Annotated in this window: 51 protein-coding genes (1 of these 51 running past the window's edge); 38 read left to right on the top strand and 13 right to left on the bottom strand. The window is 73.9% G+C overall.

Annotated features, from left to right (window positions below; all coding sequences use genetic code 11):
* The 9 genes from QOZ88_RS09220 to QOZ88_RS09180 all read left to right on the top strand — a co-directional run.
* Positions 1-952: the 3' portion of a hypothetical protein gene (locus QOZ88_RS09220; RefSeq protein ID WP_305999484.1), read on the top strand. It extends 1,781 nt beyond the left edge of the window; the window shows 952 of its 2,733 coding nt (coding positions 1,782-2,733); the start codon falls outside the window, past its left edge; it ends in the stop codon at positions 950-952.
* A gap of 337 nt (positions 953-1,289) precedes the next feature.
* Positions 1,290-3,500, top strand: a complete 2,211-nt coding sequence (locus QOZ88_RS09215; RefSeq protein ID WP_305999483.1) for a hypothetical protein — start codon at positions 1,290-1,292, stop codon at positions 3,498-3,500.
* Positions 3,501-3,855: 355 nt separating this feature from the next.
* A complete protein-coding gene (locus tag QOZ88_RS09210; RefSeq protein ID WP_305999482.1) occupies positions 3,856-5,214 on the top strand; it encodes a hypothetical protein in 1,359 nt (452 codons plus the stop codon).
* A 5-nt stretch (positions 5,215-5,219) separates the two neighbouring features.
* Positions 5,220-6,305: an FAD-dependent oxidoreductase gene (locus tag QOZ88_RS09205; RefSeq protein WP_305999481.1), complete on the top strand. Its 1,086-nt coding sequence runs from the start codon at positions 5,220-5,222 to the stop codon at positions 6,303-6,305.
* Positions 6,292-7,446 carry a glycosyltransferase family protein gene (locus QOZ88_RS09200; protein ID WP_305999480.1) on the top strand — a complete coding sequence of 385 codons (1,155 nt, stop codon included), beginning with the start codon at positions 6,292-6,294 and terminating at the stop codon, positions 7,444-7,446. The genes QOZ88_RS09205 and QOZ88_RS09200 overlap by 14 nt, the downstream gene beginning before the upstream one ends.
* 74 nt (positions 7,447-7,520) lie before the next feature.
* Positions 7,521-8,228 carry an NAD-dependent epimerase/dehydratase family protein gene (locus QOZ88_RS09195; protein ID WP_305999479.1) on the top strand — a complete coding sequence of 236 codons (708 nt, stop codon included), beginning with the start codon at positions 7,521-7,523 and terminating at the stop codon, positions 8,226-8,228.
* Entirely contained in the window at positions 8,225-9,040 is an 816-nt protein-coding gene (locus QOZ88_RS09190; RefSeq protein ID WP_305999478.1) for a sugar phosphate isomerase/epimerase family protein, read from the top strand. The genes QOZ88_RS09195 and QOZ88_RS09190 overlap by 4 nt, the downstream gene beginning before the upstream one ends.
* A complete protein-coding gene (locus QOZ88_RS09185; protein WP_305999477.1) occupies positions 9,037-9,852 on the top strand; it encodes a glycosyltransferase family 2 protein in 816 nt (271 codons plus the stop codon). Before QOZ88_RS09190 ends, QOZ88_RS09185 begins: the two co-directional genes overlap by 4 nt.
* Entirely contained in the window at positions 9,849-10,301 is a 453-nt protein-coding gene (locus QOZ88_RS09180) for a GtrA family protein (protein ID WP_305999476.1), read from the top strand. The genes QOZ88_RS09185 and QOZ88_RS09180 overlap by 4 nt, the downstream gene beginning before the upstream one ends.
* 13 nt (positions 10,302-10,314) lie before the next feature.
* Here QOZ88_RS09180 and QOZ88_RS09175 read toward each other — a convergent pair whose 3' ends face one another.
* Genes QOZ88_RS09175 through QOZ88_RS09165 form a run of 3 tightly spaced genes read right to left on the bottom strand, consistent with a single transcriptional unit; the run spans position 10,315 to position 13,538 of the window.
* Entirely contained in the window at positions 10,315-11,136 is an 822-nt protein-coding gene (locus QOZ88_RS09175; protein ID WP_305999475.1) for a DUF1028 domain-containing protein, read from the bottom strand.
* A 42-nt stretch (positions 11,137-11,178) separates the two neighbouring features.
* Positions 11,179-11,979 carry a TIGR03089 family protein gene (locus QOZ88_RS09170; protein WP_305999474.1) on the bottom strand — a complete coding sequence of 267 codons (801 nt, stop codon included), beginning with the start codon at positions 11,977-11,979 and terminating at the stop codon, positions 11,179-11,181.
* Positions 11,979-13,538, bottom strand: coding sequence for an LCP family protein (locus QOZ88_RS09165; protein WP_305999473.1), 1,560 nt, complete (start codon positions 13,536-13,538; stop codon positions 11,979-11,981). The genes QOZ88_RS09170 and QOZ88_RS09165 overlap by 1 nt, the downstream gene beginning before the upstream one ends.
* Positions 13,539-13,873: 335 nt before the next feature.
* Here QOZ88_RS09165 and wzm point away from each other — a divergent pair, with 335 nt between their 5' ends.
* The 3 genes from wzm to glfT1 are packed head-to-tail and all read left to right on the top strand — an operon-like array spanning position 13,874 to position 16,430.
* Positions 13,874-14,710, top strand: coding sequence for a galactan export ABC transporter permease subunit Wzm/RfbD (gene wzm, locus QOZ88_RS09160; RefSeq protein ID WP_305999472.1), 837 nt, complete (start codon positions 13,874-13,876; stop codon positions 14,708-14,710).
* Positions 14,711-14,745: 35 nt separating this feature from the next.
* Positions 14,746-15,516, top strand: coding sequence for a galactan export ABC transporter ATP-binding subunit Wzt/RfbE (wzt, locus tag QOZ88_RS09155; RefSeq protein ID WP_406568221.1), 771 nt, complete (start codon positions 14,746-14,748; stop codon positions 15,514-15,516).
* Entirely contained in the window at positions 15,513-16,430 is a 918-nt protein-coding gene (gene glfT1, locus QOZ88_RS09150) for a galactofuranosyltransferase GlfT1 (RefSeq protein WP_305999470.1), read from the top strand. Before wzt ends, glfT1 begins: the two co-directional genes overlap by 4 nt.
* Before the next feature lie 113 nt (positions 16,431-16,543).
* On the opposite strand, the gene QOZ88_RS09145 is transcribed toward glfT1, so the two are convergent.
* The 3 genes from QOZ88_RS09145 to glf are packed head-to-tail and all read right to left on the bottom strand — an operon-like array spanning position 16,544 to position 20,308.
* On the bottom strand, positions 16,544-17,449 hold the full coding sequence (locus QOZ88_RS09145) for a glycosyltransferase family 2 protein (RefSeq protein WP_305999469.1): 906 nt from the start codon (positions 17,447-17,449) through the stop codon (positions 16,544-16,546).
* On the bottom strand, positions 17,446-19,065 hold the full coding sequence (locus tag QOZ88_RS09140; RefSeq protein WP_305999468.1) for a glycosyltransferase: 1,620 nt from the start codon (positions 19,063-19,065) through the stop codon (positions 17,446-17,448). Before QOZ88_RS09140 ends, QOZ88_RS09145 begins: the two co-directional genes overlap by 4 nt.
* A 55-nt stretch (positions 19,066-19,120) precedes the next feature.
* A complete protein-coding gene (gene glf / locus QOZ88_RS09135; RefSeq protein ID WP_305999467.1) occupies positions 19,121-20,308 on the bottom strand; it encodes a UDP-galactopyranose mutase in 1,188 nt (395 codons plus the stop codon).
* Between the two features lie 163 nt (positions 20,309-20,471).
* Between glf and QOZ88_RS09130 the strand changes: the two genes are divergently transcribed.
* The 5 genes from QOZ88_RS09130 to QOZ88_RS09110 all read left to right on the top strand — a co-directional run bounded on the left by QOZ88_RS09130 (position 20,472) and on the right by QOZ88_RS09110 (position 25,927).
* A complete protein-coding gene (locus tag QOZ88_RS09130; RefSeq protein ID WP_305999466.1) occupies positions 20,472-21,416 on the top strand; it encodes a glycosyltransferase family 2 protein in 945 nt (314 codons plus the stop codon).
* 1 nt (position 21,417) lies between these two features.
* Positions 21,418-22,518 carry a mannose-1-phosphate guanylyltransferase gene (locus QOZ88_RS09125; RefSeq protein ID WP_305999465.1) on the top strand — a complete coding sequence of 367 codons (1,101 nt, stop codon included), beginning with the start codon at positions 21,418-21,420 and terminating at the stop codon, positions 22,516-22,518.
* 21 nt (positions 22,519-22,539) lie between these two features.
* Complete coding sequence (locus tag QOZ88_RS09120; RefSeq protein WP_305999464.1) at positions 22,540-23,310, top strand: SDR family NAD(P)-dependent oxidoreductase; 771 nt, start codon at positions 22,540-22,542, stop codon at positions 23,308-23,310.
* 55 nt (positions 23,311-23,365) lie between these two features.
* Positions 23,366-24,259 (top strand): DNA-3-methyladenine glycosylase family protein, encoded by an 894-nt coding sequence (locus QOZ88_RS09115; protein ID WP_305999463.1) that lies wholly within the window; start codon positions 23,366-23,368, stop codon positions 24,257-24,259.
* Between the two features lie 186 nt (positions 24,260-24,445).
* Positions 24,446-25,927, top strand: coding sequence for a hypothetical protein (locus QOZ88_RS09110; protein WP_305999462.1), 1,482 nt, complete (start codon positions 24,446-24,448; stop codon positions 25,925-25,927).
* A 40-nt stretch (positions 25,928-25,967) separates the two neighbouring features.
* Here the strand turns inward: QOZ88_RS09110 and rfbA are convergent, their stop codons facing one another.
* From rfbA to cofD, 3 genes are read right to left on the bottom strand one after another with little or no spacing between them, the layout of a single operon-like run.
* Positions 25,968-26,834, bottom strand: a complete 867-nt coding sequence (rfbA, locus tag QOZ88_RS09105) for a glucose-1-phosphate thymidylyltransferase RfbA (RefSeq protein ID WP_305999461.1) — start codon at positions 26,832-26,834, stop codon at positions 25,968-25,970.
* A gap of 29 nt (positions 26,835-26,863) precedes the next feature.
* Positions 26,864-27,925 (bottom strand): coenzyme F420-0:L-glutamate ligase, encoded by a 1,062-nt coding sequence (locus QOZ88_RS09100; protein WP_305999460.1) that lies wholly within the window; start codon positions 27,923-27,925, stop codon positions 26,864-26,866.
* Positions 27,922-28,872, bottom strand: coding sequence for a 2-phospho-L-lactate transferase (cofD, locus tag QOZ88_RS09095; protein WP_305999459.1), 951 nt, complete (start codon positions 28,870-28,872; stop codon positions 27,922-27,924). The genes QOZ88_RS09100 and cofD overlap by 4 nt, the downstream gene beginning before the upstream one ends.
* Positions 28,873-29,254: 382 nt before the next feature.
* Between cofD and QOZ88_RS09090 the strand changes: the two genes are divergently transcribed.
* Together QOZ88_RS09090 and QOZ88_RS09085 are read left to right on the top strand one after the other, a co-directional pair.
* Positions 29,255-29,485, top strand: a complete 231-nt coding sequence (locus QOZ88_RS09090; RefSeq protein ID WP_170852167.1) for a WhiB family transcriptional regulator — start codon at positions 29,255-29,257, stop codon at positions 29,483-29,485.
* A gap of 104 nt (positions 29,486-29,589) precedes the next feature.
* The gene (locus tag QOZ88_RS09085) at positions 29,590-30,402 is read left to right on the top strand and encodes a hypothetical protein (protein ID WP_305999458.1); all 813 of its coding nucleotides are present in this window, start codon (positions 29,590-29,592) and stop codon (positions 30,400-30,402) included.
* A 3-nt stretch (positions 30,403-30,405) separates the two neighbouring features.
* On the opposite strand, the gene QOZ88_RS09080 is transcribed toward QOZ88_RS09085, so the two are convergent.
* Positions 30,406-31,275, bottom strand: coding sequence for a hypothetical protein (locus QOZ88_RS09080; protein WP_305999457.1), 870 nt, complete (start codon positions 31,273-31,275; stop codon positions 30,406-30,408).
* 176 nt (positions 31,276-31,451) lie between these two features.
* Positions 31,452-31,916, bottom strand: a complete 465-nt coding sequence (locus QOZ88_RS09075) for a metallopeptidase family protein (RefSeq protein WP_305999456.1) — start codon at positions 31,914-31,916, stop codon at positions 31,452-31,454.
* 220 nt (positions 31,917-32,136) lie between these two features.
* Between QOZ88_RS09075 and QOZ88_RS09070 the strand changes: the two genes are divergently transcribed.
* The 18 genes from QOZ88_RS09070 (at position 32,137) to hpf (ending at position 53,266) form a co-directional block, all read left to right on the top strand.
* Positions 32,137-32,487: a DUF3499 domain-containing protein gene (locus QOZ88_RS09070; protein ID WP_091928959.1), complete on the top strand. Its 351-nt coding sequence runs from the start codon at positions 32,137-32,139 to the stop codon at positions 32,485-32,487.
* A 94-nt stretch (positions 32,488-32,581) separates the two neighbouring features.
* Positions 32,582-33,961, top strand: coding sequence for a phosphomannomutase/phosphoglucomutase (locus QOZ88_RS09065; RefSeq protein ID WP_305999455.1), 1,380 nt, complete (start codon positions 32,582-32,584; stop codon positions 33,959-33,961).
* Positions 33,958-34,167, top strand: a complete 210-nt coding sequence (locus tag QOZ88_RS09060; protein WP_244523759.1) for a Trm112 family protein — start codon at positions 33,958-33,960, stop codon at positions 34,165-34,167. Before QOZ88_RS09065 ends, QOZ88_RS09060 begins: the two co-directional genes overlap by 4 nt.
* Before the next feature lie 10 nt (positions 34,168-34,177).
* Positions 34,178-35,323, top strand: a complete 1,146-nt coding sequence (locus QOZ88_RS09055; RefSeq protein ID WP_305999454.1) for an SIS domain-containing protein — start codon at positions 34,178-34,180, stop codon at positions 35,321-35,323.
* A gap of 76 nt (positions 35,324-35,399) precedes the next feature.
* A complete protein-coding gene (locus QOZ88_RS09050) occupies positions 35,400-36,344 on the top strand; it encodes a DUF808 domain-containing protein (protein WP_305999453.1) in 945 nt (314 codons plus the stop codon).
* 182 nt (positions 36,345-36,526) lie between these two features.
* Positions 36,527-37,702 carry a mannose-6-phosphate isomerase, class I gene (manA, locus tag QOZ88_RS09045; protein ID WP_305999452.1) on the top strand — a complete coding sequence of 392 codons (1,176 nt, stop codon included), beginning with the start codon at positions 36,527-36,529 and terminating at the stop codon, positions 37,700-37,702.
* Positions 37,703-37,846: 144 nt separating this feature from the next.
* A complete protein-coding gene (locus QOZ88_RS09040; protein WP_305999451.1) occupies positions 37,847-38,908 on the top strand; it encodes a glycosyltransferase family 2 protein in 1,062 nt (353 codons plus the stop codon).
* Between the two features lie 2 nt (positions 38,909-38,910).
* A complete protein-coding gene (locus QOZ88_RS09035; protein ID WP_305999450.1) occupies positions 38,911-39,354 on the top strand; it encodes a GtrA family protein in 444 nt (147 codons plus the stop codon).
* 47 nt (positions 39,355-39,401) lie between these two features.
* Complete coding sequence (locus QOZ88_RS09030) at positions 39,402-41,642, top strand: hypothetical protein (RefSeq protein ID WP_305999449.1); 2,241 nt, start codon at positions 39,402-39,404, stop codon at positions 41,640-41,642.
* A gap of 59 nt (positions 41,643-41,701) precedes the next feature.
* Positions 41,702-42,511, top strand: a complete 810-nt coding sequence (locus QOZ88_RS09025) for a class I SAM-dependent methyltransferase (RefSeq protein ID WP_305999448.1) — start codon at positions 41,702-41,704, stop codon at positions 42,509-42,511.
* A 196-nt stretch (positions 42,512-42,707) separates the two neighbouring features.
* Positions 42,708-44,588 carry a glycosyltransferase gene (locus QOZ88_RS09020; protein WP_305999447.1) on the top strand — a complete coding sequence of 627 codons (1,881 nt, stop codon included), beginning with the start codon at positions 42,708-42,710 and terminating at the stop codon, positions 44,586-44,588.
* A 108-nt stretch (positions 44,589-44,696) separates the two neighbouring features.
* Entirely contained in the window at positions 44,697-45,590 is an 894-nt protein-coding gene (locus QOZ88_RS09015) for a GmrSD restriction endonuclease domain-containing protein (protein ID WP_305999446.1), read from the top strand.
* Between the two features lie 143 nt (positions 45,591-45,733).
* Positions 45,734-47,218, top strand: coding sequence for an adenosylhomocysteinase (gene ahcY / locus QOZ88_RS09010; RefSeq protein WP_305999445.1), 1,485 nt, complete (start codon positions 45,734-45,736; stop codon positions 47,216-47,218).
* Between the two features lie 223 nt (positions 47,219-47,441).
* The gene (gene mtrA / locus QOZ88_RS09005; protein ID WP_091928949.1) at positions 47,442-48,158 is read left to right on the top strand and encodes an MtrAB system response regulator MtrA; all 717 of its coding nucleotides are present in this window, start codon (positions 47,442-47,444) and stop codon (positions 48,156-48,158) included.
* A gap of 70 nt (positions 48,159-48,228) precedes the next feature.
* The gene (gene mtrB / locus QOZ88_RS09000; protein WP_305999444.1) at positions 48,229-49,956 is read left to right on the top strand and encodes an MtrAB system histidine kinase MtrB; all 1,728 of its coding nucleotides are present in this window, start codon (positions 48,229-48,231) and stop codon (positions 49,954-49,956) included.
* Positions 49,953-51,680 (top strand): LpqB family beta-propeller domain-containing protein, encoded by a 1,728-nt coding sequence (locus tag QOZ88_RS08995; RefSeq protein WP_305999443.1) that lies wholly within the window; start codon positions 49,953-49,955, stop codon positions 51,678-51,680. The genes mtrB and QOZ88_RS08995 overlap by 4 nt, the downstream gene beginning before the upstream one ends.
* A gap of 67 nt (positions 51,681-51,747) precedes the next feature.
* On the top strand, positions 51,748-52,533 hold the full coding sequence (locus QOZ88_RS08990) for a ComF family protein (protein WP_305999442.1): 786 nt from the start codon (positions 51,748-51,750) through the stop codon (positions 52,531-52,533).
* Positions 52,534-52,573: 40 nt separating this feature from the next.
* Positions 52,574-53,266 carry a ribosome hibernation-promoting factor, HPF/YfiA family gene (gene hpf, locus QOZ88_RS08985; protein ID WP_305999441.1) on the top strand — a complete coding sequence of 231 codons (693 nt, stop codon included), beginning with the start codon at positions 52,574-52,576 and terminating at the stop codon, positions 53,264-53,266.
* 249 nt (positions 53,267-53,515) lie between these two features.
* On the opposite strand, the gene QOZ88_RS08980 is transcribed toward hpf, so the two are convergent.
* Entirely contained in the window at positions 53,516-54,067 is a 552-nt protein-coding gene (locus QOZ88_RS08980; protein ID WP_305999440.1) for a GNAT family N-acetyltransferase, read from the bottom strand.
* 10 nt (positions 54,068-54,077) lie between these two features.
* Positions 54,078-54,470 carry a pyridoxamine 5'-phosphate oxidase family protein gene (locus QOZ88_RS08975; RefSeq protein ID WP_305999439.1) on the bottom strand — a complete coding sequence of 131 codons (393 nt, stop codon included), beginning with the start codon at positions 54,468-54,470 and terminating at the stop codon, positions 54,078-54,080.
* An 83-nt stretch (positions 54,471-54,553) separates the two neighbouring features.
* Between QOZ88_RS08975 and secA the strand changes: the two genes are divergently transcribed.
* Positions 54,554-57,595 (top strand): preprotein translocase subunit SecA, encoded by a 3,042-nt coding sequence (gene secA / locus QOZ88_RS08970; protein ID WP_305999438.1) that lies wholly within the window; start codon positions 54,554-54,556, stop codon positions 57,593-57,595.
* Positions 57,596-57,671 lie beyond the last annotated feature (76 nt).

The following is a 57,671-nucleotide window of genomic DNA, read 5'->3' as shown; positions in this document are numbered from 1 at the left end:
GTACGACCTCTGGGCGCGGCAGGGCTACGAGACCGGCCGCCTCGGCTACCCGATCACCGACGTCCAGGCCGTGGCCGGCGGCGAGCAGAGCGACTTCCAGGGCGGCAGCATCTACGTCTCCCGGTCGACCGGCGCCCGCTGGCTGGGGACGGACCTGGCCGCAGGCCTGGCTGCCCGAGGTGGGCCGGGTGGCCCGCTCGGCTTCCCGACGACGGACGAGTTCACCACTGCGACGGGCGGCCGGGCGGCCCACCTCCAGCGGGGCAACCTCTACTGGTCGGCGGGGACGGGTCTGCACAACGTGTCGGGCCCCACCTACACGACCTGGGGCGCGCAGGGCTACGAGAACGGGCCGCTCGGGTACCCGACCGCGGATGCCACGGCGGCGCCGGGCGGGACCGGGACGGTCACCACGTTCCAGCGCGGCTCGATCTACTGGTCGGAGGGGACCGGTGCACACAGCGTGCCCGCGGTGCTCGACCAGGCCTGGGCCCGCTGGGGCGGCGCGGCAGGTGATCTGGGGCTGCCCACGGTCGACGCGTTCCGCACCTCGGCCGGGGGCGGTGGCCTCGTCCAGCACTTCCAGCGGGGCTCGATCTACCAGTCGGCCGCCACCGGTGCGCGCGTCGTCCGCGGGCCCATCTTCGGTGCCTGGGCCGCCACCGGCTACGAGTACGGCTTCCTCGGTCTCCCGGTCAGCGACGAGACGGCGTTGACCGGCGGCGCCATGTCGCTGTTCCAGGGCGGTGGCATCTACTGGTCGCCGGCCGGTGGGGCGCACGCCATCCGAGGCCGCTTCTACGACACGTGGGCCGCGAACGGGTACGAGGGCGGTGCGCTGGGCTACCCGACCTCGGACGAGTACGCGGTCTCGGGTGGGCGTCGGATGGACTTCGAGCGGGGCACCATCGATGTGACGAACGCCGGCCGGGCGATCGTGACCTTGCGGTAAGCTCGCCGCCGGTGCGCCGGCTGTCGGGCGGACGCGCGGCCCCGAGCGAAGGCGACCCCGGGTGGACCGTCGCCGACGCGCCGGATGCGCCCCCGGTGGTGCCCCGCGCACCGCGGTACCCACCGCCGACATCCCGCGCCTCACGGCGGCGCCCGCACCGGCTGCCCGGCGTCACGCCCTGTCACGTACCAAGGAACGGAACGCTGTGAGCGTGCAGACCACGACCGTCGAGGACTCGTCCACCGGACGCGCAGGGGGAACGGGAGCCTCGTCGTCGGGCGTGGAGCCCGGACGGCGTGGGCTCACGCGGCGGTCGTGGCTCCGGATCGTCGGGGCGGTGTCCCTGGTCCTGCTGATCCTGGTCGTGCCGGTCGTGCACGCGCTGCAAGCCATGCACGCGGTCCCGACCTTCCACCTGGACGGGGCCTTCCAGACCGCCAGCGGCCTGTTCCGGCTGGGGGAGGGGCAGTGGCCCGGCAGGGACTTCTTCCCGTACCTGGGCATCGGTCCGGTGGCGGTGCTGTACCCGGCCTTCGTGGCCATGGGCGGCTCGCTCACGGCCTCGACGTTCTCGTCGTACCTGATGACGATGCTCGCCTTCCAGCTGGTCGTCGGGCTGCTGGCTGCCCTCTTCTTCCGGCGCCGGCCGGTGTGGGCGCTGCTGTGGGGCGCCGCCGTCCCGGCCGTGCTGGTCGGGGCTGCCATGGTCCGGCCCGGGCTCTGGGGGATCGCGGACGGGCTGCTGACCACGGCGGCGGTACCGGGCAACAGCCTGCGGCCGCTCCGCGCGGTCGCGCCGTACCTCATCGCCGCCGTCGCCTTCTTCGTGCTCCGCCCGCGGTGGACCACGCGGCGCGCGGCGGTCGTCGGCGCTGCGGCGGGCGTCGTGGCGGCGATCTGGTCGAACGACTACGGGCTGGTGTCCGGCGGCGTCATCCTGGTGCTGGTGACCTTCCACGTCCTGCGCTGGCAGCTCGTGCCGCGGCTGCGCGGCCTGGTCGCGCTGTGGGGCTCCGCCCTCGCGGCCTACCTGGTCTCCGGCTTCGCCGCGACCGCCGGGCACTTCCCCGCCCTGGTGTCCTACAACTTCGTCGACGTCCGGGAGGACCAGTTCTGGTACTTCGGGCCGTGGAGCCGTGATGACCGGGTGTACTCGCTCGGCGACCTGCTCTCGGTCATGTGGTCCGAGCAGGCCGTCTACCCGCTGCTGGTCCTGGTGGCCACGACGGTGTACGGGTTGGCCTCCCGGGACCTCGGGGCTCTGCTGGTCCCGTTCACCGGGGCCTCCGTCCTGGCCGGAGGTCTGGCCGCCACCATCGGCGGCCACAGCGGCGGCTACTTCTGGTCCTTCGTCCTGTGGGGGTACGTGACCACGGCGGTGGCCGTCGCGCGGCTGGGCGTCTGGCTGCTGGCCAGGGGTGGACGCACCCGGGAGCTGTCGCAGGGCCGCGTCGGGAGGCTGGCGCGTGCGGGGCTGGCCGTCGCCACCGTGGCGGCGCTGCTCGTGGCTGCTGCGGCGTCGCTCCGGGCGAACTGGAACACCGAGCGGGCCCTGGCCGAGGACCCGCAGCAGGTCTGGGAACCCCAGCTCGACGGCTACATCCCGGAGGCGTTCCTCGATCAGCTGGACGAGGTCTCCGGGCGATCCGACGTGGTCGAGGAGTACATGGGCCTGGCCGGCGCCGTGAACGGGCCCAACCTCAGCCTGCCGGTCGACTCGATCATCGCCGCCCTGGGCAGCCAGCGGCAGGTGTTCGCCGAGCGGATGGCCGAGCGCCCGTCACTGGTCGTGACCACCGATCCGGACGCCAGCATCTGGTCGACCTGGAACGTCAGCGCCAACTGGTGGTTCTACCGGGATCTCTTCAAGTCCTACGCGCCGGAGCGGAGCACGCCGCTCACCCTGAACTGGACGCCCGTGGAGCCGGCGACCTGGGAGGCGGTGCCGTGCGACGTCGACGGATCCCGGATCGAACTGGCCGCCCCGGACGCCGGCTTCTACGAGGTCACCTTGCGGTACGAGGGGCCGGGACGATCGTCCCGCTCCTACACGATGGTGGAGAACAACATCGCCGTCACCGAGTCCGCGCTCGGATTCATGGCGCTGGACCCCGGTGCCCGGGTGCAGCAGTTCCCCGTCGCCGTCCACGACCCGGGCTCGGGCACCACCGTCCTGTCCACCAAGGACATCTCGGCGGGGTCCGAGCCGCTCACCGCCCTCGAGTCCTGCACCGCCGCGGCCATCGCCTTCCCCGAGGGGGCCGACACCGCGGAGATCTTCAGCAGCTTCCAGCTGACCCCCGTCGACCTGACGGACGAGTTCTGGGACCGCGGGGTGCACCGGGACGTCGCGGGCCTCTTCATCCGCACCACGGAGATGAACCTGGCGGACCTGCGACGCGCCGACGAGATCCGCTTCTCCGACGGGGAGACCCGGGAGATCGCCGAGATCCAGGACCACGGGAAGTTCGTCAACGTGATCCTCGAGGGGCCACCGCTGGACCCGGAGGTCGCCGGGGCGGGCAACGTCTTCGTGCCGGTCGACTGACGACCGGCACCCGCGGGCGGCGGACTGCCCGTCCGCGACCGGGCCAGTGGGCTCTCCGCGCTGCCGTCCCGACGTGCCCGTGCCGGAGCCGGCTCAGGGCTGCTCGGCAGATCTCGACACCCGTACCGCCGCGCGTCTGTCAGCTCCGGGCCTGAGACGGACCCGTCCGACTCCCGGGCGGGTCGGGGTCGCGACGTCGGGTGATTCCTGTGTGACGATGGAGTTCTGATGGGGCGAGTGGGGCCGGTCTCCGACTTTTCGTCCTGACCCGCAGCGACCACCGACGTACGCTCGGTACACACGCCAGCGGGGTCGACACCCATGCCCCCGTGCCACTGCAGAGGAGACAGAGCTGGTGCTCGGTTCCATCCGCCAGCGGATCTCGTGGCTCGCCGCCACTCTTTTCTTCGGGTTCCAGATCCGGTTCGACTTCCTCGGGATCCTGGATCCCACCTACAAGGCGCAGTTCCAGCAGGACTCGGATTCGCTCGTCGTCGACCTGATGCTCAACCCGGGATCGGCCCTCTTCCCGCAGCTCGGTGGGGTGGAGCGGAACTACGCCAGCCAGTTCGGCCTGCAGGGCATGGTGATGAACTGGCTGAGCCCCGGTGACCACTTCTACGAGGCGCTGCGGCTGACCACGTCGATGCTGACCGGCGCCGTGTTCGCCGCAGCCGTCATCGCGGTCTGGCGCGCCTGGGGCGGCCGGGCGGCATCGGTTCTCTTCGCCCTCCTCGCCATCTCCTTCTGGACCAACGGCTTCGGGGCGAGCACGTACTGGCAGCTGTGGACGCTCCTGCTGCCCACCCTGGTTCCCCTGCTGGTCTGGCCCCACCTGGGCAGCGGCCGGCGGAAGTGGCTCCGGGGGGGCGCGATCATCGCCGGGCTGGTCTTCCTGAAGTGCCTGTGCGGTTACGAGTTCATCAGCACCGTCCTCCTCGGTGTGGCCGCCGCGGTCGGCTTCCACGAGTTCCGGGGCCGGATCGACCGGCGCCTCCTCTCCCGGTTGGTGCTCGCCATGGCCACGGGCCTGGTCGGCTTCGTCCTCGCGGTCGGCGTGCACGTCGCCCAGCTGATGGCGAAGTACGGCGACGCGTCGATCATCCGGACCCGCATGTTCGAGCGGACCGTCTCGCCCAGCGACGCGGCCGAGATGCTGGTCTGGGCGCGCGGCGTCGACGACCCGCTGTGGGGCTGGCTGGTCCAGGGGGACAGCATGCTCGGGCTCTGGGCCTTCCAGCTGGTGCACTACCTGACCAACCCCGCGGTGGCGATCCCGGCGCCGGAGGGCACCGGCTTCGGCCTGGCCGCCTACGGAATCCCCATCTGGGCGTTCGTGGTCGTTTTCGCGCTCATCGCCGGGCAGGCCGTGCGCGGACGCCAGGAGGATGCCGCCGTGCAGCGTCGGCTGGCCCTGTCCGCCGGCATCGCCCTGGCGGGCGGCATGTCGTGGCTCGTGCTGGCCTACGGGCACATGATCCACCACGCGCACATGGACTCGATCGTCTTCTACCTGCCGTTCCTGCCGCTGGTCTTCGCGATGATCGCGCTGCGCGTGCAGACGATCTCCCACCGGGCCTGGCCGACGCGGTCCGACGCTGCGGTCGAGGAGGCGGCGCCCCGCCGCACCTGGCCGCGGCACGAGGCCGCGGCACCGGTCCTGCCCGGGCCGCGTGCCGACGACCGGCAGCCGGTCGCCCAGGGTGCGGGGTGAGCCCGATGTCCTCCCAGCAGCGGATCGTCGTCGTCGGCGGCGGCTTCTACGGCACCTCGCTCGCGGCGCACCTGGCCCGTGAAGGCGCGAGCGTGGTCCTTCTCGAGGCGCGCGCGGACCTGCACGGCGGGGCCAGCTACTTCAACCAGGCGCGGGTGCACGGCGGCTACCACTACCCGCGGTCGCTGCGCACGGCCGGGCGCAGCCAGGCCTCCTACGTGGCGTTCATGGAGCGGTACCGGTCCTGCGTGGTCGACGACTTCCTGTGCATCTACGCGATCGCCCGCGGGTCCCTGACCAACGCCCGGAAGTTCCAGCGGATGTGCAACTACATCGGCGCCCCGCTGCAGGACTCGCCGGCGTCCATCAGCCGGCTGTTCAACCGGTCGGTCATCGAGGGCTCCTGGGTGACCCGGGAGTCGGTGTTCGACGCCGTCCGCCTGAGGGACCTGATGCGGCAGGAACTCGACGAGGCCGGAGTGCAGGTCCGACTCGGGACGCCGGTGGCCGGTGTCGGGGAGACGGCGACGGGGACCTCCGTCGCGCTGGAGTCGGGCGAGGTGCTCGACGCCGACCGGGTGCTGGTGTGCACCTACGGTGAGGGCATCGACGACCTGCCGGCCGGGGTCGGTTACTCCGGTCTGCACTGCGAGCCCTGCGAGATGGCGCTGGTCGACCTCCCCGACAGCCTGAAGGACAAGGGGATCACCGTCATGGACGGCCCCTACTTCTCGCTCATGCCGTTCCCGTCCACCCCGTACCACACCCTGAGCCACGTGCGGTACACGCCGCACGGGTCGTACGCGACCTACGGTCAGGCGGCTGCTGCGCTGCGGGCCGGGCTCACCACGCGGGCCGACTGGATGATCCGCGACTCGGCGCGCTACGTGCCGGCACTGGCCGAGGCGGTGCACCGGGAGTCCATCTGGGGCGTCAAGACGGTGCCCGCCCGGCGGGACCGCGACGATGCCCGACCGATCGTCCTCCGCCGGTCCGAAGGTGGACGGGTGCTGTCGTTGCTCGGCAGCAAGATCGACAACATCAACGACGCCCTGAGAGTGGCAGAGGAGCATCTCCGTGACGCTGTTTGAGACCCACACGACGGCCGACGGAGGCGGTGACCGGGCAGGGGCGGCGCGTGCCGACGTCGTCGTCCGGGTGCCCGCTCCGCCCGAGCGCGAGGGCACCTTCCTGAGCGTCGTCGTGGTCGCCGAGGGGCCGTTCGACGAGGTCGAAGGGCACCTGGAAGCCCTGGAGGCGGCCCTCGCCGACAGCTACCCGGTGCACGAGGTCGTCCTCGTCCTGCCCGGCGCCCGCGGCCGCGTGGCGTGGGCGCGCGCCCTGGGGGAGCGGAGGCCGAACCTCCAGGTCATCGGTCTCATGCGCAACGTGCGGGACGAGGTGGCCTTCACCGCCGGCCTGGACGGCGCGCTCGGCGACGTCGTCGTCACCGCCCGGCTCGGGTCCGACCGTCCCGAGGACATCATCCGGTGCGCCCGGATGATCGGTGACGACATCGCCGTCGTCGTCGGGGTGGAGTCCAGCGCGCCCGCCGGCCGTCGCGTGGCCCTGCGGCTCAGCCGCGCCCTGGCCAGCCGCAGCATGGGCCAGAACATCCCCACCGTCAGCCTCGGCCTGCGCGGGTACAGCCGGCCGGCGCTGGAGGCCTGGCTGCCACGTCGCGACCGCGACCGCGTGCTCCGGCTGCTCCCGTCCATCTCGGGCTACCCGTGGGCCGTCATGCCCTACGACTCGGGGGAGCGCAGCCAGCCCCGGCCGGCCAGCAGCTTCCGCCAGGTCGTCCGCTCCATCTTCTACGCCAGCGGGCGCCCGCTCCGGGTCGCCGTCGGGCTCGCCCTGCTCGCCAGCCTGGCCAACCTGCTGTACGCCCTCTACGTCCTCGCGGTCGGCTTGATCAGCGACAGCGCGGTGGAGGGGTGGACCTCCATGAGCCTGCAGATGAGCGCCATGTTCTTCCTGCTGAGCGTGGTCATCGCCATCATGGCCGAGTTCATGTTCCAGTCGAACGAGACGACCAACGAGCTGCCGATCTACCGGGTCGCCTTCGAGGCGACGAGTTCGGTGCTGTCCGCCCGGGACATGCTCAACGTCGACGCGGCGGCACCCGGTACCGCGCCGGGATCCGGCCCCTCGGCGGGTGTCGGGGCCGCGAACCACGTGGCCGAGCCGGCGGCGGTCGACCGTCGCGAGCACGTGCGGGCCGCCCGGTGACGGCGGCCGGCCGCCGGGCGCTCGTCGGGTGGACGGGCTTCGTCGGGGGGGCTCTGCTGCCCCGCGTCCGGCCCGTGGCGCGCTTCCGCAGCACCGACATCCACCAGCTCCCCGAGGCCGACGTGGACCAGATCGTCTGCGCCGGTGCTCCGGCGGAGAAGTGGCGGGCCAATGCCGAGCCCGAGGCCGACTGGGCGAACATCGGCCGGCTGATCGACGCCCTCGACCGCAGCCGCGCCACCTCCTGCGTGCTGGTCTCCACCGTCGACGTGTACGCCGACTCCCGCGGTGCCGACGAGACCACGCCGGCCGACACCAGCCAGGATCAGGCGTACGGCCGCCACCGCGCACTGCTCGAGGAGTTCGTCAGCCGCCGCTTCGACGACGCGCTCATCGTGCGGTTGCCGGGCATGTTCGGCCCGGGGCTCAAGAAGAACCTGGTGTTCGACCTCATCCACCAGCCGGAGGCGCGCTTCGCCCACCAGGCCTCGCGGTTCCAGTTCTACGACGTCCGTGACCTGTGGGGCCACGTGCTGCTGGCCCGGGACGCCGGTCTGTCCGTCGTCAACCTGGCGACCGAGCCGGTGAGCTCGGGGCAGGTCGCGCGGGAGTGCTTCGGGGTGGACTACCGCTGCGACGACCGACCCGAGGTGGCCTACGACCTGCGCACCGTTCACGCCGACGAGCTGGCCGGTCGACCGGGCCCCTACCTGCGTTCGGCCGACGAGGTGCTGGCCGGCATCTCCGTCTGGGGACGTGCGCTCGTGGAGGCACGGCCATGAGGCTCGCCTTCTCCAACCTGGCCTGGCCGGCGGAGCTGGACCCCGCGATCCTGCCGGGTCTGCACGCGCGCGGCTTCGACTCGCTGGAGGTCGCTCCCACCCGGCTGTGGAGCGACCCGCTCGCGCAGCCGGCCGACGAGGTGGCCCGCGTGCGCGCGCAGATCGAGTCGTCGGGCCTGCGCATCACCGCCCTGCAGTCGCTCCTCTTCCAGCGTCCGGAACTCCAGCTGTTCGGTGACGACGAGGCCCGCGAAGGTCTCTACGAGTACCTGGTGGGCATGGCCCGCCTGGCTGCGGCGCTGGGTGCCACGAGGCTGGTCTTCGGTTCGCCGGGCAACCGGCGCCGGGGCGACCTCCCGGTCGCACAGGCCGACGAGATCGCCGTCGAGCTTTTCGCCCGGCTCGGCGCCGTCGCCGCCGATCTCGGGGTGTGCTTCTGCATCGAGGCCAACCCCGAGGCCTACAAGTGCGACTACCTGACCGATGCCGTGGCCTCCACGGCGTTCGTCCGCTCCGTCGACTCGCCGGGCGTCCGCCTGCACCTCGACACCGCCTGCATGCTGCTGGCGGGGGACGACGCTCCTGAGCGGGTGCGCGCGGGTGCTGACGTGCTCGCGCACGTGCACGCGAGCGCTCCGCAGCTCGGGGTCGTCGGTGGTGACGGCCCGGTGGACCACGGTCCGGTCTCCGACGCGCTGCGGTCCGTGGGCTACACCGGCCACGTCTCCGTCGAGATGCTGCCGCCCGGTGACGACGACCTGACCGGCGCCGTGTGGCGCACCGCCGATTTCGTGAGGAAGACCTACGCGTGAGCACTGACCTCCTGACCGTCAGCGAGGAGAACGGGTGGGCTGTGCCCCGCGGGGAGGTCCACGTCCTCCGGGAGAAGCGCAGTCGCTACTGCGTCCTCATCCCGGTGATCAACGAGGGCGAGCGGCTGCTGGCGCAGCTCGGCCGGGTCCGTGACCTCGGCCTGGACCTCGACGTCGTGGTCGCCGACGGCGGGAGCACGGACGGTTCCAACGTCCCGGACGTGCTCGCCGGGCTGGGCGTCCGCGCTCTGCTGGTGAAGCGGGACGCCGGGAAGCTGAGCGCGCAGCTGCGGATGGGCCTCGCCTTCGCCATGGCCGAGGGATACGCCGGGGTGATCACCGTGGACGGCAACGGCAAGGACGACGTGTCGGCCCTGCCCCGCTTCGTCGAGGAGCTCGATCGCGGCGCCGGATTCGTCCAGGGATCCCGGTACGTCCCCGGGGGCCGGGCGATCAACACGCCGCGCGAGCGGCACCTGGCGATCAAGCTCTTCCACGCCCCGCTCACGTCGCTCGCGGCCCGGCGTCGGTACACCGACACGACCAACGGTTTCCGGGCCCATTCGCGGGAGCTCCTGGAGGACCCGCGGGTCGCACCGCTGCGCTCGGTCTTCGACACCTACGAGCTGCTCGCGTACCTCCCCATCAGGGCGGCCCGGTTGGATTACCGCTGCCTCGAGGTGCCCGTCACGCGGGCATATCCGGACGCCGGCTCCATCCCCACCAAGATCCACGGCCGTCGGGCGCAATTCGAGCTCGTGAAGATCCTCGTGCGTGCCGCGCGCGGGGTCTACGACCCCGACGGGCAGTGACCGCGGAGCGAGGGCAGGTCGGCGTCTTCCTCCGGTTCCTGCTCGTCAACGCGCTCAACACCGGTCTGTACTGGGGCCTGTACCTCCTGTTCCTGCAGGTGATGCCGTACTTCTGGGCGAATGCCGTGGCGCTGGTCCTCGCGGTGCTCGTGGCCTACGTGGCCAACGCCCGGTACGCGTTCGGTGTCGCCACCTCCCGGTCCTCGCTGATGAGATACCTGGTCGCGAACGGCACGACCATCGTGCTCCGGATGCTGGTGGTCTGGGTGCTGGTGGCGCCGGGGCTGCTCCCCGAGGAGCTGGCCCCGCCGGCGGCGGTCGCGATCACCATGCCGGTCGCCTTCCTGCTCACCCGGTGGGCGATGAAGGTGACGCCTCCCGGTCGGGGTTCGGTCGCGGCGCCGGTGGGGAACCCGTCGCGCGGGAGCCGGTCGGCCGCCTCCCTCTGACCGGCGCGGGTGCTCAGCCGAGCAGCCGCGACACCGCCGACAGCCGGTCGTCGCCGGCCATCGCGCTCCACCATGCCGACCAGCCCGGCCGCGTCCGCAGCGCTTCCAGCGCCCGGCGCACGGCTTCCCGGTCACCGCGGCGCGACGCGGCGAGTGCGGCGTAGAGGTCGCGGGCTTCCTCGGGGGCGAACACGGCGAGGTGGTCGTAGTCCCGCTCGTCGTAGGCGCGCTGCAGGTTGTGCAGCATCCGCAGCTGGGCGACGGGGTCCCCCGAGTCGTCGACCCGCAGGTCCACCCGTACACCGTCGTCCTCGTCGGTCGCCGGCTCGGCGCCGACCACCAGGAGGGCGGCGGACTGGCGTCCGCGCACGTCCCCTCCGGCTGCCTGGCCGGCACCGAGCGCGGCCAGGAGCCGGTCGGGCAGCTCCCCGCCCGTCGCGCTGAACGAGTCGGACATCGCCGGCAGCACCTCGTCGGAGGCGAGCATGTTGCCCTGCACGCTGAACCCCGCACCCACCAGGTGCCCGGACACGGGGAACGATCCAGGGCCGGTGTCCGCGGAGATCCGGCCCGTGGCGTCCAGGACCGCGATCTGCCGGTCGGCGTCCTCGGCCGAGTGCGCCGCCCGCCGCACCAGCCCTGCGGGCGTGGAACCCGCTGCGAGGCCCTCGAGGAGCGCCTTCCCGAGCCCCCGTCGGCTGCGGGCCTGGACGGCGACGACCCCCACGCCGGGCTGCGCCGCAGGCACCGCCCGGCCGACGGCCAGGATGCACGACGAGACGGCGACGCCGAGGTCCCCGGTGACGGGATCACGGGCCAGGACCGAGAATGTCATGGCGGTGACGTCGTGGGACGGGCGGGCGTCGGCGCGGACGGGTCAGTCGTCGCGACCCAGTTCGCGGATGCCGTCGACACGCTGCCCGAGCGTAGCCGTCACGCGCTCGCTCGCCGCCCGGCGCGCCAGCCCCGGCAGATCGGCCGCGTTGACCAGGACCACGGAGGCGCCGGCCGCGAGCGGCGCGAGCAACCAGGCGACCGGCCCGGCCTCGGCGGCCGCGCGGGTGTCGACCAGCAGCCGGTCGCCCTCGACGATGCCGAGCCGGTCGGCCAGCTCACCGGCGGCCTCGACCAGCCCGCTTAGGGAGAGCTCGAGGCCGCCCGCCACCAGGCCGGGGTCGGCCGGCCGTGGCGGCGACCACGGGGCGAAGACGTCGCCGTGCGCCCGCACCTCGAGCGCGAAGTCCCGGGCCGGACCCGCGTAGCCGCTCATCCCCATGCCCAGGGGGTGCAGCGACAGACCCAGCAGGTCCTCGACCCCTTGCTCCTCCAGCGGTGCGAGCCGCGCCTGGGCGGCGAGGACGACGTCGGCATCTTCCAGACCGCCCTCGTCCTCGGCGGCGGTGTCCAGCACGGTGGCGCCGCAGCTCCACACCGCCAGCAGGACGGCCGCGGTCTGCCAGTGCACGGGCAGCGCCACCACGACGGTGCGTCCCGGCGCGACGTCGAACTCCTCCTGCAGGAGGTTGGCCGTCTTGGCCACCCAGTTCGCCAGGGTCGTCGCGGACAGCTCCACCCGCTCCCCGGCGGCGTCGTCGTAGTAGGTGACGAGGGGCGTGGCGGGGGACCGGCGCAGGGCGCGCGCCAGCAGGTCGGCCGGGGTGGGATCAGAGGCGGGCATCAGTTGATGCAGGTCGTGTCGGCCGCGGTGCGGGCATCTTCTGCGACGACCTCCGGGGCGGGGGGCGGCGGGGTGACCGCCTGGCCGACGCCGTTGAAGTCGCTGCCGAGCACGAGCTGGACCGTACCGCGGGTGGCGTCCTCGCTCTCCGCGGCGACGGCCCCGGGGATCGCGGCCGCCACCGTGTTGGCCAGCGCCTCGTCCCCGGCGGCGTAGCGGACCTCGGTCCGCTCGTGGTCCATGGACGACGCGTTGCCGGTGGAGCCGACGGTGAAGCCGGCGGAGGCCAGGGATGAAGCGGCCTTCGCGGCGAGGCCCGAGGTGCCCGATCCGTTGTAGACGTCGACGGTCACCGCCGAGGGGTCGACGGTCGCCGGGGCCTCTGCGGTCGCCGGGGCCTCGGGCTCGGGCTCGGCCGAGAGATCGGCGAAGAAGGCCTGCAGCGCGTCCTCGTCCTCGAGCCGGACGATCGACTTGCCCTCCTCCTCGCCCGTGCCGACGTTCGGCACGGTCTGGAACTCGATGCTGCCGGCGGCCACCGACTGCATCTGCTCGGCCAGCCGCATCAGGTCCAGCGACTGGTCGACGGTCAGCGATTCGGCGGCGGCCTGCACCAGCTGCCGCTGCTTGCCCAGGTCGAGCAGCACGTCCTCGGAGAGCATCTTGCGCAGCACGCCCGCGATGAACACCTGCTGGCGGACGATGCGGTCGAAGTCGCCGCGGCCCTGGGGGCCGAAGTTGTGCCGCTGACGCACGAACTTGAGCGCATCGGCGCCGCTGATCGTCTGCACGCCGGCGGGGAAGTGGGCACCGGACCACTCGCGGTCGTCGACCGCCTTGCAGAGGTTGACCTCGACGCCGCCGACGACGCTCGACAGCTCGAAGAAGCCGAGCAGGTCCACCTCCGCGTAGTGGTCGATCTGCAGACCCGTCAGCTTGGAGATCGTCTGCACCAGGAGCTGCGAGCCCCGGGCGGACTTCTCCTCCTCCGAGGCGCCGTCCGGGGCGTTCATCCGGCCGTAGGCGTAGGCGGCGTTCAGCCGGTCCTCCCCGTATCCGGGGATCTCCACCCAGGAGTCCCGCGGAAAGCTGACGAAGGAGGCGCGCGATCCGTCCGCGGGCACGTGCACCAGGATCATCGTGTCGGTGTTGACGCCGGAGTCGGTCCCGGCGTTGAGCTCGGCGAGCTGCTGCGCGGTCAGGGCGCTGCGGCTGTCGTTGCCGACGAGCAGCAGGTTCATCGCCTCGCCCGCCCGGCCCGAACCCTGGTTGCCGTCCTCGGGGATGGCATCGGTCCGGTTGACGGTGGCCGCGGCCACCTGCCCCAGGTACCAGCCCCAGCCGGAGCCGGCGAGGAGCGTCGCGGCCAGCGCCCCCGCGACGACGCGGGTGGCGACCGCGGCGCGGTGGCCGCGACGGCTCCGGGGTGCCGCTGCGCCGGCCCGGCCCACCGGGTCCTCCTCCGCGCGCCGGCGGGGCGGCCGCCCCGCGCGGGGGTCGAGGCGCGGGGGGAGCGGCCGCCCGGTCGGGCTGTCCTGCTCGTTCCGGTCTCGGCTCACGGTGTCCTCACATCTGCGGTGGCCAGCGTCGTCCCGACGCTCCCGGACGGCGCCGGCGTCGGCGCGCGGGCGTCTCGAGTGCATGGCATCGGTCCTGCGAGGCTAGCCACGCGAGGGGGCGTGCCGGGTCCCCGACACGAGGCCGGCGGTCTCGTCGGAGGTCGACGGCGCACACCTGGCCACGCGGGTGACCTGGCACCACAGCCGTCACACGCACGGCGCCAGGGCGTGCTGGTGGGCAGGCTGTGACCCCCGTGTCCCGAGGGGTGGACGGGGTCGTCCGTCACACCGGCGCCTGCGGTCCTCCCGCCGACGACGCAGGTAGCGTCGAGCCCGTGAGCGCAGCGACGACCCCGGTCGAGTCCCCCTGGCGGAGGGCGCTGGCGGACCTGGCAGACGGGTGGCGTCAGCGCGAGCTCTGGGGGCACCTCGGCTGGCAGGACATCCGGCAGCGGTACCGGCGGTCCCTGCTCGGCCCCATCTGGATCACCATCAGCATGGCGGTCACCGCGGTCGCGCTGGGCATCCTGTACGCGGGCCTCTTCGGCAACCCGCTGGCGGAGCAGCTTCCCTACATCCTCGTCGGCTTCATCGTGTGGGGCTTCATCGCCGGGTGCATCAACGAGGGCTCCGAGGTGTTCATCGCCAACGAGGGCCTGATCAAGCACCTGCCCTCACCGATCAGCGTGCACGTGTACCGGCTGGTGTGGCGCCAGATCCTCTTCTTCGCGCACAACCTGATCGTCTACGCGGTCATGCTCATCGTGTTCCCGCAGCCGCTCACGTGGATGTCGCTGGCGGCGATTCCCGGGTTCCTGCTGCTGATGCTCAACGGCGTCTGGATCGCGCTGCTGGCGGGGATCGTGAGCACCCGCTTCCGTGACCTCACGCCGATCACCCAGAGCATCGTCCAGCTGATGTTCTTCATGACTCCGATCGTCTGGATCTACGAGGACTTCCTGAACAGCCCCAACCCGGCGATCGCCGAGCGGGCGCGGTGGGCGGAGCTCAACCCCTTCCTCCACTTCCTCGAGATCGTCCGGGCGCCCATGCTCGGGGCCGACCAGAACCTGCGACACTGGGTGGTCGTCCTGGCGATCACCGTCGTCGGCTGGGTCCTCGCCCTCACCGTCATGCGCCGGTACCGAGCCCGCGTCGCCTACTGGGTCTGACGCCTGCCAGGTTCGCCGACAGAAAGGCACGGTTCGTGGTCAGCATCACGACGCGGGATGCGTCTGTGGACTTCCCCATCTTCGACGCGAAGAGCAGGTCTCTCAAGAAGACCGTGCTCGGCGTCGTCGGCGGCAACATCAGCAGCGACACCAAGGTGCCGATCATCGAGGCGCTCCGCGACATCAACGTGGACCTCCAGCACGGCGCACGCGTCGGCCTGGTGGGCCACAACGGCGCCGGCAAGTCCACGCTGCTGCGGCTGCTCGCCGGCATCTACGAGCCCACCCGCGGCACCGCCGTCGTGGAGGGACGCGTCGCCCCGGTGTTCGACCTCGGCGTCGGGATGGACCCGGAGATCTCCGGCTACGAGAACATCATGATCCGCGGGCTGTTCCTGGGCATGACGCGGAAGCAAATGGAGAAGCGGGTCGACGACATCGCCGACTTCACCGAGCTCGGCGACTTCCTCTCCATGCCGCTGCGCACCTATTCGACGGGTATGCGCGTCCGGCTGGCCCTCGGCGTCGTGACCAGCATCGACCCCGAGATCCTCCTCCTCGACGAAGGCATCGGGGCCGTCGACGCGGCCTTCCTCGAGAAGGCGCGGGACCGCCTCAGCGATCTGGTCGACCGTGCGGGTCTGCTCGTGTTCGCCTCCCACTCCGACGAGTTCCTCATGCGGCTGTGCACCAGCGCCATCTGGATGGAGCACGGGCGGATCAAGCAGCAGGGCCCGCTGAAGGACGTGCTGCGCGCCTACAAGGGGCCCGAGGCGTATCCCGACGAGGGGCACGGTGCCGCGTGAGCACGGTGCCGCCGGCCGCTGACGAGCTCGTCGTCGCGGTCATCGTCACCCGGCAGCGCGCCGAGCTGCTCCGCCAGAGCCTGCAGGCCATCGCGGCGCAGACCCGACCGGTGGGGGCCGTCGTCGTCGTGGACAACGGCGCCGACGCCGAGACCCGGGCGGTCGTGGAGGCGTGCGGCGACCGGGCCGTCTACCTCCCGTCGCGGACCAATCTCGGCGGTGCGGGGGGGTTCGCGCTCGGTCTGCTGACGGCGCTGTCCCTCGGTGCCGACTGGGTGTGGTGCGCCGACGACGACGGGCGGCCCGGGGGCGACGACGTGCTCGAGGTCCTCCTGGAGGAGGCCCGGACGCGCGGGCTCGCCGAGGTCTCACCGGCCGTGGTGGACGAGGCCGACCCCCGGCGCCTCGCCTTCCCGCTGCGCCGCGGCCTCCGCTGGTGGGGGACCGTGGACGCCTTCGAGCCGGGGGAGTTCCTGCCGTCGTACGCGTCCCTCTTCAACGGGGCGCTCTTCCGGGCCTCGGCGTTCCAGGCGGTCGGCGTGCCGGACCTGCGGCTGTTCCTGCGGGGCGACGAGACGGAGATCCACCGCCGTTTGCAGCGCTCGGGGCTGGCCTTCGGGACCACGATGCGGGCGGTGTACCTGCACCCCCAGGGCGGGGACGAGTTCGTCCCGATCCTGGGCGGGCGGCTCTCCGCGCAGTACCCGGGTGACGAGGTCAAGCGCTTCTTCACCTACCGCAACCGCGGCTACCTCATGGCCCAACCGGGCATGCGCTGGCTGTTCCCGCTGGAGCTGGTCCGGTTCGGCTACTTCTTCCTCAGCCGGCGCGACGTCCGTGGCCTGCGCGACTGGCTGGCGCTCACGCGCGCGGGGCGCCGGGAGCGGTTCGCGATGCCCGGACGGGGTCGCTGAGCCACGACGAGGCCGCCTGAGCCACGACGAGGCCGCCTGTGCCGTGCGACGCGGACGGACCCCCTCCCGGCCGGGGAGGGGGTCCGTTGCTGTCGTACCAGGTCGCTCCGAGGTCAGAGCACCGTGCGCGGGAAGGCCGGCTTCGGGTCGAAGCGGATGCCCTCGACGAACTTCTTCGCCAGCCGGCGACGCAGCCGCCACGGCACGCGCCCGCCCCGCAGGCCGGTGAAGAGCCGCTGCGCGAACCGCAGGGCGGCGAACGGGTCCTCGTGGTGCCAGCGGTAGGACGCCTCGTTGCGGACCCCGTAGGCGAACTTCCACATGTTCGAGTCGTTGACGTCCCCGAAGTTCACCCCGCGGTTCACCGCGAGGTCGTGCGTCACCGTGCTCGTCAGCACCTGGACGCCGGGCCCCGCGGCGGTGATCCGGCGGGTGTACTCCTGGTCGTCGAACCAGATGAAGTACTCCGACAGCGGAAGACCGAACTGCGTGAGCACCCAGCGGGGGAACATCACCGACACGAACGAGCACGAGTTGACCAGCACGCTCTGCTCGCCACGGGCGAGGAGCTTCCCCCAGTCCCAGGTCGGCTCGGGGTTGTTCATCTCGCAGACGTCGCCGTCGGTCCACTTCACGACCGAGCAGGCGTAGGGCAGCCGCATGCCCATGCTCTTCTCGGCGGCCGCGTGCCCGTCCACCAGCTGGCGCAGTGCGTCGGTGTCGGCGTAGCAGTCGTCGTCCATGATCCAGACGAGGTCCGCGCCGCGCTCGTAGGCCACCGACATGCCGTGCGCGAAGCCGCCGGCGCCGCCGGTGTTCTCCGTGAGCTGCTCGATGTGGACCGTGTCGCGGCCCCGGTACTGGTCGAGGACGGAGGCGGTCGAGTCGGTGGAGGCGTTGTCCACCACGATCACCTGGTCGGCCGGGCGGTCCTGGTTCAGGACCTGCTCGATCACCTTGCCGAGCTTGTCCGCCCGGTTGTAGGTGACGATGACCGCGGCCACGTTGGTCGTGCTCACGAAGCCCACCTTTCGTAGAGTTCCCGGGTCCACGCCCGGGCATCGGGGAGCGCGGCGAAGGCGGACACCCGCCCGTGCTGGCGGTGCAGCAGGGCGGTGAATCGCTCGGCGTCGTCCAGCAGGCCGGCGATGTTCCGCTCGGCCTCCCGCAGGAACGCCAGGGGTGCGCGCGGTAGCAGGAGTTCCGGGAGGACCACCGAAGCCTGGGAACCCACGTCGCTGCTCATCACGAGGGCGCCGTGGGCGTCGGCCTCGAAGGAGGTCAGCGTGACACCCTCGTTGTCCGAGCTGATGACCAGCAGGTCGGCCTCGGACAAGGTCTTCGACACCGGCTGGTCGGGACCGCGCAGGTCCACGACGCCGTCGAGCCCCAGCCGTGCGCGGTGCGACCGCACCTCGGCGGCCAGCTCGCCGTCGCCGTGCATGGCGAAGCGGACCCGGTCCCCGTGGGTCTTGCGCAGGTGCGCTGCGAGGCGGAGGAACAGGTAGGGGCGCTTCTGCTGAGTGAACCGACCCACGAAGGCGATGGTGAGCGGATCACCGGCCTTCCGCGTGGGCTCGGGACGGTCGCCGGCGGCGGGGTCGACGGTCAGGCCGGCCAGGGTCGCCAGTTGCACCTTCTCCCGCGGCAGCCCCTGGCGGTCGACGAGGTAGTCGCGCAGCTGCGGCGAGATGACGTGGTGGGCGTCCATGACGTTGGACAACCTCAGCGCGATGTCGACGAAGCCGCCGGTCCGCCACTCCAGGACGTGCAGCGAGTCGACCAGCTCGGTTCCCGGGTACTGGGCGCGGATCCACGGCAGCCGCTGGTACAGCCAGCTGCAGTGGTGGACGTGGACGCCCCGGATGTCGAACCGTTCGAACAGCTGGCTCAGGAGCCGGGACTCCTGGGGGCCGCTCATCGGGTGCGTGAGCGGGATGACCAGTGCGCCGTCGTACTCCGGTCGGACGATGTCGGGGTGGCCCGAGGGGCGGTCGCTGAGCACGATCGGGAACAACCCGGCCTCGCGGGCGAGCGAGATGGTCTCGGTGGCCCACTTCTCGGCCCCGCCCAGCTCGAGCCAGTGCAGCCCGAAGAGCACTGCCTTGGTGGAACCCCTGGACGAGCCCACCGAGGTGTTGTCCAAGCGGCCGACACGGGGGATGGGCCGGGACAGGCGGCGGTTCTCCAGCCGGTCCGTGCGCAGCTGGCGGGCGGCGTCGAAGGCGACGGGGACCCGGCGGCGCACCGTGTTGCGGGCGGCGTGGAGCCTGCCCGGGGGCTGCTCGTTGCGCATCAGCGACTCGGGCGGCCCGCCGAGGTCCAGGACGACGTCCACGACGCCGGTCGGCGACTGGGGGTGCCCGGTGGCGTGGGCCTCGATCGTCCCGACCACCGTCCGGTCGTCGGGCCACTCGATGTGCGACGTCCGCTGGTCGGTCAGGGACGGCAGGTGCGGGCCGTCGGTCCGGAGCACCGTCGCCCGGACGCGCTCTCCCGGACGCGCGAGGCAGTGGAACGCCAGCGCCCCGTCGAGCAGTCGGGCCTCGCGCGGTGTGAGGCCGGAGAACCAGTCCGGCTCGTGGAGGATCTCGAAGACCCGGTGGGCCCCGGTCTGGTCGTGCGGGTCGGTCACCGGTGGTTCTCCTCGGGAAGGCGGTCGCCGTCGGTGCAGGCGGTCGTCTCCTGCATCAGTCCTCCAGGCGACCGTCGAGCGAACCGCCCTGGTCGAAGAAGGGGCGGATCCGGTTGTCGAACATGCTGAGCGCGGAGCCGATGGCCATGTGCATGTCGAGGTACTTGTACGTGCCGAGCCGCCCCCCGAAGAGGACCCGCTTCTCCGCGGCCTCCTTCGTGGCCAGCTCGCGGTAGCGCTCGAGCTTGGCGCGGTCCTCCGGGGTGTTGATCGGGTAGTAGGGCTCGTCGCCGGTCCGCGCGAACCGCGAGAACTCCCGCACGACCACGGTCTTGTCCTGGGGGTAGTCCCGCTCCGGGTGGAAGTGCCGGAACTCGTGGATCCGCGTGTAGGGCACGTCCTCGTCGGCGTAGTTCATGACCGAGGTGCCCTGGAAGTCACCGATCGGCAGGACCTCGGTCTCGAAGTCCAGCGTGCGCCAGCCGAGCTCCCCGGCCTCGTAGCCGAAGTACTTGTCGATCGGGCCGGTGAACACCGTCGGGACGTCGGCGGGCAGCTCGTCGCGGACGTCGAAGTAGTCCGTGCTCAGCCGCACCTCGATGTTCGGGTGGTCGGCCATGCGCTGCAGCCAGGCGGTGTAGCCGTCCTTCGGCAGACCCTCGTAGGTGTCGTTGAAGTACCGGTTGTCGAACGTGTAGCGCACCGGGAGCCGGGCGATGACGGCCGCGGGCAGCTCGGTCGGGTCGGTCTGCCACTGCTTCTTCGTGTAGCCGCGGATGAACGCCTCGTAGAGCGGCCGGCCGATCAGCGAGATCGCCTTCTCCTCGAGGTTGGCGGCCTCGGCGGTCTCGATCTCGCCGGCCTGCTCGGCGACCAGGGCGCGCGCCTCGTCCGGGGAGAAGCTCTTGCCGAAGTACTGGCAGATGGTGGCCAGGTTGATGGGCAGGGCGTACGTCTGCCCCTGGTAGATGCTGAAGACCCGGTGCTGGTAGTCGGTGAACTCGGTGAACTGGTTCACGTAGCGCCAGACCCGCTCGTTCGACGTGTGGAAGAGGTGCGCGCCGTAGACGTGCACCTCGATGCCCGTCTCGGGCTCCGGGGCGGAGTAGGCGTTGCCGCCGATGTGGTCCCGGCGGTCGATGACCAGCACCCGCTTGTCGAGCTGGCTGGCCACCCGCTCGGCGACGGTGAGCCCGAAGAATCCGGAGCCTACGACGACGAGGTCAGGTCCTGTGGTGGTCACGGGTCTCGACGGTACCTGTCGGTCAGGGGGCGCACGACCACGCAGCGGTGGTGCCGCGCCGCGTAGCGGCCCGTTCCGTCACATCCATCCCATGCACCCCGCCGGGCCCTGTCGCGGGACGGGATCCGAGCGTGACCGGTCCGAGTGCCTAGGGTGGGCCCCCGTGTCGTCTCCCTCCGGCCCGCCGCCGCTGCGCGTCGTCGCCGTCACCTACTCGCCGGGTGCGGCGCTCGAGCAGTTCGTCGACTCGCTGGCCGGCGCGACCAGCGGGCCGGTGGAGGTGGTCCTCGCCGACAACGGCTCGACCGACGGCGCACCGGAGCGCGCCGCGGCCCGCCACCCGCACGTGCGGGTGCTGCGCACGGGCGGGAACATCGGCTACGGGGCGGCGGCGAACGCCGGGCTCGCCGACGTCCGCACCGGGCGGGCGCTGATCGCCAACCCCGACCTGCGCTTCTCGCCCGGGTCGGTCGACGAGCTCCTGGCCGCCGCCGACCGCTGGCCGCGGGCCGCCACGCTCGGCCCGGCGATCATGACGCCCGACGGCGAGCTCTACCCGTCGGCCCGGGACCTGCCGCGGCTGTCCACCGGCGCCGGGCACGCTCTGCTGGGCTGGGCGTGGCCCGGCAACCCGTGGACCGCGCGCTACCGGCGCGAGCGCGAGGCACCCCGCGAGCGCCCGGCGGGGTGGCTGAGCGGCTCGTGCCTGCTGGTCGACCTGGAGGCCTTCTGGTCCGTCGGCGGCTTCGACCCGGGCTACTTCATGTACTTCGAGGACGTCGACCTCGCCGAGCGGCTCACCCGCGCGGGCTGGCTGCACGTCTACGTGCCCACCGCGGTCGTCGAGCACGAGGGCGGGCACGCCACCCGGCGGGAGCCGCACCGGATGCAGCGGGTGCACCACACCAGCGCGCTGCGGTACCTCTCCGGGCAGTACCCCCGCCGGCGGCACGCCCCGCTGCGCACCGCGTTCCGCGCCGGGCTCGGGGGCCGGATGCTGGTCTCCTACGTCAGCGGGCGGGTCGCGGCCGGCGCCCGGTTCCAGCGCCGTGCCCGCGAGCTGGCGGCCGTGCCCGACCCGCGGCGCCGCGGGGCCGGGGAGGGCTGACGTGCGGCACGCGGTGATCATGGCGGGCGGTTCGGGCACGCGGCTGTGGCCGCTGTCGCGCGGCGACCGCCCCAAGCAGCTGCTCGACGTCGTCGCGGGCGCCGACGGGGCGCCGCACAGCCTGCTGGCCGAGGCCTGGGAGCGGCTGCGCGCGGTGCTGCCCGCCGACACCATCTGGGTCTGCACGGCGGCCCGCTACGCCGACCAGGTGCGGGCGGCGCTGCCCGAGCTGCGCACCGACCGGCTGGTGCTCGAGCCGGTCGCCCGCGACACCGCCAACGCCGTCGGGCTGACCGCGGCGCTGGTCGCCGACGTCGACCCGGACGCCGAGCTCGCCGTCGTCAGCGCCGACCACGTCATCCGGCCGGTGGAACGGTTCGCCGACGCGCTGCGCACCGCCTACGACGCGCTCGCCACCCGCCCCCGCTCGCTGGTCACCCTCGGCATCCGGCCGACGGCGCCGGCCACCGGCTTCGGCTACGTGCAGCGCGGCGCGCCCACCGACCGGCCGGGCGTGGCCGAGGCGGCGTCGTTCCGCGAGAAGCCCGACCGCGCCACCGCCGAGGAGTACCTGGCCTCGGGCCGGTACCTGTGGAACTCGGGCATGTTCGTCTGGCGCGCCCGCACGGTGCTCGACGCCCTGGCCGACCACCTCCCGGCCTCGGCCGAGGGCCTGGCCCGCATCGTCGCCGCGCCCGCCGGGCCGGCGCGGGACGCCGTGCTGGCCGAGGTGTTCCCGGGCCTGTCGAAGATCAGCGTCGACTACGCCGTCCTCGAGCCGGCCGCGACCGAGCCCGGGCGGGTGCTCGTCGTGGACTTCGACGTGGACTGGCTGGACGTCGGCTCCTGGCCCGCGCTGGCGCACACGCTCGACGACGACGGCGCGGGCAACGCGGTGCGGGGGCCCGCCGTCGTGCTGGACGGGGCGGGGAACATCGTCCTCAGCGACGACCCGGAGCACCTGGTCGCGCTCGTGGGCGTGCGGGACAGCGTCGTCGTGCACACGGCCGACGTCACCATGGTCTGCCCCGTCGCCGACGCCGAGCGGGTCAAGCAGCTGCTCGGCGCGGTGCAGGAGCGGTACGGCGACCGATTCTCCTAGGCACGTGATTGGCTGCGGGGCATGAAGAACTTCGACGTCGCAGCCGTGGTCAGCGGGGGAGCCTCCGGTCTCGGGGAGGCCACCATCCGGGCGCTGGCCGCCCGGGGTGCCGCGGTCACGATCATGGACCTGAACGAGGAGCGCGGGCAGGCGCTCGCCGCCGAGCTGGGCGGGCACACCACCTTCGTCCGCACGGACGTCACCGACGAGGCGTCGGTGGAGGCCGCCGTCGCCGAGGCGACCGGCAAGGACCGGCCGCTGCGCATCGCGATCAGCTGCGCCGGCATCGGGCTGGCCCAGCGCACCGTCGGCCGCGACGGCGCGCCGCACGAGCTCGGCGGCTTCACCCGCGTGCTGGGCGTCAACCTGATCGGCACGTTCAACGTCCTGCGCCTGGCCGCAGCCGCGATGGCGCGGACCGAGCCGGGCGAGGAGGGCGAGCGCGGCGTCGTCGTCAACACCGCCTCCATCGCCGCCTTCGACGGCCAGATCGGGCAGCTGGCGTATTCGGCGTCCAAGGGTGGCGTCGTCGGCATGACCCTGCCCGCGGCGCGCGACCTCTCCAGCGTGGGCGTGCGCGTCTGCACCATCGCCCCCGGGCTGGTGGACACCCCGCTGCTGGGCTCGCTGCCGGAGGAGGCGCGGGCCGCCCTCTCGGCGGGCATACCCTTCCCCAAGCGGCTCGGCCGTCCGTCGGACTTCGCCGAGCTGGCGCTCGCGATCGTCGAGAACGGCTACCTCAACGGTGAGGTGATCCGGATGGACGGCGCGCTGCGCATGGCACCCCGCTGACCTCTTCCCGGAGCACCCGCTGAGCACCACTCTCGACGCCCCCGCCTACCACGCGGTGTGGACGCCGGACTGGCCCCTGGACCTCGGCCGGATGCTGGCGCCGCACCGCCGCGGGGCCGCTGACCCCGCGCTGCGGGTGACCGACTCCGGGACCTGGCGCACGACCTCCACCCCCGAGGGGGCCGCCACGGTGCGGCTGGTCCGCACGGCCGCGGGGGTGGCGATCAGCGCCTGGGGCCCCGGCGCGGAGCCCGCCGGGGCCGCGGTGCCCGAGTGGCTCGGCGCGGCCGACCGCCCCGAGGAGTTCCGGCCCGGCGACCACCCGACGGTGGCCGAGCTGCACCGCACGACGCCGTGGCTCCGGCTGGGGCGGACCGGCCGCACCTGGGACGCGCTGGTGCCGGCGGTGCTGGAGCAGAAGGTGACCACCGCCGAGGCCTACCGGGTGTGGCGGGAGCTGCTGCGGCTGGCGGGGGAGCCCGCCCCCGGCCCGGCCCCCGAGGGGATGCGCGTGGTGCCGTCGGCCCAGCGCGTCCTGGAGGTGACGGACTGGGAGTGGCACCGCTGCGGCCTGGACGGTGCCCGCCGCCGGGCGCTGCGCGCGGCGGCGACCGCGGCCTCCGCCCTGGAGCCCGAGCGGGCCGGAGACTCGGCCGGACTGCAGCGGCGGATGTGCTCGCTGCCCGGCATCGGGGTGTGGACGGCGGCCGAGGTGGTGCAGCGGGTCCACGGCGACCCCGACACCGTCAGCGTCGGCGACTACCACCTGAAGAACCTCGTGGGCTACGCGCTCACCGGCCGCCGGGACACCGACGACGAGGGCATGCTCGCGCTGCTGGAGCCGTGGCGGGGGCACCGGCAGCGGGTGGTGCGCCTGCTCCTGGCGGGCGGGCCCCGGCGGCCACGGCGCGGCCCGCGCTTCGCCCCGGTCGACAACCGGCGCCGTTAGCGGACCGGGCCCCCGGGCGCCGCCCGGCGGACGGACGGGTCGGGTGGTGCGGGCGGGGCCGACACGCGCGGCCGACCCGCGGGTCGGCGACGACCGAACCTAGAGTCGGAGCTCCCGGCCCCCGACTGGCGGCCGGTAGCGGGCCGCCCGGGCGACCCCTCGACGCGGAAGCGGTGTGCCAGGCCCATGGGGAGCAGGACCAGCGCGGCGGCCGGCCGCACGTGGGTCGCCGCGCACTGGACCGGTGTCCTCGTCGCCCTCGGCACCGCGCTCTTCGCGGCGAACGTCGCGCCGGTGTACCCGGGGCTCATGTCCTGGGACTCGGTCCGTCAGCTCGAGCAGGCCGTGGACCTCGGCCGGCTCGACGACTGGCACCCGCCGGTGATGACCGTCCTGTGGCGGGTGCTGATGTCGTCGTCCGGCAGCGTGGGCAGCCTGCTCGTCGCCCAGCTGGCCCTGCTGTGGGGCTCGCTCACGCTGCTGTCGGTGTACGTCCACCGGCGCGGGGGGCGTCGCCTGCTCTCCCTGCTGCCCCTGGGCATCGGGCTCCTGCCGTACGTGGTGAGCATCTCCGGGGTGATCTGGAAGGACCAGCAGCTCGCCTTCGCGCTGCTGGGTGCCGTCGTGCTGCTCCTGCACCTGCGCGAGGGGATCCGGCGGGTCTGGCTGCGCAACACCACGATCGCCGTCACCGTGCTGCTGCTGGCCTACGCGGGCGCGGTGCGCTACAACGCGCTGCCGGCGCTGGTCCCGCTGCTGTTCCTGCTGACCTGGCCGGGCGCCGCGCGGCGCGGCCGGCTGCTCCTGGCCGCGGGCACGGTCGCCCTCTCGCTCGCCGCGACGCCGGTCATCGACGCCGTCCGGCCGGTCCAGGAGACGCACCCTGCGGCCAGCATCATGGTCGACGACGTCCTGCACCTGTACACCGTGGCCGAGCTCCGGACGGCGGCGGTGGACCCGCCGTTGGAGGAGTACCTCGTCCGGATGGCGACGTCGTGCCCGCCGGGGGAGTTCGACGTCAACTACACCTGGCGGTGCGCCAACACGACCGGCACCGTGCCCGCCGTCTTCCTCACGCACCACGAGCAGCTGCGCGGCCTCTACCTCCGGGGCATCGCCGAGCACCCCCTGCGTTACGCCCAGTTCCGCCTCGGGGTGTTCGCGGACTTCCTCGACACGCCGCCGGAGCAGGTATTCGTGTCCTGGTACGGCATCCAGGAGAACGCACTGGGACTGACCTTCGCCCCCGGGCCGGCGGTGGAGCTGCTCGCGTCGTACGAGGCCTTCACGGCCCGCAACTTCGGCTTCCTCTACCGGCCGTTCTTCTGGCTGCTGGCCGCCGTGGCGGTGACGGCGGTGGCCTGGCGCCGGCGTCCGGCCGGTGGGCACGCCCGGGTGGTCGCCGGCATCGGCGCGTCAGCTGCCGTCTACATCGTCAGCTACCTGCCGATGGTGATCGGCTACGACTACCGCTACGTCTACTGGCCGGCCGTCGGGGTCACCGTCGCCGCGGTGCTCCTGCTGCTCGATGCGGTCCTCCGGCGCCGTGGCGTGGCTCCCCACCGCGAGCCGGGGGCGACGGTGGGGGTACCGCGCGCCGAGGAGGACACCGCCCCCGTGGCGGTCGGCGAGCGGCTCGGGCGGGTGCCGCCGCCGGTACCCCGGTGACCTGCTCCAGGGCGGACCCGCACGCGCTGGCCCCCAGGGGTCAGCGCTCGTCGAGCAGGCCCAGCAGGTAGGCCCCGTAGCCGCTCTTGCCCAGCGGCTCGGCGATGGCGCGCAGGCCGTCGTCGTCCAGCCAGCCGTTGCGCCAGGCCACCTCCTCGATGCAGCCGATCTTCAGCCCCTGGCGCTCCTCGACGACCGAGACGAACTCGGTGGCCTGGCGCAGCGAGGCGAAGGTGCCGGTGTCCAGCCAGGCCGTGCCGCGGTCCAGCGCGGTGACGGTCAGCCGGTCCTCCCGCAGGTAGTGCGCGTTGACCGCCGTGATCTCCAGCTCGCCGCGGGCGCTCGGGGTGATCCCGCGCGCGACCTCGACGACGTCGCCGGCGTAGAAGTACAGCCCCGGGACGGCGTAGGAGCTCTTGGGCCGGACCGGCTTCTCCTCGATCGACAGCACCCGGCCGGCGTCGTCGAACTCCACGACGCCGTAGTCCCGCGGGTTGGCGACGTGGTAGGCGAAGACGTGCCCGCCGGCCGGCTCGGGCAGGCGCGAGAGGGCCGTGCCCAGGCCCGCGCCGTAGAAGATGTTGTCGCCGAGCACCAGGGCCACGGACTCACCGCCGAGGAACTCCGCCCCGATGAGGAACGCCTGGGCCAGCCCCTCGGGCCGCGGCTGGGCGGCGTACTCGATCCGCATGCCCAGCCGGGTGCCGTCGCCCAGGAGCGCGCGGAAGGCGGCCTGGTCGTCCGGGGTGGTGATGACCAGCACCTCGAGGATCCCCGCCATCATCAGCGTGGAGAGCGGATAGTAGATCATCGGCTTGTCGTAGACCGGCATGAGCTGCTTGCTCACGGCCTGGGTGATGGGGAACAGACGGCTCCCCGTGCCACCGGCCAGGATGATCCCGCGCATGGGGACGAACCGTACCCAGCGGTGCGGCTCTAGAGCGCCGGTCCGCCGAGCCACAGCCTCCCGACGAGTGAGGTGCCGCCGGCGCCGGGCGCGGGCTCCCAGCGGGTCGCCCAGCCCTCCGCGTGCAGCTGCACGATCGCGGCACCGACCAGCGCGCCGGCGTTGAGGGCGCTCGTCGTCGTCACCGCGTCGGGGAGGTGGACGTCGACGGCGCCGTCGCCCTCGCCGCCGTGCCGGAGCACCACGGGGAACTCCGGCAGCGCGGCGCTGGCGACCCGGAAGGCCGCTGCCGCCGCCTCCCGGTCGCCGGGGCGGGGCACCAGGTCGTTCGCGGGCGCCCGCGAGCCCACCAGGTCCCGGGAGCCGTAGGGGAAGAGGTCGTCGGCCGGCAGGCGCACCAGCGGCCGGGTGCCCTCGTCGGCGTCGTCGGCCGGGCGCCGCACCGGCAGCCCGCGCACCACCGCCACCGGGACGCCGGCCAGCTTGCCCTTCACCAGGTCCGCGGCCGACGCCAGCTCGTCGACCACGGCGATCCGGGTGGTCTCCAGCCGGTTGCCGTGGGCGTCGAGGGCGCCGCGGTGGTCGTCCAGGGCGGTGATCCCGGCCGAGCCGACGGCGACGTCGGTCAGCCCCTCGCGCCAGGTGCGGCCGAAGGTGTCGCTCACCACCACGGCGACGTCGACCCCGGCGAGCGCGCGCAACCGGGCCCGCAGTCGCCGCGCGGAGGCGTCGGCGTCCTCGGGGAGCAGGACGAGGGTGTCGGAGGCGACGTTCGACGCGTCGATGCCGGCCGCGGCGACGACCCAGCCCTGGTGGGTCTGCACGATCTTCAGCGGCCCCCGGCGGGCGAGCACCCGCACCGTCTCGGCGTCGATCGCCCGCTGCCGGGCGGCCTCCCGGTCGGCCCCGGGCTCGAGGCGGACCAGCCGCCCCTCGACCTTCGAGACCACCTTCGAGGTGACGACGACGACGTCGCCGTCGGCCAGCCAGGGCGCGGCGGCGGCCACCGCCGCGGCCAGGTCGTCGCCCGGCGCGAACTCCGGCAGCCCGGCGACGGGCAGGACCGAGACGCCGGCCGGGAGCCCGCTCACCGGGCGCAGGCGTCGAGCGCGGCCCGGGCCAGCGCCGTCGTCGCCTCGGGGGAGGACATGAGCAGCGGCAACCGCCGCACGTCGACGCCCGGGACGTCCGCGGGATCGTCCTCGGCGACCAGCCAGGCGTCGAGCAGGCCGCCGTCGGCGCGGGCGCCGTAGTGCCGGCCGACGCCCTCGGCGCTCACCTCGATGCCCAGCACGGGCAGGCAGCGGTCGGCCATGCCGCGCACGACGGCGCCGCCGACGATCGGGGAGACGCCCGCGATCCGGGCGGAGGAGGTCAGCAGGGCGTCGCGGACCCCCGGGACGCCGAGGACGGTGCCGATCGACACGACGGGGTTCGACGGCGCTAGCAGGACGGCGTCGGCGGCGGCCAGCGCCTCGGCGACCCCCGGTGCGGGCCGGGCCGCCTCGACGCCGATCTGCACGAACGCGGCGGGGTCCAGGGCCGCGCGGTGCCGCACCCACCACTCCTGGAAGTGGATCGCCCGCTGGCGGCCGTCCTCGGGATCGGTCACGACGACGTGGGTCTCGACCCGCTGGTCACTCATGGGCAGCACGGTGACGCCGGGCTGCCAGCGGTCGGCCAGCGCCGCGGTGACCGCCGACAGCGGGTAGCCGGCATCGAGCATCCGGGTGCGGATCAGGTGCGTGGCCAGGTCGCGGTCGCCGAGGCCGAACCACGCGGGGTCGGCGCCGTAGGCGGCCAGCTCCTCCTTGACCGTCCACGACTCGCCGGCCCGCCCCCAGCCGCGCTCCTCGTCGATGCCGCCGCCGAGCGTGTAGACGACCGTGTCCAGGTCCGGGCAGATCCGCAGGCCGTGCAGCGTCACGTCGTCCCCGGTGTTGACCACGGCCGTGATCTCCGCCTCGGGCGCCGCGGCGCGCACCCCACGCAGGAACCGAGCCCCTCCGGTCCCACCGGCCAGCACGACGATCTGCACGAAACGCATCGTGCCCGATGAGCACTTGTCGACTGTTCGCCGGGCGTGTCGGCGGGTGCCACGAGATGTGACGAACACCCTGGTGCGCGTGGGGCTGCTGTGGCGTGTCGCTTACACCGGGCGAAGTTGACGGCCGGGCAACGACACGCGTGTAATTCCCGCGGTGTCGACGAGTGCTGAACGGCCCGGGAACGTCCTGCCGGCCGCGCACCGTGACGAGAGCGAGAGGGGACGCACCGTCATGGCAGAGGTGTCGTGGTTGAGCGATTACGTGAACGGCACGGAGCGGTCGGCCGACCGGCTGGCGGCGACCGGCCACGGCGCGGGCCAGGTCCTGGGCCAGGGCGCGGGGCAGCCGTTCGTCGGCTTCCTCGGGTTCGGCCTGGAGCCCGACACCCAGTCGTGGCAGGAGCGCGCGCTGTGCGCCGAGACCGACCCGGAGGCGTTCTTCCCTGAGAAGGGTGGCTCCACCCGCGAGGCGAAGAAGATCTGCACCGGCTGCGAGGTCAAGGCCGAGTGCCTGGAGTACGCGCTCGCCAACGACGAGCGCTTCGGCATCTGGGGCGGCCTCTCCGAGCGCGAGCGGCGCCGGCTGCGCCGCCGCGCCGTCTGAGCCCTCAGCCCACCCCCGCGCGCAGCGGCCCCCGGCAGGGGCCGTCCAGCACCTCACCACAGCCGCCGGCGCCCCTCGCCGGCGGCTGTGGTTCTGTTCGGGGCATGGTCGCCCGGGTCGCCGTCGGTCGAGCGCGGGTGGTCCGCGAGGTCCGGGCCGCCGAACCGCTCGCCGCCGCGTTGTCCGCGCCGCTGACCGCCCGCGCGCCGTGGCTGACCGCCGTGCTGAACGACGGCGCCGCCCGCTGGCTCCCCACCCGCCCCGCCGCCGTCGTCGTGGACGGGGCGGCCGACGGCCCGCCCCGCGCCGCGGCCTTCCTCGACCTCCGGCGGCGCGGACCCGTCACCGCGGTCCGCCTGCTCGGGCAGGCGCGGTCGCCCCTGCCCGGTGGCCGTCCCACGGCCCGGCTGCTGGCGCGGGACGCCGAGGCCGCGGACCTGCTCGCCGGCGGGGTGCTCTCCCTGCTCGACTCCCTGCGCGGCCCCTGGTCGCTGCGGTTCACCGGGCTCCCGCTGGGTGATCCCACCGCCCGGTCGCTGGCGGCCCGCCTGCGCACCGCCGTCCTGGCGAACGAGCGCAGCACGCTCCTGGTCGACGCCCTGGACGGGATCGGGCCCGTCGAGCGGGGCCGGGACGGGCGGCTCCTGGAGCGCTGGCTCCCCGAGTTCCTCGCCGCCGCGCCCGACCGCCGGGCGCGGGGCCTCCTGCGCGCCACCGCCCGGCTGCACGCGGCCACCGGCCACCTGGAGGTCGCCGTGGTCGCCGACGGCGACCGGCTGCGCGCCGGGCTGCTCACCCTGCTGGACGGCGGCGACCGCTGGCCGTGTTGGGGCGTGGCCGGCGACGGCGGGCTGGAGACCGGGATGGGGGCGCCGGTGAGCACCTTCTCCGTGCCGCTGCGGCGCTGGCCGCGCTGAGCCTCAGCCCGGGGGGCGCATCCGGCTGTGTTCGGCGAGCACCGCGGCGCGCCCCGTGCCCAGCCGCAGGTCGCCGCCGGCGGCCCGGGTCCCGTCGGCGGCCGGAGCTCCCTCGGGCGACACGGTGAGCTCCAGCGGGTACACCCGTCCGGTCGCCTCGGGTGCGGAGCCGTCCGGGCGCACGACGGTCGCGGCCTCACCGCGCACGACCCACCCCTCGCCATCGCGGATCACGCTCAGGTCGTCGCCCTCGACGACGGCGTGCTCGACCGGCGTGGCGGTGCAGCCGGCGGCGACCGGGTCGGCGGGGGCCTCGGCGGTCAGGCAGTTGTAGGTGGGCAGCCGCAGCTCCAGCCGCGGGGCACCTGCACCGGTGGTGAGCCGCACCTCGGGGTAGGTCGCGGTGACGCCCACCGCCCGCGGTTCCAGCACCAGGCCGCCCACCACGAGGTCGGCGACGGGGACGCCGGGCGCCTCGATCGTGATGGCCGGTGCCGGCGACGTCCCGGAGGCGCGGACGGGCGGCGTCCGGTCGGCCGTGGCGGCCGCGACGGCGGCGGCCGCGCCCACGAGCGCCAGCGCGGCGACGCAGAGGGCGGCCAGCAGCGGGCCGGACCGCTCCCGGTCGCCGACGGGCGGCGACGGCTCCGGCGGGGCGAGCGTCGCCCAGCCGGCGGGCGGCGGCGCCTGCGGCCGGGTGCCGGGTGGGTGCTCGAGGAACTCGGCCAGGTCGTCGACCGGTGCGGCGGACCGCCCCCGGCGCCGGCCGGCGCGGTGCCGGGCGACGGCCAGGACCGACACCAGTGTGGCCACCGCGAGCGCACCCAGGACCACGCCCACGACGAGCCAGGCGGTGGCGGCGGGGGCGTCCATCCCGACCAGCATCTCAGCCGGCCGCCCTGGGCCATGGCGGCCTTCCGCCAGGGCGCTGCTGCCGGGCCTGTGGACGGCGGGGCTCGATCTCGCGGTGCGTCACCCGGGCGCGCGGTGCGCGGCGCGGTCGGCGGTGATGTGGCGAGGAGGACCGGCCGCCGGCCCGCGGGGCCGGCTCACGTGGGATCGATCTCCTCCGGGTCGCGGCCCAGGAGGGTGGCCACCTGGTCGACGACGACGTCGCGCACCAGGTCGGCGAGATCCTCGCGGTCGTGCGCGCGCAGCTCCAGCGGGCGCCGGTAGACCACGATCCGCGGCGGCACCTCCTCGCCCTGCTCGCGGCGGGCCGGCAGCAGGCGGGCCAGGGGGACACCCGCGTCGTCGAGCACGTCGGCGTCCAGCAGCGCCTCGTCCGGATCGGTGTGCTCCACCCACGGCACGTCCTCGACGGCGAACTCCACGCCGGCCAGCTCCCGCTCCCAGCGGCGCTCGAGGTCCTCGACCGCGTCCAGCACCAGGTCGTCGAACTGCTCGGCGCGGCTGCGCGACAGCGGCACCTGGGCGGGTACGAGGCGTCCCCGCAGGCCGCGACCGTGGCGGTCGCGGCGGGAGCGGGGGCGGCGGCGCGGGGGGTGGCTCATGACTGCACGCAGGGTACGGCGGGACGTGACACGCCAGGACCCGGCACGGTTCGCCGGACGTTCCCCCACGTCCGGCCCCGCGCGGCGTCATCCCGCGTCCGACCGGTGACGATGCCCACGGGGTCATCGTGCAGGATGGGGCGCCACAGCCGGTTTCCCGGTGCGCCTGCTGTCGCGCACCGCCGGGCGGGATTACTGTGCCTTGCGTGAGGAACCGGTGGTGAGGCAGTCACGGCGCTGCTCGCGCAGCGGCTGCGCGCAACCGGCAGCGGCGACCCTGACCTACGTCTACGCGGAGTCGACCGCTGTCGTGGGCCCGTTGGCGACGTACTCCGAGCCGCACAGCTACGACCTGTGCGAGTTCCACGCCGAGCGGCTGACCGTCCCGCGTGGCTGGGAGGTCGTCCGGCACGAGATCGACATCGACGACGTCGGGCCGACCGGGGACGACCTGCTGGCCCTGGCCGACGCCGTGCGCGAGGCCGCCCGTCCCGAGCCGCCGCGCAACCCCGCCGACGACGGCAGCGGCATCCGCCGCGGCCACCTGCGGGTCCTGCCCGACCTCCCCTAGCTAGAAGGACCCCGCTGCCCCCGTCGCTCGCAGGCTCGCGGCGGGTCCGTGCAGCGGGGCCGACGGACGCCCCGGCGCCCGATAGTGTCGGGGCGTGCGTGATCTCTCGGCCCTGATCAAGGCCTACGACGTCCGTGGGGTCGTCCCCGACCAGTGGGACGAGGACGTCGCCCGCGCGATCGGCGCGGCCTTCGCCGAGTTCGTGCACGCCGAGAGCGGCGCCACGGCCGTGGTCACCGCGCACGACATGCGCGAGTCCTCCGTCCCGCTCTCCCGCGCCTTCGCCGAGGGCGTCATCGCCCGCGGCGTCGACGTCGTCGAGGCGGGCCTGGGCTCGACCGACCTGCTGTACTTCGCCGCCGGCTCGCTGGGCCTGCCCGGGGCGATGTTCACCGCCAGCCACAACCCGGCGCAGTACAACGGCATCAAGCTGTGCCGCGCCGGTGCGGCGCCCATCGGGCAGGACTCCGGGCTGGTCACCATCCGCGAGTGGGCCGAGCGCGACGACTACGAGCGCAGACCCGACCGGGTCGGCACGGTGTCGGCGCGGGACGTGCTCGCCGGGTACGCCGCCCACCTGCGCTCGCTGGTCGACCTGTCCGCGGTCCGGCCCCTGAAGGTCGTCGTCGACGCGGGCAACGGCATGGGCGGGCACACCGTGCCGGTGGTGCTCGCCGACCTGCCGCTGGAGATCGTCCCGCTCTACTTCGAGCTGGACGGCTCGTTCCCCAACCACGAGGCCAACCCGCTGGACCCGGCGAACCTCGTCGACCTGCAGCGCGCCGTCGTCGAGCACGGGGCCGACATCGGCCTGGCCTTCGACGGCGACGCCGACCGGGTGTTCGTCGTCGACGAGCGCGGCGAGCCGGTCAGCCCGTCGGCCATCACCGCGCTGGTCGCCGTCCGGGAGCTGGCCAAGGGGCGCGGCACGACGATCATCCACAACCTGATCACCTCCCGCGCCGTCCCCGAGATCGTGCGCGAGCACGGCGGGCAGCCGGTGCGCACCCGGGTGGGGCACTCGTTCATCAAGGCCGAGATGGCCCGCACCGACGCAGTCTTCGGCGGCGAGCACTCCGCGCACTACTACTTCCGCGACTTCTGGCGGGCCGACACGGGCATGCTGGCTGCCATGCACGTCCTGGCGGCGCTCGGCGAGCAGGGCCGGCCGCTGTCCGGGCTGACCGCCGCCTACGCGCGCTACGCGGCCTCGGGCGAGATCAACTCCACGGTGGCGGACGCGGCGGAGCGGATGGCCGCCGTGCGCGAGCTCTACGAGGGGGAGGACGGCGTGACGGTCGACGAGCTCGACGGCCTGACCGTCGAGCTCCCCGACGGCGCGTGGTTCAACCTGCGGGCCAGCAACACCGAGCCGCTGCTGCGGCTCAACGTCGAGGCGCCGGACGAGGCGCGGATGAGCGAGCTGCGCGACCGGGTGCTCGGCACCGTGCGCGCGGAGGAGGAGCAGGAGTGACCGGTACCCAGAGCAGCCCCGCCGCCGGACCGCTGGGGCTGGACCCCGAGCTGCTGGCGATCCTCGCCTGCCCGGACACCCACCACACACCGCTGACCGTCGACGAGGCGGCCGGCGAGCTCGTCTGCGGCACCTGCGACCGGGCCTACCCCGTCCGCGACGGCATCCCGGTCCTGCTGCTCGACGAGGCCCGGCAGCGCGGGTGAGGGGCGCGCCGTGACCTCACCGGAGCTCGCCGAGGAGGTGCTCGACGACCTCGAGCTGCTGCGGGCCCGCGATCCGCGCGGCCTGCTGCCGGCCGTCGCCGGCTCGGGCGCGCAGGTGCGGGAGACCACCCGGCTGACCGAGGAGGCGGGCCTCGACCGGGTCACCGGGGGTGGCCGGCCCCGCGGGCTGGTCGTCGTCGCCCGGCGGGAGGGGGCCGTCGCCGCCTCGGTCCTGCGGGCGCTCCTCGGGCCCACCAGCCCGGTCACCGTCGACGTCGTCCCGGGCCCCGCGCTGCCGGTGTGGACCGGCCCGAGCGACATCGCCGTCGTGGCCACCCGCACCGGTGCCGGCGCCTACGCGGTCGGGCCGGCCTACGAGGCCGCCCGCCGGGGCGTCTCCCTGGTCGGCATCGGGGCCGACGACGCACCGCTGCGCGGGGTGTGCGCCTCCGCCCGGGCGCCCTACGTCGCCCTGCCGCGCACCCGCGTCCGGCACACCACCCTGTGGTCGCTGTTCACCCCGATGCTGCGCCTGGCCACCGACCTCGGGCTCCTGGCGCCCGCGGTGGCGGACCCCGAGGCGGTCGCGGCCGCGCTGGACGAGGTGGCCGCGGAGTGCGGCCCCGCGCGGGAGACGTTCGTCAACCCGGCCAAGAGCCTGGCCCTGGAGCTGCTGGACACGCTCCCGGTGATCGCCTCGGAGGGCCCGCTGGCGGGCGCCGCGGCGACCCGCTTCGCCGACCAGCTCGCCACGCTCGCGGGGCTGCCCGCGACCGACTTCCGGCTGCCCGACCAGCGGGTGGCCGCCTGCGCCGTCCTCGGGGGGCCGCTGGCGCCGCAGGACGCCGCCGACGACTTCTTCCGGGACCGCGCCGACGACACCGGCCGGCGGCTGCGGCTGCTGACGATCCGCGACAGCGAGGCCGGCGAGCGCGACGGCGCGGGGGAGCGGGAGCCGCGTTCGGCGGCGGAGGGGATGCAGCAGGTGCTGAGCACCGCCGCCGCGCACAGCGTGCCGGTCAGCGGCCTGGCCGAGCACGGCGAGCCCGGCCGGCTGGGCCGGTTGCCCCGCGTGGCCCGGCAGCTGGCGGTCGCCGACTTCAGCGCCGTCTACCTGGCGCTGGCGCTCGACCTGGAGCGGGTACCGCGTCCCTGAGGGCGCGCGCGGACCGCGGACGGTCCACCATCATCTGCGACAGCACACCGGTGCTGACCGACCGGAAGGAACTCCCTTGGCGGGTGGACTCGTAGCCCTGCTCGACGACGTGGCGGTGCTGGCGCGCGCGGCCGCCGCCTCGATCGACGACATCGGCGCAGCCGCCGGACGGGCCAGCATGAAGGCCGCCGGCGTCGTCGTCGACGACACCGCGGTCACGCCCCAGTACGTGCACGGCCTGAACGCCGAGCGCGAACTGCCGATCATCCGGAAGATCGCGCTGGGCTCGCTGCGCAACAAGCTGCTGGTCATCCTCCCGGCGATCCTGCTGCTCAGCCAGTTCCTGCCGTGGCTGCTGACCCCGATCCTGATGATCGGCGGCGCCTACCTCTGCTACGAGGGCGCGGAGAAGATCTGGCACCGGGTCAGCGGGCATGCCGAGGCCCACGCCACGGTGGAGGACGCCCTCCCCGACGAGAAGACGATCGTCAGCGGGGCGGTGCGCACCGACTTCATCCTCTCGGCCGAGATCATGGTGATCAGCCTGAACGAGGTGGCCAGCGAGGCGTTCTGGTCCCGGGCGATCATCCTCCTCGTCGTCGCCGTGGGCATCACCGTCCTCGTGTACGGCGTCGTCGGCCTCATCGTGAAGATGGACGACGTGGGGCTGAGCCTGTCCCAGCGGTCCTCGAAGGGCCTGGCCGCGTTCGGCCGCGGGCTGGTGAAGGGGATGCCGAAGCTGCTCTCCGCGCTCACCGTCGTCGGCACCGCCGCGATGCTCTGGGTCGGCGGGCACATCATCCTGCTCGGCACCGACGAGCTCGGTTTCCACCCGCTCTACGAGTTCGTGCACCACCTGGAAGAGGCGGCGCACGACGCCACCGGCGCGCTCGGCGGGGTCGTGGGCTGGCTGGTCAACACGCTGGGCAGTGCCGTCCTCGGCCTCGTCGTCGGGGCGCTGGTCGTGCTGGTCATGAACCTGACGGTGCACCGCTCGAAGGCGGGCGCCGACGCCCACTGAGAGCGGGCCTCGTCCTCCTCGCGCGTCGCGAGCACGGCGCGAGCCTCGCGACGAGGCCGGGGACGTGCGGGGGCACGGACCCGTCCCGGGTGTGCGCGCCGCCGTCGGAGGGTGGTTCCTGCGGCCCCTTGGGGTGAGGTCGCGTTCCGCGAGGCCGGGGCGAGCCGTAACCTGCCCAGACGATGTGGCAGCTGAGCAACGGTGTGCGGTTCTACCCCTGGGGCAGCCGCACCGTCATCCCCGAGCTCCTGGGTGAGCCCGTGCCCGCGGACCGCCCGCACGCGGAGCTGTGGGTGGGCGCGCACCCCGACGAGCCCAGCGTGCTCTCCGACGGGCGCCCGCTGGACAAGGCGATCGCCGAGGACCCCGACCGGTTGCTCGGCACCGCGGTGGTGGAGCGGTTCGGGGCGCGGCTGCCGTTCCTGCTGAAGGTGCTGGCCGCCGAGACGCCGCTGTCGCTGCAGGCGCACCCGACGACGGCGCAGGCGGAGGTCGGCTACGCGGCCGAGGAGGCCGCCGGCATCGCGCACGACGACCCGACCCGCACCTTCAAGGACCCCTTCCACAAGCCCGAGCTGCTGCTGGCGCTCACCACGTTCGAGGCGCTGTGCGGCTTCCGCCCGGTGGAGGAGTCGCTGCACTGCCTGGCCAAGCTGCAGGTGCCCGAGCTCAAGCCCACCATCGCCGCCCTGGCGCGCGGTGGCCTGCGGGCGGCGATCCCGCAGCTGCTGGCGCTGACGGGGGAGCGGCGGACCGAGCTGGTGCACGCCGTCGCCACCGCGGCCGCCCGGTTCGTGGCGGCGCACGACCCGGAGTTCATCAACACCTACCGGTGGGCGGCGACCCTCGCCGAGACCTACCCGGGTGACCCGGGCGTGGTCATCTCGCTGATGTGCAACCACCTCAAGCTCGCGCCGGGCGAGGCGGTGTTCCTCCCCGCGGGGAACCTGCACGCCTACCTCTCCGGCGCCGGCGTCGAGGTGATGGCCAGCTCGGACAACGTGCTGCGCGGCGGGCTCACGGCCAAGCACGTCGACCTGGCGGCGCTGATCGAGGTCCTCGACTTCACCGACGGCAAGGTGCCGGTGCTCCACCCGGTGCTCGGCCCCGGCGGGCTGCGCTACCCGGTGCCGGTGCAGGACTTCGACCTCACCCGCGTGCACCTCGACGAGCAGGCGGGCACGCTCACCACGCGCGGGCCGCAGCTGCTGCTCTGCACGGAGGGCACCGCCGTGCTCGCCTCGGTCGACGGCGAGCTGACCCTGGAGAAGGGGCGTGCGGCGTTCCTCCCCGCCGGTGCGCCGGTCAGCGCCCGCGGTCCGGCCGTCCTCTACCGGGCGACGACTAACCTGGGCTGAGACCCGCACGGTCCGCGGCGCCGGCCGGCGCTGGGAATGCTGCGGCGAGGCGCGTCGTCCGTCAGGATGGCGGGGCGTGCACGACGACGTGCCACCCCGTGTCGGACCGCCCGGGGCGGCGGCCGGACCGGAGGAGGCGCCTGCATGCTGTTGTCCGTGGTGGTCCCCTGCCACGACGAGGAGCGGGTCCTGCCCGAGCTCGTCGCCCAGGTGACGGCGGTGATGGAGGACATCCCGGCCGATCTCGAGTTCGTGCTCGTCGACGACGGCAGCCGCGACCGGACGACCGAGGTGATGCAGGAGCTGCACTCGCGGGACCCCCGCGTCCGCTACGTGTCGCTCAGCCGCAACTTCGGCAAGGAGTCGGCGATGCTGGCCGGCCTCGCCTACGCGCGCGGGGACGCCGTCGTGATCATGGACGCCGACCTCCAGCACCCGCCACGGCTGATCCGGCAGATGCTCGAGCTGCTCCAGCAGGGCAACGACCAGGTGGTCGCCCGCCGCACCCGTGACGGAGACGCGTTCGGCCGGAGCATGCTCGCCCGGCTCTACTACCGGTTGGTCAACGCGCTGGTCGAGGTCCGCATCGAGGACGGGGTGGGTGACTTCCGGCTGCTGAGCCGGCGCGCGGTCGACGCGCTGCTGCAGCTGGGTGAGTACAACCGGTTCTCGAAGGGGCTGTTCGCCTGGATCGGCTTCCCGACCGCCACCATCGACTACCGCAACGAGGCCCGGTTCGGCGGGGACGCCAGCCGGTGGACGCTGCGTCGGCTGCTGAACTACGGCATCGACGGCATCATGTCGTTCAACAACGCCCCGCTGCGGCTGGCGATCTACGTGGGGCTCGTGGTCACCACGCTGGCCTTCGGCTACGCCGGCTACCTGGTGGTCGCCGCGGTCGTAGGGGGCATCGTGGTGCCCGGCTACGTGACCCTGGTGGCCGCGGTGATCGGACTCGGCGGGCTGCAACTGCTGTTCCTCGGCGTCATCGGCGAGTACGTCGGCCGGATCTACTACGAGAGCAAGCACCGGCCGCACTTCCTGGTGGCCGCGGCCAGTGACGAGCTGCCGGCCGCCGCCCGGCGCGCACCGACCCGGCGGAACACCGTGCTGGTCGGCAACTGGGTCGCGCCCGACGTCCAGGCCGACGCGGAGGAGGGGTACGTCCGGCCCCCGGTCCCGGCGGACCGCCGGCCCGCCAGGTGAGGGTGGACCGGACGACGCTGCGCCACGCCCTGCGCTTCTTCGTCGTCGGTGTCATCAACACCGGTGTCTACTACGGCACGTACCTGCTGCTGAGCCTGGTGGCGCACTACCTGGTGGCGCACCTCGGCGCGATCCTCGTCGCGATGGTGGGTTCCTTCCTGCTCAACTGCTACTGGACGTTCCGCACCCGCCCGACCTGGCGGAAGCTGGCGCTGTTCCCGCTCACCAACGCCACCAACTACGTGATGACCACGGCCGGCGTCGTCGTCCTCGTGGAGTGGCTCGGCGTGGACGAGCGGCTGGCGCCGCTGGTCGCCGCGGTGGCGGCGATCCCGGTGACGTTCCTGCTCTCCCGGCGGCTGCTGGCCGGTCGCCCGGCCGCTGCCACGGGCCCGGCGGCGGGACCCGGCGCGGGGCTCCCCGCGCCGCGGGGCGTGCCGCGGTGAGGCGGCCGGTCCCCGCGGGTGCGGTCGCCCGCGCCACCGCCTCACCGGTGAGCGCTCCGGCGGGCCGGCCCGCGGCGGCCCCGGCGGCGGCTGCGGAGGGGGCACCGCCGGCGCGACCGAGGAGGCGGCCGTCCGAGTGGGTGGTCACCCTCGCCGTCGGCGTGGCGGCCTGGGTGATCGGTGCCATCCCTTTCTGGCGAGAGCGGCTGTTCTACTACGTCGGCGACCAGTACGAGCAGTTCGCCCCGCTGTGGCATGTCTTCGGTCAGCGGTTGCGCGCCGGCGACTGGGTGACCATGGACCCGGCGAGCTGGATGGGCGGGAACTACGCCGCCGAGGGTCTCAACGGCATCTGGAACCCGGTCAGCCTCGCCAACTTCGTGCTCGTCTCCTACTTCGACGACCTCGCGCTGGCCGCCGCCGTGGTCATGGTGGAGTTCCTGGGCCTGCTCGCGATGGGCGCCTTCCTGCTGGCCCGCGAGCACGGTGCCCGCCGCTGGCCGGCCGCGGTCGTCGCCCTCGCCGTCCCGTTCTCCGGTTTCACCCTCTGGTACGAGGCCGCGGGGTGGCCTGCCGGCCTGATGGCGTTCACCTGGGTGACCTGGTTCTGGTGGGCGGCCCGCCGGCACGCGCGGGGCCGCCTCAACCCGGTCGTCCCCTTCCTCGCCGGTGCCCTGGTCATGACGACCGGCAACCCCTACGGCGCGCTCGGGATGGTCGTCGTCCTGGTGGCGCTCGGCGCCGAGCTGCTCGTCCGGCGCCGGTTCACCCGGCTGCTGCACCTGGTCGTGATGGGTGCCTGCGCCGGCCTGGTGGCCCTGCCGGTGTACCTGCCCCTGCTCGGCGCCGGGGACGTCTCCCTGCGCCAGGACCTCGCCGTCCTGGCCAACGACACCTTCCTGGTGCCCGATCTGGGCGACCTCGCGGCGGCCAGCTCACCGACCTACCTGCCCTCCATCACCAACTGGGGCGGCGCGCTCCTGGAGACGCAGCCGTCGACCTACCTCGCCTGGTTCGTGCTCCCGCTGCTGCCGTGGCTGCGCTGGTCGAGGCTGCGGCGGCGGGCGCGGTCGCTGGCCGGGCTCCTGGGCATCGCCGGCTTCTACCTGCTCGCCACGCTGGCGCCCTCCAACCTGTGGCTGTTCCGCTGGCCGGTCCGGCTGGTGGAGTACCTGTACCTGGCGCTGGCCGTCCTCTTCGCCGTCGTCCTCTCCGCCGGGCTGGCCACCGACGCGCCCCGCCGGCGGGCCCTGGGAAGCGGCGCGATCGTCCTCGGCGGCACCTACCTGGCGTGGGCGGTCCGTCCGGCCGGTCTCCTCCAGGAGCACGCCGCCGCGCTGCTGCTGGTCGCCGCCGGCACCGCGCTCGCCGTGGTGGCCCACCGGCGGCGGGGTCTGCCGGGCCTCGGTGCCGTGCTGGTCGCGGGCACCGTCGCCGTCGTCGCCTTCCAGACCACCGTCCTGCCGTTCCGGCCGGGCGGGTTCGGCCTCCGGCCGGCCTCGGACCTGTCCGCGCTGGCGGAGGGGACCACCTCCTACGAGGGCACGGTCCTGCAGCTGGCCAGGCACGACACGATCACGACGGAGCAGATGCGCGACGGCGAGATCACCTTCGGCAACCTGCTGCGACCGACCGGCACCCCGACGGTGGCCAGCTACAGCGGGATCGGCTTCCAGGAGTTCGCCGACGAGCTCTGCGTCGACTACCGCGGGGCCACCTGCCCGGAGGCGTTCGAGCGGCTGTGGCAGCCCACCGGACCGGGTTACCCGGTGCCGCTCGTCGATGCCCTCCGCGTGTCGACGCTGGTCCTGCAGCGGGACCTGCTGGGCGACGACGTGGTCGACGACCAGGAACCGCCGCCCGGCTGGCGGGTGGCCGAGCGCACCCCGGTGCGGGCCGTGTGGGTCCGCGACCAGCCGTACGCCGACGGGTCACGGGTCTCCTGGACCTCGCCCGGGGTCGAGGTCGTGGCCGGCTCGGCCGAGGAGGAGCGCGAGGTCGTCCGGTACCGCGCCGACGAGGCCGGCCGGGTGCTCTTCGCCCGCCTGGCGTGGCCCGGTCACTCGGCCACCGTCGACGGCGAGGAGGTGCCGGTGGTCGACGGCCCGGCCGGTCTGCTCGCGGTCGCGGTGCCCGCCGGTGAGCACACCCTGGTGCTCGACTACGCCCCGCCCGGTCTGCGGACGGGTGCGGTGGCCGCCGCGGGCGCGGCGCTGGTCGCGCTCGTGCAGGCCGGGCTGTGGTGGTGGCAGCGGCATCGCGGGCGAAGGCGATTACGGGCCCGGTAGCCGCTACGGTCGCCCCCTGTCCGGCATCTTCCCTGGTGCCGGTGAGAGGGAGTGGTCGCATGTCGCGAGGCCGGCGGGGCGGGCGAACGGGCGGGGCCGTCCGGGACCGGGTGGTGCAGGCGCTGGCCGCACCGGTCCGGCGCCTGCTGGCGCCGCTGGTCAGGGACGTCGTCGCGGCCGAGGCGGACCGGGTCATCAGCGCCCTCCACGAGGTGGAGTTCCGCCAGCGTCGCGACCTGCTCGCTGCCGGTGAGCGGGACGCCGCCGTCAGGTCGGCGCGCTTCGCCGCGCAGGAGATGCCGACGGCCCGCGCCTTCCACGACCGGACGAGCACTCTCGAGCACGGGCTGGAGCTCGCCCCGCGTGGCGGGATGGCCCTCGAGTTCGGCGTCTTCGAGGGGCGTTCGCTGGAGGTCGTCGCGGCCGGGCGCGGGCGCCGCGAGGTGTACGGCTTCGACTCGTTCGAGGGGCTGCCGGAGGACTACCGGCCGCACGTCCGCACGGGCGCGTTCGCGGTCGGTTCGCTCCCCGACGTGGAAGGCGCCGAACTGGTCGTCGGCTGGTTCGGGGAGACCCTGCCCGGCTTCCTGGCCACCCACCCGGGACCGGTGGACTTCGTGCACGTCGACGGCGACCTGTACTCCTCGGCGGTGACGGTCCTCGACCTGGTCGGCCCGCGGCTGACCGCCGGGTCGGTGCTGGTGTTCGACGAGTTCTTCAACTTCCCCGGCTGGGAGGCGCACGAGTTCCGTGCCTGGCAGGAGTGGCTGGCCCGCACCGGCGCCCGGGCGGAGTACGTGGCCTACACGTCCAACGACGAGCAGGTGGTCGTGCGCCTGACCGAGCCGGGCCACGCGCCGGCCGGATGATCCCGGCCGGGGCCTCCCGCTGCGGCGTTCGCGCGGCGGGCGCCCGTGGCCGAGCGCTCCGCGCCGAGTCGTTCACGGAGCGTCACGACTGCAGCGGGTACGCGCCCGGCCGGGTACGTCGGCGGATTGCCGCTCGCGGGGGCCGGTTACGTTCCACCCCATGCGCCGGCGTCCGAACGGAGAAGACACCTTGGTGATGGCCGTCCAGCCCCAGACGACCCCGGCTCCGGCCGCCACGCCGGAGCCGGCTCCGCGCCACGGGCGCCTGCTCGCGCAGCGCACGCTGTTCGCGGGCCCCAACCCGGACGTCCCGGCCGACCTGTACTGCACGACGGTCACCGGGGTCGCGGTGCGCGAACGCACCCGGCTCGTCCTCGACGGCCACGCCGCGGTGTCCACGAACTCCTACTTCGGCAGGTTCCCCGCGTCGTACTGGCAGCGGTGGACGTCCGCGCGCTCGGTGGACCTCCACGCGGTCGTCAGCGGCGGTGGCCTCGTCCGGGTCATGGCCTCCGACAGCGAGGGCACCGCCCGGACGGTGGCCACCCAGCAGGTCCGGGACGCCCACGAGCAGCCGCTGACCCTCACGCTCGCCCTCGACCGGTTCGTGGACGGCGGCGCGTTCTGGCTCGAGCTCGAGACCGACGTCGACGGGCTCGTCGTCGACCACGTGAAGTGGTCGGTCGCCACCATCCGGCCGCGGCGGGCGACCGCGGTGGTCATCTGCACCTACAACCGGGCCGACGACTGCCTGGCCACGCTCCGCACCCTCGCGGCCGACCGCGCGGTGGCCGGCGAGCTCGCGGCGGTCTACGTCGTCGACCAGGGCACGGACACCGTGGAGAGCCGCCCGGGGTTCGCCGACGTCCGCGAGGCCCTCGGGCCGGCGCTGCGGTACGTGCGGCAGCCCAACCTCGGTGGGGCCGGCGGGTTCACCCGCGGCATCTACGAGGCGGTGCGGAACGAGACCGTGGAGCGGGTGAACCTGCTGCTCATGGACGACGACATCCGGCTCGAGCCCGACACGGTCGTGCGGCTGCGGGCCCTCGCCGACCGCGCGGACGAGCCGGTGCTCGTGGGTGGCCAGATGCTCAACCTGCTGCACCCCGACCGGCTGCACGTCGGGGCGGAGTCGGCCGACCTGTCGATCCTGCGAGCCGGCAAGCCGGTGCCCGATGCGCTCACCGACGCCGACCTCACCGAGGAGCAGCAGGACCTGCGGGTCGACGGTGACTACAACGCCTGGTGGACCTGCCTTATCCCGTCGGAGGTCGTCTCGGCGGTCGGCTACCCGCTGCCCGTCTTCTTCCAGTGGGACGACATCGAGTTCGGGCTGCGGGCCCGCGCGGCCGGCTTCCCGACGGTGACCCTGCCCGGTGCAGGCGTCTGGCACGCCGACTTCTCGTGGAAGAACTGGGACGACTGGTCGCGCTACTTCAGCTACCGCAACTCCCTGATCACCAGCGCTCTGCACAGCGACTTCGACCGGCGGAGCATCGCCGAGCACCTCGCCAAGCAGCTCGTGGACGCCCTCGTGTCGATGCGCTACGGCCTGGCCGCGCTGCTGATCCGCGCGGTGGAGGACTTCCTCCGGGGCCCGGAGGTGCTGGCCGACGGCGGAACGGAGACGGCGGCGCAGATCCGCAAGCTCTGGGGGGAGCACCCCGAGACGAAGAACCACCCGGCCTCGTCGGTGCCCGGTGTGGCTGCGGTCGACATGCGGCGGACCGCGCCGGCCGGTGCGCCGTCGATGCTGGGCCTGGTCCTGGTCAAGCGGATCCTCTGGCAGCTGCGCCAGCGGAACCAGGGCACGGCGGCGATCAACGCGGCCGACGCCCACTGGTGGCACGTGTCCCTCTTCGACACCGCGGTGGTGACCGACCCGTCCCAGGAGGGGGTGCGGCTGCGGCGGTTCGACCGCGAGGTGATGCTGCGGTCGGCGCGGCAGGGTGCGTCGGTGCTGGTGCGCCTCGTGCGGGAGGGCGGCGGTGCCCGCGACCGCTGGCGCGCCGCCCTGCCCGAGCTCTCCGACCGGCAGACCTGGGCGCGGCTGTTCGAGAGCGAGGCCGGCCGCTGACCTCCGCCGGCACGTCCTGACGCCGCCCACCTCGGCGTTGCGCCGCCGGGCTCGCGGCGGACCGGCCTAGCGTCGGGCCGTTCGCCGTCCGGCTGGTGGGGGAGTCACGTGCACGTCCGACCCGGGTTCCGGCCGCGCCGGCTGGCCGCCGCCCTCGTGGGCCTGGGTCTGCTGGCGGCGCTGCCGGCCTGCGAGGCGGTGGACGTCGCCGAGAGCGGCGACCGTACCGGGGCGACGTCGGAGGGCCCCGCGCCGGTCGCCGGCTCCGCACTGGCGGCGCTGGACGCGCTCGAGGTCAAAGGTCGCGCGCCGAGGACCGGCTACGACCGCGACGAGTTCGGCGACGGCTGGGTCGACACCGACCGCAACGGCTGCGACACGCGCAACGACGTCCTGGCCCGCGACCTGACGGGGGAGACGTTCGAGCCGGGCACGCGGGACTGCGTCGTCCGCACCGGCACCCTCGCCGACCCGTACTCGGGCAGCACGATCGCCTTCCGGCGCGGCCAGGACACCAGCGACGACGTGCAGGTCGACCACGTGGTCGCGCTGTCGGACGCCTGGCAGAAGGGCGCGCAGGCCTGGGACGGGGAGCGCCGGGTCCGGTTCGCCAACGACCCGCTCAACCTGCTCGCCGTCGACGGGCCGCTCAACATGCAGAAGGGCGACGGCGACGCCGCCACCTGGCTGCCGCCGGCGAACGGCTACCGGTGCGCCTACGTGGCCCGGCAGGTCGCCGTGAAGGCCGGCTACGGGCTCTGGGTCACGCAGGCCGAGCGGGATGCCATGGCCGGCGTGCTGGCGCGGTGCCCCGACGAGCCCCTGCCGGCCGGTGCCTCGCTGCCCGCCGTCGGGTCCGCACCGGACGGGGCCGCCGCGCCGGCGTCCTATGCGGACTGCGCCGCGGTCCGCGCGGCCGGCGCCGCACCCATCCACCGCGGCGAGCCGGGGTTCTCGGAGCGGTTCGACGGCGACGGGGACGGCGTCGGCTGCGAGTCCTGACCCGGCGGCCGGCCGCCGCCGACCGGGCCCCGCCCTATCCTGGACGGCGGTACGAGCCCCGCCGAAGCCTCGGCATGCTCGCTCATCCTCAGCGACCCCTCAGCGCCCGCCGGTCCACGGTCGGGCGCGGACACTGGAGCGACATGACCGCCAGCACTGGCACCCGCACGCTGACCGACGGCGACCACAAGGTCGCCGACCTCTCCCTGCACGGCTTCGGCCGCAAGGAGATCCAGCTCGCCGAGCACGAGATGCCCGGCCTCATGGCGCTGCGCGCCGAGTACGGCGACGCGCAGCCCCTGGCCGGCGCCCGCATCGCCGGTTCGCTGCACATGACGGTGCAGACCGCCGTCCTCATCGAGACGCTGACCGCGCTGGGCGCCGACGTCCGCTGGGTGAGCTGCAACATCTTCTCCACCCAGGACCACGCCGCCGCGGCGATCGTCGTCGGCGACGGCACCCCCGAGCAGCCTGCCGGTGTGCCGGTGTTCGCGTGGAAGGGTGAGACGCTGCCCGAGTACTGGTGGTGCACCCAGCGGCTGTTCGAGTTCCGCGACGAGTCGGGGGCGGTCGTCGGCCCGAACATGCTGCTCGACGACGGCGGCGACGCCACCCTGCTGATCCACCTGGGCACCCGCTTCGAGGCCGAGGGCGCCGTCCCCGACACCACCGAGGCCGACTCCGAGGAGTACGGCGTCATCCTCGACGTGCTGCGCGGCTCGCTCGCCGACGACGCGGGCTACTGGACCCGCATCGGCCAGGGCATCGCGGGCGTCACCGAGGAGACGACCACCGGCGTCATGCGGCTCTACGAGCTCGCCCGCGACGGCCGGCTGCTGTTCCCGGCGATCAACGTCAACGACTCGGTCACCAAGAGCAAGTTCGACAACCTGTACGGCTGCCGTCACTCGCTCATCGACGGCATCAACCGGGCCACCGACGTGATGATCGGCGGCAAGGTGGCAGTCGTCTGCGGTTACGGCGACGTCGGCAAGGGCTGCGCGGAGTCGCTCCGCGGCCAGGGCGCCCGGGTGATCGTCACCGAGATCGACCCGATCAACGCCCTGCAGGCCGCGATGCACGGCTACGAGGTGACCACGCTCGACGAGGTCATCGGCAAGGCCGACATCATCATCACGGCCACCGGCAACAAGGACATCATCAGCGCCGACCAGCTGGGCCGGACCAAGCACCAGGCGATCATCGGCAACATCGGGCACTTCGACAACGAGATCGACGTGGCCGGCCTGGCCCGCACCCCCGGCATCACCCGGACGACGATCAAGCCGCAGGTCGACGAGTGGCGGTTCGCCGACGGCCACACGATCATCCTGCTGTCCGAGGGCCGGCTGCTGAACCTGGGCAACGCCACCGGGCACCCCAGCTTCGTCATGAGCGCCTCGTTCGCCAACCAGGTGCTCGCGCAGATCGAGCTGTGGAACAACCGCGCCGCCTACGAGGGGCAGACCCCCGGTGTCACCGTGCTGCCGAAGAAGCTCGACGAGCACGTGGCCCGGCTGCACCTCGACGCCCTCGGCGTGAAGCTCACCGAGCTGACCAAGGTGCAGGCCGACTACATCGGCGTCCCGGTCGAGGGCCCCTACAAGAGCGACCACTACCGCTACTGAGAGGACCCCGCTGCCCCACGCCTCGCAGGCTCGGCGCGGGTCCCTGCAGCGGGGCCTTTCCCTCACCTCACCAGGGGGGCATAGGAAGCTTTACCTGCGTCTTCGGGCCCCGATACGCAGGTAAAGCTTCCTATGCCTACGGGCGGATCCGGTCGTCCCACCCGCCCCGGCAGCCACCCGCGCGAGTGGGGTGCGGCCCCGTCGGCGCCCTGAACAGCGCAGAATGGGTGCCGTGCCACCCACCGCTCCCCAGAACGGGCCCAGCCGCGGCCGTGTCCTCGTCGTCGACGACGACGCCGCCCTCGCCGAGATGCTCGGCATCGTGCTGCGGCGCGAGGGGTACGAACCCGCCTTCGTCTCCGACGGCAACCGCGCGGTCGGCGTCTTCCAGCAGACCCGGCCCGACCTGGTGCTGCTGGACCTGATGCTGCCCGGGCGCAACGGGCTGCAGATCTGCCAGGACATCCGCACCCAGTCGACGGTGCCCATCGTCATGCTCACCGCGAAGGGCGACACGATCGACGTCGTCCAGGGGCTCGAGGCCGGCGCCGACGACTACGTCACCAAGCCGTTCAAGCCGGTCGAGCTGGTCGCCCGCGTGCGGGCGCAGCTGCGCCGGGGGGAGACCGGGCAGGCGGAGAACCTGAGCATCGGTGACGTGCAGATCGACGTGCCGGCGCACCAGGTCAGCCGGGACGGCGTCCCCATCTCGCTCACGCCGCTGGAGTTCGACCTGCTGGTGGCGCTGGCCCGCAAGCCCCGCCAGGTGTTCACCCGGGAGCTCCTGCTCGAGCAGGTGTGGGGCTACCGGCACGCCGCCGACACCCGCCTGGTGAACGTGCACGTGCAGCGGCTGCGCGCCAAGGTCGAGAAGGACCCCGAGAAGCCCGAGGTCGTGCTCACCGTGCGCGGCGTGGGCTACAAGGCCGGCCCACCGTGACGGTCAGCGAGTCGAGCATCACCGTGTGCGGGCTCCCCGCTCCCGGCGCCGACCGGGTGACACTGGAGCGGTGACAGCCACCCGGACCCCCGAGACGGGCACGGGTGCGGACCGCTTCCCGCCGGGGGGCGGAGGCCGGCCGGGCACCCGCGAGGAGCTGACTCGGCTGGGGCGCGGGCTGCGCCGCCGGGCCGGGCGGGCGCACCGCCGCACGAGGCGGACCCTCCGCGAGCTCGGCGCCCGGGCGGCCCGGACCTGGCGCTCGTCGCTGCAGGTGCGCATCGGCGCCATCACCATGCTGCTCGCCGGCACCGTGGTCGTGATCGTGAGCCTGGTGCTGTTCAGCCAGATCAAGGACCAGCTGCTCGACGTGAAGCGGCAGGCCGCGATCGACCAGGTGCAGGCCGGCGTCGTGTACGCCCAGAGCGAGGTGGCCGGCATCGCGACCGGCGACGCCGCCAGCGTCCGGGCCACCCTCGCCCGCACGGTGAACCAGCTGCTGGACCGCGGCGGTGCGGCCGGTGACTTCGACGTCGTCATGGTCTACCGGCCCTCCGGCGGCGCCGAGATCCCCGCCACCAACCGCCGGCCGCTCACCGCCGCGCTGCCCCAGGAGCTGCGGGCCGCGGTGGACGCCGGCAACCAGGCCTCGAAGTACGACATGGTCCCCGGCGACGCGGGTGACCCCCGGCCCAGCCTGGTGGTGGGCGCACCCGTGACGGGGGACGCGCAGGGGCCCGACCGGATCGAGCTCTACTACGTCTTCCCGCTCCAGCAGGAGCAGGAGAGCCTCGGCCTGATCCGCACCACCGTGCTCATCAGCGGCGTCGCGCTCACCCTGCTCGTGGTCGGCATCGGCGTCCTGGTCACCCGGCTGGTGGTGGACCCGGTGCGGCAGGCGGCCGGCACCGCGCAGCGGCTCGCCGAGGGCCAGCTCGAGGAGCGGATGGCGGTGCGGGGCGAGGACGACCTGGCGCGGCTGGCGACGAGCTTCAACGCGATGGCCGACAGCCTGCAGCGGCAGATCACCCAGCTGGAGGGGCTGTCCCAGCTGCAGCAGCGCTTCACCTCCGACGTGTCGCACGAACTGCGCACCCCGCTGACCACCGTGCAGATGGCCGCCGAGGTGCTGCACGAGGCGCGGGAGGACTTCCCAGCGCACGTGGCCCGCTCCGCCGAGCTCCTGCGCGCCGAGCTCGACCGCTTCGAGGCGCTCCTCACCGACCTGCTCGAGATCAGCCGGTACGACGCCGGCGCGGCCGTGCTCGACTCCGCCCCCGCCGACATGGGGGCGCTGGTCGGCCGGGTCGTCGACGGGATGAGCGCGCTGGCCGAGCGGCACGCCTGCGAGCTCGTGGTCACCCGGCCGGACGAGAGCGTCCTCGCCGAGGTCGACGTCCGCCGGGTGGAGCGGATCCTGCGCAACCTGGTCGGCAACGCGATCGAGCACGGGTCCGGCCGCCCGGTGGAGATCACGTTGGCGGCCAACCGGTCGGCGGCCGCGGTCACCGTGCGCGACCACGGCGTGGGCCTGAGCCCGGGGGAGGCGCAGCACGTGTTCGACCGGTTCTGGCGGGCCGACCCCTCCCGGGTGCGCACCGTCGGCGGCAGCGGGCTGGGCCTGTCCATCAGCCTCGAGGACGCCCGCCTGCACGGCGGCTGGTTGCAGGTGTGGGGCCAGCCGGGTGCGGGTGCGCAGTTCCGGCTCACGCTGCCGCTGGTGGCCGGCACCGACCTGACCAGCTCGCCGCTGCCGCTGCGACCGGTGAAGCTCCGCCGACCGGGGGTGCTGCGGTGAGCCGGCGCGCGTCGGTCGCCCTGGCGCTGCTCACGGCGGTGCTGACCCTGGTCTCCTGCTCCACCGTGCCCACCGACTCGGCGACGGTGCTGATCACCCAGGCGCCGGCCGGGGTGCCGGAAGCCGTCGGCATCGAGCCGGTCGCCCCGGTGCCGGGGGCCAGCGCCGAGGAGATCGTGCGCCAGTTCATCGACGCCGCGGCCAGCACCGTCCGCCGTCACCCGGTGGCCCGGCAGTACCTCGCGCCCGGACCGGCCGAGAACTGGCAGGACGACAGCGGGATCAGCGTCATCGGTACCGACTACGCCGTGGTGACGACGGACGAGGGCGCGGTCACCGTGACCGCGAACCTCCTCGGGACGGTCGACCCCCGCGGGGTGTTCACCGTGGCCGAGCGCGGCGTCTTCACCCGTGACTTCACCCTGGAGCAGGTCGACGGCGAGTGGCGGATCACCAACCCGCCCGACGGGCTGATCATGCTCGAGCCGGACTTCCGGCGGCTCTACGACCCGGTGGACGCCTACTTCCTCGACCCGACCCTGTCGCGCGTGGTCCCCGACCCGCGCTACCTCATCCGCGGGGAGTCCCAGCCCACCGCGGTGGTGGAGCGGCTGATCACCGGGCCGTCGGCGGCGCTGGCCGCCGGCGTCCTGAATCCGCTGAGCGGCGTGGAGCTGAGCTCCACCGTCACCGTCGAGGGGCAGACCGCCACCGTGGAGCTCAGCGGCCTGCCGGCCGAGCCCGCCCCGCTGCTCGCCGAGATCTGCGCCCAGCTGGTGTGGAGCTTGCAGCAGCTGGTCCGGCCGCGGATCGTCAACGTCGTCGTCCTGCTCGACGGGGAGCCGATCACCCCCGACGGCGTGCCGCGGCAGCAGACCATCGAGGACTGGGCCTCCTTCGACCCCGACGCGGTCCCGGTCGACGGGGTCGGCCACTACATCGACTCCGGGGCCGTGGAGACGGTCCCGCAGGGCGATCCGGTCCCCGGCCCGGCGGGCGAGGGGCGCTACGGGCTGGACAGCGCCGCCGTCGCGGCGGCCGGCGGGCAGCTCTCCTTCCTCACCGGCGTCCGCACCGACGAGGCGGGCGCCACGCTGCTCGCCGGCCCCTACGGCGGGGAGCTGGCCCCCGTGCTCAGCGGGGCCTCGATCAGCGCACCCACCGTCGCCGCGACCCGCACGGAGGCGTGGGTGGTGCGCGACGGCACCGAGCTCGTCCGGGTGCCCGCCGGGGGGCCGCCGCAGCCGGTCGCCGCCCCGACCCTTCCGGGTCTTGGGCGTGCCGAGGTGCTGCAGCTCTCGCCCGACGGCGTGCGCGCCGCCGTCGTGATCGACGGCGCCCAGGGCCGCCGGGTGCACGTCGGCACCGTGGTCCGCTCCGCGGACGACGGCGCGGTGGTGCTGCGCGATCTGCGCGACGTGGCGCCCACCCTGGCCGGGGTCATCGACGTCGGCTGGCGGGACAGCGGCAGCCTGATGGTGCTCGCGGGCGACGCGGGCGAGGACCGCATCGTCCCGTACACGGTCGGGGTCGACGGCTGGGGGCTGGCCCCGGTGTCCACCTCCGGGCTGCCCAGCCAGCCGACGGCGCTCGCGGTTGCACCGTCGCGGCAGGCGCTGGTGAGCGCGGGTGCCACGATCTGGCAGCTCGCCGGCGGCCGGTGGGTGACCCTCGTCCGCGGCGCCGAGCCGCTGCCCGGGACGGCGCCGTTCTACCCGTCCTGAACCGGGCGTCGTCCACAACCGCCGGCGGAGGCCTCCCGGAGGCCGACCCGGCGGGCAGGCTGGGGCGGTGGGCCCCGGGGTGCTGTCGGCGCTGGCCGACCTCGTGCTGCCCCGCTGCTGCGCCGGGTGCGGGCTGCCGGGGGCGGTGCTCTGCGCCCGCTGCGCCCGGCTGCTCGCCGCACCCCACCTGGCGTCGCCCCGGCGGTTCCCGGCGGGGTTCCCCCCGACGGTCGCCGCCGCTGCCTACGCCGGCCCGGTGCGGCCGGTGGTCAACGCCTTCAAGGAACAGGGGCGGGCGGAGCTCGCCGCGCCGCTGGGCACCGCGCTGGCCCTCGCCGTCGCCGCCGTCCGGCTGGGCGTCGACGGGGATCCGCCGCTGCTGCTGGTGCCGGTCCCCGCATCCCGCGCCGCCCTCCGGTCCCGGGGCAGGGACCACGTGCGGGAGCTGACCCGTCAGGCCGTGGCCGAGCTGCGGGCGGCCGGGGTGGTGGCCGACGAGGGCCGGGTGCTGCGCCGGCGCGGCCGCGTCCGGGACTCGTCGGGGCTGTCGGCCGCAGAGCGGCGGGCCAACCTGGCCGGCACCTTCGAGGTCACCGGCCCGCACCGACCGGCCGGTGACCTGGTCGTCCTCGTCGACGACGTCGTCACCACCGGGGCCACGCTGACCGAGGCGGCGCGGGTGCTGGGAGGCGCCCCCGGGGCGGCCGGCCCGGTGGTCGCGGCCGTCGTCGCGGCCACCCCGCGGACACCGGCCGGCCCACCGCAGGCCACTCCCGCGAGCGCCGGGTACCGGCCCGGGACCGTCCTCCACCACGACCTCGATCGACTGTCGCGGTCCCGGGGGAGGGACTAGCGTCGAAGCGACCAACGCCCGTCCCCAACCGGGAGGTCCCATGGAGATCGTGGTCCGTGGTCGCAACGTCGAGGTCCCTGAGCACTACCGCCAACACGTCGAGGACAAGGTCGGCCAGCTGGAGCGGTTCGACGCCAAGCTGTCCCGCATCGACGTCGAGCTCTTCCACGAGAAGAACCCCCGCCAGTCGGCCAGCTGCCAGCGCGTGGAGATCACGCTGCGCGGCAAGGGTCCGGTGGTCCGCGCCGAGGCCGCGGGCCCGGACTTCTACGCGGCGCTCGACCTGGCCTGCGCCAAGCTGGACAACCGGCTGCGCCGGGCGGCCGACCGCCGCCGGGTGCACCACGGCCGGCGGACCCCCGACAGCGTGCGCCTGACCGGCGCCGCGCCGGACACCGGTCACCCCGAGCTGACCATCGAGCAGCAGCTCGAGCTCGACCGCGAGCTCGCGTCGGGGCCGCACGTCACCGACCTCGACGAGCACCTGCCCGGGCAGATCGTGCGGGAGAAGCACCACCCGGCGACGCCGATGACCGTCGACCAGGCGCTCCACGAGATGGAGCTGGTCGGCCACGACTTCTTCCTGTTCCAGTGCGCCGACACCGGCCAGCCGACGGTCGTCTACCGCCGGCACGCCTACGACTACGGCCTGATCCGCCTCGCGCCCGTGTCGCAGGACGGCGGCGCCCCGGCGTCCGCGCCGGCCGCGGTGCCGCAACCGGCGAACGCCTGACCGGGCGGGGGGGGGGGGGGGGGCGGGCCCCCCCGCCCCCCCCCCCCGGGCCCGCCCCCGCCCCCGGCGTCCGCGCCGGCCGCGGGGCCGCAACCGGCGAACCCCTGCCCGGGCGGGGCACGGCCGCCGGCCGTGCCCCGCTCCGCCGCCGGCCGTGCCCCGCTCCGCCGCCGGCCGTGCCCGCTCCGCCGCCGGCCGTGCCCGGTCCAGTCGTCGGCCGTGCCCGGTCCAGTCGTCGGCCGCCCCGGCTCAGTCGCCGGCGAGCCGGCCGAACAGCACCGCGTCGGTCCGGCTGCCGTCGCGCTGGTCCAGGCAGGCGCGCACCACGCCCTCCTCGCGGAAGCCCGCACGCCGGGCCACGACCTGCGAGACGGTGTTCGCCACGTCGACGAACAGGTGCACCCGGGAGGCGCCGAGCCCGAGCGCCCACCCGGCGAGCGCGTGCGCCGTCTCCGCGGCGTAGCCGTTGCCGCGCGCCCAGGGTGCGACCGTGTAGCCGATCTCCGGGCCGAGGCGCCCGGGACGGAGGTAGAGCCCTGCGGTACCGGCCAGCTCCCCGCCGGCCTCGACGACGACGGAGAGCCCCGTGCCGTCGGACCGCTCGCGCATGGCCATCTCCTCGACGAACCGGCGGGCGTCCTCGCGCATGTACGGCACCGGGATCGTCGAGATCCAGCGCTGGGTCTCCGGGTCCTGCGAGGCGCGGTGCACCGCCTCGACGTCGGCCGGGCGGAAGGGACGCAGCACCAGCCGCTCGGTGCGCACCGTCTCGGTGGTCAGGTCGACGGCGGAGAGATCCACCGGCCCATCCTCAGGCGTTGCCGAGGATGCGGTCCACCGAGATCTCGATGACCACGCGGGCCGGATTCTCCCGGGGCCGGCGGTACCGCTGCGCGTACCGCTCGACGGCGTCGGCCACCGACGCGGCGTCCTCGCGCACCACCGCCGCGCCCTCGAGGGTGGCCCAGCGCCGCCCGTCGACCTGGCAGACGGCGACCCGCGCCTGGCCCGCGCGGACGTGCCGGGCCTTGGCGGAGGTGCCGGAGGTGATCACCCGGGCGGTGGTCGTCGCCGCGTCGTAGGTGACGCCGACCGGGACGACGTGCGGCGTGCCGTCGGGACGCAGCGTGGTCAGCGTCGCGAGGTGCCGCTCGGTGAGGAACTCCAGCAGTCCGGCGCCCGGGTCGGACGGATCGCGGGCCATCGCTGCAGCGTACGGATGCGACGCGTGGTGCCCGGCGAGGTCGCCACGGACGCAGTCGTGGCCGGGCCGCCTACGCTGGGGTCGTGCTGTTCTCGAAGATCCTCCGTGCCGGTGAGGGCAAGCTCGTCCGACGCCTCGGCAGAATCGCCGACGCGGTGGAGTCGCTCGCCGACGACTACACCGACCTCTCCGACGCGGAGCTCCGGGCCAAGACCGACGAGTTCAAGGAGCGCCACGCCGACGGGGAGTCCCTCGACGCGCTCCTGCCCGAGGCGTTCGCCGTCGTCCGGGAGGCGGCCACCCGCACCCTGGGGCAGCGGCACTTCCGGGTGCAGCTCATGGGCGGCGCGGCGCTGCACCTGGGCAACATCGCCGAGATGCGCACCGGTGAGGGGAAGACGCTCACCGGCGTCCTCCCGGCCTACCTCAACGCGCTGTCCGGCAAGGGCGTGCACGTCGTCACGGTCAACGACTACCTGGCCAAGCGCGACGCCGAGTGGATGGGCCGGGTGCACCGCTTCCTCGGGCTGTCGGTCGGCAGCATCCTGTCCGGCCAGACCCCCGCGCAGCGGCGCGAGCTCTACGCCTGCGACATCACCTACGGCACGAACAACGAGTTCGGCTTCGACTACCTGCGCGACAACATGGCGTGGAGCAAGGCCGACCTGGTGCAGCGCGGGCACCACTACGCGATCGTCGACGAGGTCGACTCGATCCTCATCGACGAGGCGCGCACCCCGCTGATCATCAGCGGCCCCGCCGAGACCAGCGCCAAGTGGTACGGCGAGTTCGCCCGGCTGGTCCCGATGATGAAGCGCGACGTCCACTACGAGGTGGAGGAGGACAAGCGCACCGTCGCCGTCACCGAGGAGGGCGTCGAGTTCGTCGAGGACCAGCTCGGCATCGACAACCTGTACGAGGCGGCCAACACGCCGCTGATCAGCTACCTGAACAACGCGCTCAAGGCCAAGGAGCTGTTCAAGAAGGACCAGCAGTACATCGTCAGCAACGGCGAGGTCCTCATCGTCGACGAGTTCACCGGCCGCGTGCTGGCCGGCCGCCGCTACAACGAGGGCATGCACCAGGCCATCGAGGCCAAGGAGAAGGTGAAGATCAAGGACGAGAACCAGACGCTCGCCACGATCACCCTCCAGAACTACTTCCGCCTCTACGACAAGCTCTCCGGGATGACCGGTACGGCGCAGACCGAGGCCGCCGAGCTCAACCAGACCTACTCCCTCGGCGTCGTCCCCATCCCCACCAACCGGCCGATGGTCCGGCAGGACCGCTCCGACGTCATCTACAAGACGGAGCAGGCCAAGTTCGACGCCGTCGTCGACGACATCGCCGAGCGGCACGAGGCCGGTCAGCCGGTGCTCGTCGGCACCGCGAGCGTCGAGAAGTCCGAGGTCCTCTCGAAGTTCCTGCTGCGGCGGGGCATCCCGCACGAGGTCCTGAACGCCAAGAACCACGCCCGTGAGGCGGCGATCGTCGCCCAGGCCGGCCGCCCGGGCGCGGTCACGGTGGCCACCAACATGGCCGGCCGGGGCACCGACATCCAGCTCGGCGGGAACGCCGAGTTCATCGCCGACGAGGCGCTGCGGGCCCGCGGGCTCTCCCCGGCGGAGACGCCGGAGGAGTACGAGGCCGCCTGGGACGAGGCGCTCGACGCGGCCAAGGCGCAGGTCAAGGCCGAGCACGAGGAGGTCACCGACGCCGGTGGGCTGTACGTCCTCGGCACCGAGCGGCACGAGAGCCGGCGCATCGACAACCAGCTGCGCGGCCGCTCCGGCCGGCAGGGCGACCCGGGCGAGTCGCGGTTCTACCTGTCCCTGGGCGACGACCTCATGCGCCGCTTCAACGGCCCGATGCTCGAGTCGATGATGAACACCCTCCGGGTGCCCGACGACCAGCCCATCGAGTCCAAGATGGTCAGCCGGGCGATCCTCTCGGCGCAGACCCAGGTCGAGCAACAGAACTTCGAGGTCCGCAAGAACGTCCTGAAGTACGACGAGGTGCTCAACCGCCAGCGCACCGTCATCTACGACGAGCGGCGCAAGGTGCTCGAGGGCGCCGACCTGCACGAGCAGGTGGCCTCGATGGTCGACGACGTCGTCTCCGCCTACGTGGACGGCGCCACCGAGACCGGGTACGCCGAGGACTGGGACCTCGATCAGCTGTGGACCGGGCTCAAGGCGCTCTACCCGGTGGGGATCACCGTCGAGGAGATCGTCGAGCAGAAGGCCGGCGGCGAGCAGTCCGACCTCTCCGCCGAGGACCTCAAGACCGCGATGCTCGACGACGTCCACCGCGCCTACGAGGAGCGGGAGACGGCGCTGGGCGCGGAGGTCACGCGCGAGCTGGAACGGCGGGTGCTGCTCAGCGTGCTGGACCGCAAGTGGCGCGAGCACCTCTACGAGATGGACTACCTGCGGGCCGGGATCCACCTGCGCGCGATGGCCAACCGCGACCCCGTCGTGGAGTACCAGCGCGAGGGCTACGACATGTTCGTGGCGATGCTCGACGGCATCAAGGAGGAGTCCGTCGGGTTCCTGTTCAACCTCGAGGTGAAGACCAAGGACGAGCAGGAGGCCGAGGCGAAGGCCAAGCAGGCCGAGGCCGAGGCGAAGGCGCTCGCCGCCGCGCAGGAGGGCACGGCCAAGGTGCTGGCCCGCCAGGCCGCCGCGGCGCGGGCGGCGGTCGGGACGGCAGCGGCCGCGACGGCCCGCCGGTCCGCGCCCGTCCCCGAGGCGCCGGCGGCGCCCGTGACCGAGGCGGCGCCCGCGGCTGCGGCGGCTCCCGAGGCGCCTGCTCCCGAGGCGCCCGCTCCCGAGGCGCCGGCGGCCCAGGTGGCGCCGGCTCCCGATGCACCCGCGACCGAGGAGCCGGTGGCGGAGAAGGCTGCGCCGGAGCTCACGGTGAAGGGGCTCGACGAGCCGCGCCGTGCGCCGGAGAACCTCACCTACTCCGCGCCCAGCCTGGACGCCTCCCCGGCCGAGAGCGGTCGCACCAAGGCGGCCAAGACGGCGACGGTCACCGGCACCAAGGAGACCCCGCGGAACGCGCCCTGCCCGTGCGGTTCGGGCCGGAAGTACAAGCAGTGCCACGGAGCGGCCGGCACCTGACGCCCGCCCCCCGCTGACGGGGGCCCCGCCCCCCCCCCCGGCGGGGGGGGGCGGGGGGGGCCGGCCCCCCCCCCCG

Source organism: Blastococcus carthaginiensis, assembly GCF_030731085.1.
Taxonomy (GTDB): Bacteria; Actinomycetota; Actinomycetes; order Mycobacteriales; family Geodermatophilaceae; genus Blastococcus; species Blastococcus carthaginiensis.
Note: the sequence above shows the minus strand (reverse complement) of the source record. Positions and strands in the feature narration are given on the sequence as shown.

What these genes read in the sequence shown, in the direction of transcription:
- QOZ88_RS09175 (WP_305999475.1), bottom strand. Translation starts at nt 11,136, where the DNA reads ATGACATTCTCGGTCCTGGCCCGTGATCCCGTCACCGGGGACCTCGGC.
- QOZ88_RS09205 (WP_305999481.1), top strand. Translation starts at nt 5,220, where the DNA reads ATGTCCTCCCAGCAGCGGATCGTCGTCGTCGGCGGCGGCTTCTACGGC.
- rfbA (WP_305999461.1), bottom strand. Translation starts at nt 26,834, where the DNA reads ATGCGCGGGATCATCCTGGCCGGTGGCACGGGGAGCCGTCTGTTCCCC.
- hpf (WP_305999441.1), top strand. Translation starts at nt 52,574, where the DNA reads ATGGAGATCGTGGTCCGTGGTCGCAACGTCGAGGTCCCTGAGCACTAC.
- QOZ88_RS09190 (WP_305999478.1), top strand. Translation starts at nt 8,225, where the DNA reads ATGAGGCTCGCCTTCTCCAACCTGGCCTGGCCGGCGGAGCTGGACCCC.
- QOZ88_RS09085 (WP_305999458.1), top strand. Translation starts at nt 29,590, where the DNA reads ATGGTCGCCCGGGTCGCCGTCGGTCGAGCGCGGGTGGTCCGCGAGGTC.
- QOZ88_RS09080 (WP_305999457.1), bottom strand. Translation starts at nt 31,275, where the DNA reads ATGGACGCCCCCGCCGCCACCGCCTGGCTCGTCGTGGGCGTGGTCCTG.
- QOZ88_RS09025 (WP_305999448.1), top strand. Translation starts at nt 41,702, where the DNA reads ATGTCGCGAGGCCGGCGGGGCGGGCGAACGGGCGGGGCCGTCCGGGAC.
- QOZ88_RS09040 (WP_305999451.1), top strand. Translation starts at nt 37,847, where the DNA reads ATGCTGTTGTCCGTGGTGGTCCCCTGCCACGACGAGGAGCGGGTCCTG.
- manA (WP_305999452.1), top strand. Translation starts at nt 36,527, where the DNA reads ATGTGGCAGCTGAGCAACGGTGTGCGGTTCTACCCCTGGGGCAGCCGC.
- QOZ88_RS09170 (WP_305999474.1), bottom strand. Translation starts at nt 11,979, where the DNA reads ATGCCCGCCTCTGATCCCACCCCGGCCGACCTGCTGGCGCGCGCCCTG.
- QOZ88_RS09075 (WP_305999456.1), bottom strand. Translation starts at nt 31,916, where the DNA reads ATGAGCCACCCCCCGCGCCGCCGCCCCCGCTCCCGCCGCGACCGCCAC.
- QOZ88_RS09120 (WP_305999464.1), top strand. Translation starts at nt 22,540, where the DNA reads ATGAAGAACTTCGACGTCGCAGCCGTGGTCAGCGGGGGAGCCTCCGGT.
- QOZ88_RS09110 (WP_305999462.1), top strand. Translation starts at nt 24,446, where the DNA reads ATGGGGAGCAGGACCAGCGCGGCGGCCGGCCGCACGTGGGTCGCCGCG.
- ahcY (WP_305999445.1), top strand. Translation starts at nt 45,734, where the DNA reads ATGACCGCCAGCACTGGCACCCGCACGCTGACCGACGGCGACCACAAG.
- QOZ88_RS08975 (WP_305999439.1), bottom strand. Translation starts at nt 54,470, where the DNA reads ATGGCCCGCGATCCGTCCGACCCGGGCGCCGGACTGCTGGAGTTCCTC.
- QOZ88_RS09020 (WP_305999447.1), top strand. Translation starts at nt 42,708, where the DNA reads ATGGCCGTCCAGCCCCAGACGACCCCGGCTCCGGCCGCCACGCCGGAG.
- mtrA (WP_091928949.1), top strand. Translation starts at nt 47,442, where the DNA reads ATGGGTGCCGTGCCACCCACCGCTCCCCAGAACGGGCCCAGCCGCGGC.